Origin of the sequence: Limnohabitans sp. 2KL-1, from assembly GCF_003063435.1 — a bacterium.
Taxonomy (GTDB): domain Bacteria; phylum Pseudomonadota; class Gammaproteobacteria; order Burkholderiales; family Burkholderiaceae_C; genus Limnohabitans_A.
Genome location: NZ_NESL01000007.1, coordinates 57,672 through 114,501, shown reverse-complemented (window position 1 = coordinate 114,501; position 56,830 = coordinate 57,672). Strand labels below are relative to the sequence as shown.

Annotated in this window: 54 protein-coding genes and 1 other RNA gene (2 of these 55 only partly in view); 19 read left to right on the top strand and 36 right to left on the bottom strand. The window is 60.8% G+C overall.

Annotated elements, in window-relative coordinates:
- On the bottom strand, positions 1-796 hold the 5' portion of the coding sequence (locus tag B9Z47_RS14070) for an AraC family transcriptional regulator (RefSeq protein WP_108331863.1). The gene continues 185 nt to the left of window position 1, outside the view; the window shows 796 of its 981 coding nt (coding positions 1-796); the start codon lies at positions 794-796; its stop codon lies beyond the left edge, outside the window.
- 107 nt (positions 797-903) lie between these two features.
- On the opposite strand from B9Z47_RS14070, the gene B9Z47_RS14065 reads away from it, so the two are divergent.
- From B9Z47_RS14065 to gdhA, 6 genes are all read left to right on the top strand, one after another.
- Entirely contained in the window at positions 904-1,293 is a 390-nt protein-coding gene (locus B9Z47_RS14065; RefSeq protein WP_108331862.1) for a carboxymuconolactone decarboxylase family protein, read from the top strand.
- 23 nt (positions 1,294-1,316) lie between these two features.
- The gene (locus tag B9Z47_RS14060) at positions 1,317-2,378 is read left to right on the top strand and encodes a 3-keto-5-aminohexanoate cleavage protein (protein ID WP_108331861.1); all 1,062 of its coding nucleotides are present in this window, start codon (positions 1,317-1,319) and stop codon (positions 2,376-2,378) included.
- 28 nt (positions 2,379-2,406) lie between these two features.
- Complete coding sequence (locus B9Z47_RS14055) at positions 2,407-3,408, top strand: tripartite tricarboxylate transporter substrate binding protein (RefSeq protein WP_158271697.1); 1,002 nt, start codon at positions 2,407-2,409, stop codon at positions 3,406-3,408.
- A 6-nt stretch (positions 3,409-3,414) separates the two neighbouring features.
- Positions 3,415-4,239, top strand: a complete 825-nt coding sequence (locus B9Z47_RS14050) for an SDR family NAD(P)-dependent oxidoreductase (protein WP_108331859.1) — start codon at positions 3,415-3,417, stop codon at positions 4,237-4,239.
- A 202-nt stretch (positions 4,240-4,441) separates the two neighbouring features.
- Positions 4,442-6,064 (top strand): long-chain-fatty-acid--CoA ligase, encoded by a 1,623-nt coding sequence (locus B9Z47_RS14045; protein ID WP_108331858.1) that lies wholly within the window; start codon positions 4,442-4,444, stop codon positions 6,062-6,064.
- A 184-nt stretch (positions 6,065-6,248) separates the two neighbouring features.
- Positions 6,249-7,592: an NADP-specific glutamate dehydrogenase gene (gene gdhA, locus B9Z47_RS14040; RefSeq protein ID WP_108331857.1), complete on the top strand. Its 1,344-nt coding sequence runs from the start codon at positions 6,249-6,251 to the stop codon at positions 7,590-7,592.
- 76 nt (positions 7,593-7,668) lie between these two features.
- Here the strand turns inward: gdhA and B9Z47_RS14035 are convergent, their stop codons facing one another.
- Together B9Z47_RS14035 and B9Z47_RS14030 are read right to left on the bottom strand one after the other, a co-directional pair.
- Positions 7,669-8,289 (bottom strand): glutathione S-transferase family protein, encoded by a 621-nt coding sequence (locus B9Z47_RS14035; protein WP_108331856.1) that lies wholly within the window; start codon positions 8,287-8,289, stop codon positions 7,669-7,671.
- Between the two features lie 68 nt (positions 8,290-8,357).
- Positions 8,358-9,029 (bottom strand): hypothetical protein, encoded by a 672-nt coding sequence (locus tag B9Z47_RS14030; RefSeq protein WP_108331855.1) that lies wholly within the window; start codon positions 9,027-9,029, stop codon positions 8,358-8,360.
- A gap of 390 nt (positions 9,030-9,419) precedes the next feature.
- On the opposite strand from B9Z47_RS14030, the gene B9Z47_RS14025 reads away from it, so the two are divergent.
- Positions 9,420-10,598: an acyl-CoA dehydrogenase family protein gene (locus tag B9Z47_RS14025; protein WP_108331914.1), complete on the top strand. Its 1,179-nt coding sequence runs from the start codon at positions 9,420-9,422 to the stop codon at positions 10,596-10,598.
- Between the two features lie 521 nt (positions 10,599-11,119).
- Entirely contained in the window at positions 11,120-11,335 is a 216-nt protein-coding gene (locus B9Z47_RS14020; protein WP_108331854.1) for a BrnA antitoxin family protein, read from the top strand.
- A gap of 21 nt (positions 11,336-11,356) precedes the next feature.
- On the opposite strand, the gene B9Z47_RS14015 is transcribed toward B9Z47_RS14020, so the two are convergent.
- From B9Z47_RS14015 to dksA, 20 genes are all read right to left on the bottom strand, one after another.
- Entirely contained in the window at positions 11,357-11,680 is a 324-nt protein-coding gene (locus tag B9Z47_RS14015; protein WP_108331853.1) for a nucleotidyltransferase family protein, read from the bottom strand.
- Positions 11,667-12,038, bottom strand: coding sequence for a nucleotidyltransferase substrate binding protein (locus tag B9Z47_RS14010; protein WP_304598457.1), 372 nt, complete (start codon positions 12,036-12,038; stop codon positions 11,667-11,669). The genes B9Z47_RS14015 and B9Z47_RS14010 overlap by 14 nt, the downstream gene beginning before the upstream one ends.
- 90 nt (positions 12,039-12,128) lie before the next feature.
- Complete coding sequence (gene pyrF, locus B9Z47_RS14005; RefSeq protein WP_199226404.1) at positions 12,129-12,971, bottom strand: orotidine-5'-phosphate decarboxylase; 843 nt, start codon at positions 12,969-12,971, stop codon at positions 12,129-12,131.
- 209 nt (positions 12,972-13,180) lie between these two features.
- Complete coding sequence (gene lpxC, locus B9Z47_RS14000) at positions 13,181-14,104, bottom strand: UDP-3-O-acyl-N-acetylglucosamine deacetylase (protein ID WP_108331852.1); 924 nt, start codon at positions 14,102-14,104, stop codon at positions 13,181-13,183.
- Positions 14,105-14,282: 178 nt separating this feature from the next.
- Positions 14,283-15,491, bottom strand: a complete 1,209-nt coding sequence (gene ftsZ / locus B9Z47_RS13995) for a cell division protein FtsZ (protein ID WP_108331851.1) — start codon at positions 15,489-15,491, stop codon at positions 14,283-14,285.
- Between the two features lie 132 nt (positions 15,492-15,623).
- Positions 15,624-16,853 carry a cell division protein FtsA gene (gene ftsA / locus B9Z47_RS13990; RefSeq protein ID WP_108331850.1) on the bottom strand — a complete coding sequence of 410 codons (1,230 nt, stop codon included), beginning with the start codon at positions 16,851-16,853 and terminating at the stop codon, positions 15,624-15,626.
- A 40-nt stretch (positions 16,854-16,893) separates the two neighbouring features.
- Positions 16,894-17,670, bottom strand: coding sequence for a cell division protein FtsQ/DivIB (locus B9Z47_RS13985; RefSeq protein ID WP_233253811.1), 777 nt, complete (start codon positions 17,668-17,670; stop codon positions 16,894-16,896).
- A gap of 8 nt (positions 17,671-17,678) precedes the next feature.
- Positions 17,679-18,671, bottom strand: coding sequence for a D-alanine--D-alanine ligase (locus tag B9Z47_RS13980; protein WP_233253810.1), 993 nt, complete (start codon positions 18,669-18,671; stop codon positions 17,679-17,681).
- Positions 18,668-20,098, bottom strand: coding sequence for a UDP-N-acetylmuramate--L-alanine ligase (gene murC, locus B9Z47_RS13975; RefSeq protein ID WP_108331848.1), 1,431 nt, complete (start codon positions 20,096-20,098; stop codon positions 18,668-18,670). Before murC ends, B9Z47_RS13980 begins: the two co-directional genes overlap by 4 nt.
- A complete protein-coding gene (gene murG / locus B9Z47_RS13970; protein ID WP_108331847.1) occupies positions 20,095-21,165 on the bottom strand; it encodes an undecaprenyldiphospho-muramoylpentapeptide beta-N-acetylglucosaminyltransferase in 1,071 nt (356 codons plus the stop codon). Before murG ends, murC begins: the two co-directional genes overlap by 4 nt.
- Entirely contained in the window at positions 21,162-22,415 is a 1,254-nt protein-coding gene (ftsW, locus tag B9Z47_RS13965; RefSeq protein ID WP_108331911.1) for a putative lipid II flippase FtsW, read from the bottom strand. Before ftsW ends, murG begins: the two co-directional genes overlap by 4 nt.
- A gap of 38 nt (positions 22,416-22,453) precedes the next feature.
- Positions 22,454-24,238, bottom strand: coding sequence for a UDP-N-acetylmuramoyl-L-alanine--D-glutamate ligase (gene murD, locus B9Z47_RS13960; RefSeq protein ID WP_108331846.1), 1,785 nt, complete (start codon positions 24,236-24,238; stop codon positions 22,454-22,456).
- Positions 24,239-24,241: 3 nt separating this feature from the next.
- Positions 24,242-25,420 carry a phospho-N-acetylmuramoyl-pentapeptide-transferase gene (mraY, locus tag B9Z47_RS13955; RefSeq protein WP_108331845.1) on the bottom strand — a complete coding sequence of 393 codons (1,179 nt, stop codon included), beginning with the start codon at positions 25,418-25,420 and terminating at the stop codon, positions 24,242-24,244.
- Positions 25,410-26,852 carry a UDP-N-acetylmuramoyl-tripeptide--D-alanyl-D-alanine ligase gene (gene murF / locus B9Z47_RS13950; protein WP_233253809.1) on the bottom strand — a complete coding sequence of 481 codons (1,443 nt, stop codon included), beginning with the start codon at positions 26,850-26,852 and terminating at the stop codon, positions 25,410-25,412. Before murF ends, mraY begins: the two co-directional genes overlap by 11 nt.
- Positions 26,849-28,396, bottom strand: coding sequence for a UDP-N-acetylmuramoyl-L-alanyl-D-glutamate--2,6-diaminopimelate ligase (locus B9Z47_RS13945; protein ID WP_108331844.1), 1,548 nt, complete (start codon positions 28,394-28,396; stop codon positions 26,849-26,851). The genes murF and B9Z47_RS13945 overlap by 4 nt, the downstream gene beginning before the upstream one ends.
- On the bottom strand, positions 28,396-30,135 hold the full coding sequence (locus tag B9Z47_RS13940; RefSeq protein ID WP_108331843.1) for a penicillin-binding protein 2: 1,740 nt from the start codon (positions 30,133-30,135) through the stop codon (positions 28,396-28,398). The genes B9Z47_RS13945 and B9Z47_RS13940 overlap by 1 nt, the downstream gene beginning before the upstream one ends.
- A complete protein-coding gene (gene ftsL / locus B9Z47_RS13935; RefSeq protein ID WP_108331842.1) occupies positions 30,132-30,443 on the bottom strand; it encodes a cell division protein FtsL in 312 nt (103 codons plus the stop codon). Before ftsL ends, B9Z47_RS13940 begins: the two co-directional genes overlap by 4 nt.
- The gene (rsmH, locus tag B9Z47_RS13930) at positions 30,440-31,369 is read right to left on the bottom strand and encodes a 16S rRNA (cytosine(1402)-N(4))-methyltransferase RsmH (protein WP_108331841.1); all 930 of its coding nucleotides are present in this window, start codon (positions 31,367-31,369) and stop codon (positions 30,440-30,442) included. The genes ftsL and rsmH overlap by 4 nt, the downstream gene beginning before the upstream one ends.
- Positions 31,370-31,374: 5 nt before the next feature.
- Positions 31,375-31,803 carry a division/cell wall cluster transcriptional repressor MraZ gene (mraZ, locus tag B9Z47_RS13925; protein WP_108331840.1) on the bottom strand — a complete coding sequence of 143 codons (429 nt, stop codon included), beginning with the start codon at positions 31,801-31,803 and terminating at the stop codon, positions 31,375-31,377.
- A 343-nt stretch (positions 31,804-32,146) separates the two neighbouring features.
- Positions 32,147-32,932 (bottom strand): RNA polymerase-binding protein DksA, encoded by a 786-nt coding sequence (gene dksA, locus B9Z47_RS13920; RefSeq protein WP_233253818.1) that lies wholly within the window; start codon positions 32,930-32,932, stop codon positions 32,147-32,149.
- Here dksA and B9Z47_RS19015 point away from each other — a divergent pair.
- The gene (locus B9Z47_RS19015; protein WP_146185807.1) at positions 32,904-33,233 is read left to right on the top strand and encodes a hypothetical protein; all 330 of its coding nucleotides are present in this window, start codon (positions 32,904-32,906) and stop codon (positions 33,231-33,233) included. The genes dksA and B9Z47_RS19015 overlap by 29 nt on opposite strands.
- Positions 33,234-33,381: 148 nt before the next feature.
- On the opposite strand, the gene B9Z47_RS13915 is transcribed toward B9Z47_RS19015, so the two are convergent.
- The 4 genes from B9Z47_RS13915 to dapF form a co-directional block, all read right to left on the bottom strand.
- A complete protein-coding gene (locus tag B9Z47_RS13915; RefSeq protein WP_108331839.1) occupies positions 33,382-34,473 on the bottom strand; it encodes a GTP-binding protein in 1,092 nt (363 codons plus the stop codon).
- Between the two features lie 119 nt (positions 34,474-34,592).
- A complete protein-coding gene (gene xerC / locus B9Z47_RS13910; protein WP_108331838.1) occupies positions 34,593-35,579 on the bottom strand; it encodes a tyrosine recombinase XerC in 987 nt (328 codons plus the stop codon).
- 18 nt (positions 35,580-35,597) lie between these two features.
- Positions 35,598-36,284: a DUF484 family protein gene (locus B9Z47_RS13905; RefSeq protein ID WP_108331837.1), complete on the bottom strand. Its 687-nt coding sequence runs from the start codon at positions 36,282-36,284 to the stop codon at positions 35,598-35,600.
- Between the two features lie 17 nt (positions 36,285-36,301).
- Positions 36,302-37,174, bottom strand: a complete 873-nt coding sequence (gene dapF / locus B9Z47_RS13900) for a diaminopimelate epimerase (RefSeq protein ID WP_108331836.1) — start codon at positions 37,172-37,174, stop codon at positions 36,302-36,304.
- Between the two features lie 61 nt (positions 37,175-37,235).
- On the opposite strand from dapF, the gene B9Z47_RS13895 reads away from it, so the two are divergent.
- The 3 genes from B9Z47_RS13895 to B9Z47_RS13885 all read left to right on the top strand — a co-directional run bounded on the left by B9Z47_RS13895 (position 37,236) and on the right by B9Z47_RS13885 (position 40,294).
- Complete coding sequence (locus B9Z47_RS13895; protein ID WP_108331835.1) at positions 37,236-38,882, top strand: MBL fold metallo-hydrolase; 1,647 nt, start codon at positions 37,236-37,238, stop codon at positions 38,880-38,882.
- Positions 38,883-38,909: 27 nt separating this feature from the next.
- Complete coding sequence (locus tag B9Z47_RS13890; protein ID WP_108331834.1) at positions 38,910-39,605, top strand: S4 domain-containing protein; 696 nt, start codon at positions 38,910-38,912, stop codon at positions 39,603-39,605.
- A gap of 167 nt (positions 39,606-39,772) precedes the next feature.
- Entirely contained in the window at positions 39,773-40,294 is a 522-nt protein-coding gene (locus tag B9Z47_RS13885) for an Rrf2 family transcriptional regulator (RefSeq protein WP_108331833.1), read from the top strand.
- A gap of 59 nt (positions 40,295-40,353) precedes the next feature.
- On the opposite strand, the gene rnpB is transcribed toward B9Z47_RS13885, so the two are convergent.
- Positions 40,354-40,706: RNase P RNA component class A (rnpB, locus tag B9Z47_RS13880), an RNA gene on the bottom strand.
- A gap of 131 nt (positions 40,707-40,837) precedes the next feature.
- Between rnpB and cysK the strand changes: the two genes are divergently transcribed.
- Together cysK and B9Z47_RS13870 are read left to right on the top strand one after the other, a co-directional pair.
- Positions 40,838-41,755 (top strand): cysteine synthase A, encoded by a 918-nt coding sequence (cysK, locus tag B9Z47_RS13875; protein WP_108331832.1) that lies wholly within the window; start codon positions 40,838-40,840, stop codon positions 41,753-41,755.
- 78 nt (positions 41,756-41,833) lie between these two features.
- Positions 41,834-43,372: a rhodanese-like domain-containing protein gene (locus B9Z47_RS13870; RefSeq protein WP_158271696.1), complete on the top strand. Its 1,539-nt coding sequence runs from the start codon at positions 41,834-41,836 to the stop codon at positions 43,370-43,372.
- A 116-nt stretch (positions 43,373-43,488) separates the two neighbouring features.
- On the opposite strand, the gene B9Z47_RS13865 is transcribed toward B9Z47_RS13870, so the two are convergent.
- Positions 43,489-44,547: a porin gene (locus B9Z47_RS13865; RefSeq protein WP_158271695.1), complete on the bottom strand. Its 1,059-nt coding sequence runs from the start codon at positions 44,545-44,547 to the stop codon at positions 43,489-43,491.
- Between the two features lie 227 nt (positions 44,548-44,774).
- Here B9Z47_RS13865 and B9Z47_RS13860 point away from each other — a divergent pair, with 227 nt between their 5' ends.
- Positions 44,775-45,770 carry a metallophosphoesterase gene (locus tag B9Z47_RS13860; RefSeq protein WP_108331829.1) on the top strand — a complete coding sequence of 332 codons (996 nt, stop codon included), beginning with the start codon at positions 44,775-44,777 and terminating at the stop codon, positions 45,768-45,770.
- Positions 45,771-45,914: 144 nt separating this feature from the next.
- On the opposite strand, the gene B9Z47_RS13855 is transcribed toward B9Z47_RS13860, so the two are convergent.
- From B9Z47_RS13855 to B9Z47_RS13825, 7 genes are all read right to left on the bottom strand, one after another.
- Positions 45,915-47,108 (bottom strand): CynX/NimT family MFS transporter, encoded by a 1,194-nt coding sequence (locus tag B9Z47_RS13855; protein ID WP_108331828.1) that lies wholly within the window; start codon positions 47,106-47,108, stop codon positions 45,915-45,917.
- Positions 47,109-47,110: 2 nt separating this feature from the next.
- Positions 47,111-48,262 carry a deoxyguanosinetriphosphate triphosphohydrolase gene (locus B9Z47_RS13850; protein WP_108331908.1) on the bottom strand — a complete coding sequence of 384 codons (1,152 nt, stop codon included), beginning with the start codon at positions 48,260-48,262 and terminating at the stop codon, positions 47,111-47,113.
- 83 nt (positions 48,263-48,345) lie between these two features.
- Positions 48,346-49,458 (bottom strand): 3-dehydroquinate synthase, encoded by a 1,113-nt coding sequence (gene aroB / locus B9Z47_RS13845; RefSeq protein ID WP_108331827.1) that lies wholly within the window; start codon positions 49,456-49,458, stop codon positions 48,346-48,348.
- Positions 49,459-49,554: 96 nt separating this feature from the next.
- Positions 49,555-50,418 carry a fumarylacetoacetate hydrolase family protein gene (locus B9Z47_RS13840; protein WP_108331826.1) on the bottom strand — a complete coding sequence of 288 codons (864 nt, stop codon included), beginning with the start codon at positions 50,416-50,418 and terminating at the stop codon, positions 49,555-49,557.
- A gap of 23 nt (positions 50,419-50,441) precedes the next feature.
- Positions 50,442-51,200, bottom strand: a complete 759-nt coding sequence (locus tag B9Z47_RS13835) for an SDR family NAD(P)-dependent oxidoreductase (RefSeq protein WP_108331907.1) — start codon at positions 51,198-51,200, stop codon at positions 50,442-50,444.
- Positions 51,201-51,217: 17 nt separating this feature from the next.
- A complete protein-coding gene (locus B9Z47_RS13830; protein ID WP_108331825.1) occupies positions 51,218-51,967 on the bottom strand; it encodes an SDR family oxidoreductase in 750 nt (249 codons plus the stop codon).
- Complete coding sequence (locus B9Z47_RS13825) at positions 51,964-53,079, bottom strand: mandelate racemase/muconate lactonizing enzyme family protein (protein ID WP_108331824.1); 1,116 nt, start codon at positions 53,077-53,079, stop codon at positions 51,964-51,966. Before B9Z47_RS13825 ends, B9Z47_RS13830 begins: the two co-directional genes overlap by 4 nt.
- 224 nt (positions 53,080-53,303) lie before the next feature.
- Here B9Z47_RS13825 and B9Z47_RS13820 point away from each other — a divergent pair, with 224 nt between their 5' ends.
- The 4 genes from B9Z47_RS13820 to B9Z47_RS13805 all read left to right on the top strand — a co-directional run.
- Positions 53,304-54,032: a FadR/GntR family transcriptional regulator gene (locus B9Z47_RS13820; protein WP_108331823.1), complete on the top strand. Its 729-nt coding sequence runs from the start codon at positions 53,304-53,306 to the stop codon at positions 54,030-54,032.
- Positions 54,033-54,087: 55 nt separating this feature from the next.
- Entirely contained in the window at positions 54,088-55,077 is a 990-nt protein-coding gene (locus tag B9Z47_RS13815; RefSeq protein WP_108331822.1) for a sialic acid TRAP transporter substrate-binding protein SiaP, read from the top strand.
- Between the two features lie 174 nt (positions 55,078-55,251).
- Complete coding sequence (locus tag B9Z47_RS13810) at positions 55,252-55,836, top strand: TRAP transporter small permease (protein WP_108331906.1); 585 nt, start codon at positions 55,252-55,254, stop codon at positions 55,834-55,836.
- Between the two features lie 25 nt (positions 55,837-55,861).
- A protein-coding gene (locus tag B9Z47_RS13805) for a TRAP transporter large permease (RefSeq protein WP_108331821.1) crosses the window boundary here: on the top strand, positions 55,862-56,830 show its 5' portion. It continues 426 nt past the right edge of the window; the window shows 969 of its 1,395 coding nt (coding positions 1-969); its start codon is at positions 55,862-55,864; its stop codon lies off the right edge, out of view.

The window sequence follows — 56,830 nt, the reverse complement described above, 5'->3', positions numbered from 1 at the left end:
GTCGCCGCGTGATGGTGCGACGATCGCAGCCGAGATGCTGTGCCACCACGTCGGCGGTGCACTGACCCAAGGGCAGCAAAAGCAAAATCAGTTGTTGCACCTGGTGCGTGAAAGAGGGCGCATCCACCGCCTTGGATGCCACCAACTCCTGCGCATAGCGCGCCATCACCGGGTCGGCGCTGGGGTTGGGCTGGTCCAGGTCTGACTGGCTGCACATCAAGCCATTGAACTCGTGGTTGAACGCCACTTGGTCGCCAAACACACGGTGGTGTGTCGCGCGATTGGCGGGCGCTGCGTGAGAGAAGCAAACCAGGCGGGGCCGCCATGCTGCACCCATGAACAGGCTCAAGATGCGGTAGGTCACGGCCATGGCCAACTCCGCCGCCTGCCGCCGTGATTCGGAAAGGTCCATCGCGAACTCCTCGCGAATCAGGACCAGCGTGTCCGCTTCTTCGATCCGAATCACCAGGGCTTCGTTGTGCACACGGATGTGGCGAACGATGGCATCGAGCGCATGGCGCAAAGTGGGCTCGTCGCGCAGCAGCAAGCCCAAAGGCCCCAGATTGGACAACCTGCGCGACTCGCCCATGCGCAGGCCGAATGCGGGCTCTGCCGCTTCGCGGGCTGCCATCTCCAGCAGCCGCACCACCGCGTTGGTGTCGATCTTCAAGTCCGGATCGCTCAGGCATTTGGCAGGCAAACCCACGGCGCGCACCAGCGTCAGCGGCTCCAGGCCGCATTGCTGCGCAATTTCTGTGAAATTGGTCAAGCTGGCACTGCGGATCAGGGTGGACATAGGGGATTCCCGTAAAGTCCCAAAATGGTAAGTTAATGTCCCATTTTGTCAATTGGCTTGTCCCCGTTTTTTGAATACTGGCTGCAGTTTCAAAACGCCACACACCCATGTCCACGCCCCACTCTACCGATTCATCTCCGACACCCATCAGCGACGCTCTGCATGCCAACGGCTACTGGAACCCCAACTGGGACCCGATCGCCGAGGTCGACAAGGTCTGGATGGAAAAGTTTTTGAACATGGGGCTGCATGGCAAACATATGCTCGACCCCAAGACTTTCGAGTTGATTGCGATTGCCGTAGACGCATCCTGCACTCACATGTACGCCCCCGGCGTGCGGACACACATCCGAAAAGCCCTGGAGCTGGGCGTGACAAAGGAAGAAATCGCAGCCGTACTGCAGTTGACCTCGGTGCTGGGCGTTCACACCATGAGCATGGGAGCGCCCATCCTGCTTGAAGAAGTCGCAGCCCGTCAAACCACAAACCCCACCTGAATCTTTAAAAAGGTCACCCACCCATGCATTTTCTTGACGATTCCCTCTTGCCCGAAAACCAGCAAAAACTCGTGATCCAGGTCGCGCCTTATGGCCCCCAATGGGTGCCCGGCGACAGCGATGACATCGCGGTCACGATGGATGACCAAATCCAGAAAGCGGTCGATTGCTACAACGCGGGTGCCACCGTGCTGCATGTGCATGTGCGCGAGGCCGATGGCAAGGGCAGCAAGCGCCTGTCGATGTTCAACGAGATGCTGGCCCGCCTGCGCGAGGCGGTGCCCAAAATGGTGCTGCAGGTCGGTGGCTCGATTTCTTTTGCCCCCGAAGACGACGGCCAGGCCGCCAAATGGCTGTCAGACGACACCCGGCACATGCTGGCCGATCTGGACCCCAAGCCGGACCAGGTCACGGTGGCCGTGAACACCAGCCAGATGAACATCATGGACCTGATGATGGACGGCGACTTCACCGGCACCTCTTTCGAGAACCCGCAACTGCAGGCGGCTTATGAAGACATGGTCGTGCCGTCCAACCCCAGCTGGCACCGCGAACACATTCGCCGCCTGGTGGCTGCGGGCATTCAGCCGCACTTCATGCTGGGCCATGTCCACCAGCTCGAATCGGTCGAGCGGCTGATCCGCCGTGGGCACTACTGCGGCCCGCTGATTTTGAATTACGTCGCCATCGGTGGCAGCTTGGCTGGACTGAACCCGGCCGACATGCTGGAATTTGTGCGCCGTGTGCCCGATGGTGCTGTGCTGACCCTTGAAACCCTGAACCGCCATGTCTACCCCATGACCGCCATGGCGATTGCCTTGGGTTTGCATGTGCGCTGCGGCATCGAAGACACCCTCAATGGCCCCCTCCGCGAACGCATGACTTCGGTGCAACAGGTTGAGCACATGGTCAGGCAGGCGCGACTGCTGAACCGCGACATTGCCAACGGCGATGAAGCCCGCGAGATTTACCAGATCGGCCAGTTTTACAAAGACACCGACGAAACCCTGGCGCGCTTGGGCTATGCCCCCAACCGCTTGCCCGGCGAACGCGGCACACCGCTGCGCCATGCCCGTACAGTCTGAGTTGACCGATTTCGACAAGGAGACATTCATGAACAAACCACTTCTCGCTTCGACCCTGCCACGCCGTACCTGGCTCGCACTCACCCTGGGCCTGGGCGCTCTGGCCTGCGGGGTGCAGGCCGACCCCCTGTCCGACCGCCCCATCAAGATCGTGGTCGGCGCGCCCGCAGGCGGCACCGCGGACATCATTGCCCGCCTGGTGGGCAACGCCATGTCCACGAGCATGGGCCAGCCGGTGGTGGTGGACAACAAGCCTGGTGCAGGCGGCGCCATCGCCATGGACGCCATGCTGTCCGCCCCCAAGGACGGGCACACCTATCTGCTGTCGGTCAACGCGCTGGTGACAGAGCTGCCTTACTCCATCAAGCCCAAATACGACCCCTTCAAGGACCTCAAGCCTTTGGTGGAGTTGGCAGGCAGCGGCCTGGTGCTGGTCGGCAACGCCTCGCTGCCGCCCAAAGACCTCAAGGAAATGATCGCTTACGTCAAAGCCAATCCGGGCAAGATCAACTTTGCGTCCTACACGCCAGGCACCCTGTCGCATGTGCTGGGTTTGCAACTCAACAAGCTGGCAGGCCTGGACATGAACCATGTGGGCTACAAAGGCTCACCCCCCGCATTGCAAGACGTGATGGGCGGATCGGTCCAGTTCATGTTTGACGGCTTGCCCACCTCGGTGCCCAACATCAAAGGTGGGAAATTGCGCGCATTCGCCGTCACGTCACCACAGCGTTCGCATGCTTTGCCTGATGTGCCCACCATGGCCGAATTGGGCTTCAAGGACATGACCCGTACCGCATGGCTGGGCTTGTGGGCTGTGCCCGGCCACCCCGATGCCGCGTTAAAACGCATCCGCGAAGAAGCCCTCAAGGCACTGGCCACACCGGCCGTGCGCGACCGCCTGTTGGCCGTGGGCCTGAACGTGAACACCCAAAACCCGCCCACACCTGAACAAATGGCCAAAAGCCTGCAAGAAGACTACGAGTCGGTGGGCGCCATGCTCAAGTCGGTCAACTACAAGCCCGAGTAAAACAGCATGCAACTGCAAGGCAAAGTGGTGCTGGTCACCGGGGCAGGACTGGGCCTGGGCGGCACCATCGCGCAAGCCATGGCCAGGCAGGGCGCATCACTGGTCATCTGCGATGTGAACCTAGACGCCCTGCACGCCACGCAAGCCGCAGTGCAAGCCTTGGGGGCCGACTGCCTCGCGCTGGAATGTGATGTCTCCGACAGCGCGGCCGTGGACCGCATGTTTGCTCTCGCAGGCCAGCGCTTTGGCACTGTGGATGTGCTGGTCAACAACGCGGCACGCATTCCCAGCTCGCCCGCCGAGACCGAACGGCGCAACCTGCACTACGCCTACATGACCACGCCCATGCCCCGCCAAGCGCTGGGCATCATCGCCTCTTTGTCCGATGAAGACTGGCTCAAGTGGTGGGCCGTCAACATGCACGGCGTGTTTTATTGCACCCGTGCGGCCTTGCGCTTCATGCAGCCCCAAAAGTCCGGCCGCATCATCAACATCGCGTCAATTGCCGGGCTGGGTGCAGGCAGCACGCACAGCCCGGGCTATTCGGCCACCAAGGCTGGGGTGATCAGCCTGACCCAAACCACGGCGCTGGATGTGGCCGGGGCCAACATCTATGTCAACGCCATCGCCTGCGGCGGCGTGCTCACGCCACCGTTCGAGTCCTACCTGGACACAGCGACCGAAACCCAAAAAAACAGCCTCTACCAAATGGTGCCCAGTGGGCGTTTGGGGCGTCCCGAGGAATACGCCAATGTGGCCGTGTTTTTGGCGGCGCAAGACCATTACCTGGTGGGTCAGGTCATCAGCCCCAACGGCGGTTATGTGATCTGAGCGCTGTTTTCAAAAGCACCCTCTTTTCAAGAGGGTGCCACGGACATCTTCACAAGCTAGACTTCAGACCTTAGACCACCTGACGCGGCGCTGCTGTCCATCAGGTAGGTCGGTGGCTTTAGCCCCGACATGCCTTCGCCATCCACACGTCGGGGCTAAAGCCACCGACCTACAAAAACCTTCCACTTTCTGGAGACAAACCATGCCCCAACCCGGCCTCATGATGAACCGCCCCCTGCTCGTTTCGGGCATCCTCGAACACGGCGCTGCGCAGTTCGGTGACCAAGAAATCGTCTCGCGCGAAACGCACGGCCCGCTGCACCGCTACACCTACGCCGATGCGGCCAGGCGCGCACGCCAGCTGGCCAACGCCCTCGCACAGATGGGCCTCAAGGCCGGCAGCGCGGTTGGCTCGATCGCCTGGAACAACCACCGCCACTTGGAGGCGTATTACGCCGTCTCAGGCAGCGGCATGGTCATGCACACCTGCAACCCGCGTCTGCACCCGCAGCAGCTGATCTATGTGATCAACCACGCCGAAGACGAGGTGGTGCTGTTTGACGCCACCTTCGCGCCGCTGGTCAAAGGCATTGCCGCGCATTGCCCCAAGGTGCGCGCATGGGTCTGCTTGGCCGATGCGGCCAACACGCCCGCCATCGAGGGGGTGGCCAACGTGATGAATTACGAAGGCCTGATCACCGGGCACAGTGACAGCTTCAACTGGCCCGAGCTGGACGAGCAAACCGGCGCGGCGCTTTGCTACACCTCGGGCACCACGGGCAACCCCAAGGGCGTGCTGTACACACAACGCGCCATCGTGATGAATGCCACCACCGCTTGCATGCCCGATGTGCTGGGCCTGTCCACGCAAGAGACTGTTCTGCCCGTGGTGCCCATGTTCCACATCAACGCCTGGTGCATCCCCTATGCCTCACTGGTGGCGGGCACCAAGCTGGTCTTGCCCGGCCCCAAGCTCGACGGCCCCAGCTTGTTTGAGTTGATGGACTCCGAGCAGGTCACCATCAGCGCAGGTGTGCCCACCATCTGGATGGGGTTGATCCAGCACGTTGAGCAAAACAACTTGCGCTTTGCCCACATGAAGCGCACCTGTGTGGGCGGCTCGGCCATGCCCATGGCACTGATCGCCAAGTTCATGGACACCTACGGCGTGGAAGTGCGCCACGGCTGGGGCATGACCGAGACCACCGCCGTGGCCACCATGAGCAACCTGAGCCGCACCGACCGCCTCAAACCCGCCGCCGAGCAACACGCCATCGTGGCCAGGCAAGGCAAAACCGTGTCGGGCATCGAGATCAAGGTCGTTGATGAAAACGGCGTCACCTTGCCCCGCGACGGCACATCGCAAGGCGAGTTGATGGTGCGCGGCCAGTGGATCGTGGAGCGTTACTTCAAGGCCGAAAAAACCGCGCTGGTGGACGGCTGGTTCCCCACAGGAGACATTGCCACCATCGACGCGCACGGCACCATGCAAATCCGCGACCGCACCAAAGACGTGATCAAGACCGGCGGCGAGTGGATCAGCTCGATCGACCTGGAAAACGCCGCCATCGGCCACCCCGCGGTGGCCATGGCCGCCGTCATTGGCGTCAAGCACCCTAAATGGGACGAGCGCCCGCTGCTGTTCATCGTGCGCAAGCCGGGGCAGTCGCTGGAGAAGCAAGAGATCCTCGACTTCCTCACCACCAAGGTGGCCAAGTGGTGGGTGCCCGACGATGTGGTGTTCCTCGAATCGCTGCCCGTGGGCGGCACGGGCAAGGTTCAAAAGAACGACCTGCGCAAGGAATACGGCGGCGTGTTCAGCTGATACGGCCCCGTCTTGGCGGGCCGCAGAGGGCCGCCAGGCACGCCCAGATCGCACCAAATTGATGCAATTCAATCCCCAAGCTTGTGTGTATTTGCCCCAAAAAGGTGATTTATGCTCAAAAACAGGGATTTCAGTGTGGGAAAATTCATATTCCCTTCAAAAAACGCACTCAAACGGAGCATCCATGACAACAGGCAGCCTGGCCCAGTTTCTCGCCACGGTCAACGACCGCAACCCCGGTCAACCCGAATTCATGCAGGCGGTCACCGAGGTCATGGAAAGCCTGTGGCCCTTCATCGAGCAGCACCCCCAGTACGCTGAGCAAGCCCTGCTCGAACGCTTGGTCGAGCCCGAGCGCGTGGTCATGTTCCGCGTGTCCTGGGTGGACGACAAAGGCCGCGTGCAAGTCAACAAGGGCTACCGCATCCAGCACAGCATGGCCATTGGCCCCTACAAGGGCGGCCTGCGTTTTCACCCCTCGGTCAACCTGTCGGTGCTCAAGTTTTTGGCTTTCGAGCAAACCTTCAAGAACGCGCTGACCACCCTGCCCATGGGCGGTGGCAAAGGCGGCTCCGACTTCGACCCCAAAGGCAAGAGCAAAGGCGAAGTCATGCGCTTTTGCCAAGCCTTCGCCTCCGAGCTGTTCCGCCATGTTGGCCCCGACACCGATGTGCCGGCTGGTGACATCGGTGTGGGTGGCCGCGAAGTCGGCTTCATCGCCGGCATGTACAAAAAACTCTCGAACAGCGCCGCCAGCGTATTCACCGGCAAGGGCCTGAGCTTTGGCGGCTCGCTCATCCGCCCCGAAGCCACTGGCTACGGCACCGTCTACTTTGCCGACGAAATGCTCAAGACCCGCGGCAAGAGTTTCAAAGGCATGCGCGTGTCGGTGTCCGGCTCGGGCAACGTGGCGCAATACGCGGTCGAAAAAGCCATGGCACTGGGTGCCAAGGTCGTGACCGTGTCCGATTCGAGTGGCACCGTGGTCGATGAAGACGGCTTCACCCCCGAAAAACTCGGCATCCTGATGAAGGTCAAAAACCAGGACTATGGCCGCGTCAACGATTACGCCAAACTGGTCGGCGCCCGATTCGAAGCCGGCAAAACGCCTTGGCACGTCAAGGTCGATGTGGCCCTGCCCTGCGCCACCCAAAACGAACTTCACGAGAACGACGCCAAGACCCTGATCGCCAACGGCGTGGTCTGCGTGGCCGAAGGCGCCAACATGCCCTCGACCATCGAAGCGGCCAAGGCCTTTGAAGCTGCTGGCGTGCTGTACGCACCCGGCAAGGCCAGCAACGCCGGTGGCGTGGCCACTTCGGGTCTGGAGATGAGCCAGAACGCCCTGCGCCTGTCCTGGAGCCGTGAAGAGGTGGACGCCCGCCTGTTGGGCATCATGCAAAACATCCATGCCGCCTGCCTGAAGTACGGCCAACGCAGCGACGGCAGCGTCAGCTACATAGCCGGCGCGAACATCGCCGGTTTCGTGAAAGTGGCCGACGCCATGTTGGCCCAGGGCGTGATCTAAAACTCAGCGTGAAAACTTCGGCGGGGCGCTTTGCCACGCTGGCCCCCGCACGGGTCAAGGGCGTCAGCCCGACCTTTCAGGCACGGGCGCTCGGCCGATCGTTCATGCGGCCGCGCCAGGCCTGCAGGGCACTCATGCCCTCATCACCGGGCACAAACTTCATCAGGCCCCGCGCAAACTCCAGCGCACAAAACGCCGTGATGTCGGCGATGGTGAAGCGCTCGCCCGCGATCCAGGGCTGGCCTTGCAGGCGCTGGTCAAAACCCCGCGCCACCTCGCGCACCTTCTCGGCCTGTGAACGGCCGAACTCGGGAAACTGCGGCTTCTCCAAAGCCGCCAAGCCCGGATGGCTGTGGCGAATCGCGTTGGCAATACCGCCCAGCAAATACAGCTCCACCTGCCGGTCGGCCATCTCGATGAAGCCTCGCTCGTCGCCATCCACACCCATCAGGTTGGGCTCGGGGTAGCGGCCCTCCAGCAAGGTGCAAATGGCCCGCGTCTCGGTGATCACGCGGCCGTCGTCTAGCTCCAGCGCGGGCACTTTGGCCAGCGGGCTCTTGGCCAGGTATTCGGGTTGGCGGTGCTCGCCACCGTTGAGGTCCAGGTTGACCATCTCGATGCCGGTGATGTTTTTCTCGACCAGAAACATCAACACCCGGCGAGGGCTGGGGGCGCGGTGGGCGGTATAGAGCTTCATGGACAGTGGGACTCCTCAAAAAAAAGGCCTGCGCCGAGGCTGCAGGCCCATGCGTGGATCAAATCATCTTAAAAATGATACGACACACCCAAGGTCAGCTGAGGCAAAAATTTCAGCTTGGCCACGCCTTCGCGCACGTCGGCCAACTCCTTGTCGACATCGCTCTGGGTCACACCCAAAGAACCACCGTTGACCAGCCCACCGGTGCGGGTTTCAGTGACCTTGAACTTGCCCAAGGAAGCGCCAAAGTCCGAATGAAAGCCCCAGCCCTTGCTGCCCGGCTTGTGACCAAAACCAATGCCGATGTAGGGCGTGGTGCTGGGCATTTTGACCTGAATGTTCAAACTGTCATTGGCTGACAAACTCAGCTGCCGGCCATTGATGTCCACCTTTTGACCGGCACCATTGGCGTACAGGTCAAACCCCACGTCATTGAAGGTCGCGCCGGCCGTCACACGGAAGCTGCTGCCCGAAGGAAACCAGTCGGCCAACAAAGCCTTGCGGCTCCAGTTGATCTTGCCCTGATAAGCCGTGCCAGACTCGTTGAAGGACTTTTCGCGACTGCCCATGGTCAGAAAATCGCCCCGCAAATTCACGTTTGGCGTGACTGCAAAGGCATAACCCACCTGCACACCAAACAAGCCCGCGCCCACGTAGACCTCTTGCGCTTGGGCCACATGGGCCGCGCAACCCAGACCCACCAAAATGCCTGCCCATGCTTTTACTTTTGAAGATTTCAAAATACACCTCGTGAAATAAATGAAAAATTTAATTTAACACTTAATGACGCAAATTAAGCGTTTAAAAATTAGAAAAGCAACGTCAATCTATTCGCAATTTTTTGAAAGCACCACCCAATCACCGCGTCATCACGCCTGATACGGTCTCAAAAGGACCCCATCAGAGTCCACGGCAAGTACGTACATGTGCGCCATCTGCTGCACACCCTCTCGCGCCTTGAGAAACGGGGGGTGAAAAAGGTTCGCTCCGTGGGCGTGGCGACATGACCCCTGCGTGACAGCAAGTCGCCCGGCTGACAGGACCAAACAAGCCCAAGCTCGGACACTACCGCTCATGTTGCATCTTTGCCGTCGGCAAAGAACCACAAGCCAACCACGCGGATGAAGCACATGAATTTTGATATCGCCCCCGAATTGCAGGCCCTGCGCGAGCGCACGCGGCAATTCATCGCTGAACAGGTGATCCCCCTCGAAGGCGACCCGCGCCACGGACCGCACGGCCCGTCTGAAGATCTGCGCCGGGAATTGGTGGACCGCGCACGCGCTGCGGGTCTGCTGACACCGCACGCCTCGGTCGAGATGGGCGGCCTGGGCCTGAGCCACATCGCCAAAGCGGTGGTGTTTGAAGAAGCCGGTTACTCCAACCTGGGGCCGACCGCGCTCAACATCCACGCGCCTGACGAAGGCAACATCCACCTCATGGAAGAAGTGGCCACGCCCGCGCAAAAAGAGCGCTGGCTGCGTCCGCAGGTGGCAGGCCTCACCCGCTCATGCTTTGCCATGACCGAACCCGACCCCGGTGCGGGCGCAGACCCATCGATGCTCAAAACCACCGCCGTGCGTGATGGCGACGACTACGTGATCAACGGCCTCAAGTGGTTCATCACCGGGGCCGACGGCGCGGATTACGCCATCATCATGGCCCGCATGGAAGACGGCTCGGCCACCATGTTTTTGACCGACATGGACAAAGCGGAAATCCAGCTGGAACGCAGCATGGACGCCATGGACAACTGCTTCACCGGTGGCCATGGCGTGCTGCGCTTTGACAACCTGCGCGTGCCCGACACCGATGTGCTGGGCGAAGTGGGCCAAGGCTTTCGCTATGCCCAAGTGCGCTTGGCACCGGCACGCCTGACGCACTGCATGCGCTGGCTGGGGCAGGCGCGGCGCGCACACGACATCGCGCTCGACTACGCCAGTCGCCGCCATGCCTTTGGCAAACCGCTGGCCGAACACGAAGGTGTGGGCTTCATGCTGGCCGACAACGACATCGACCTGCACACCGCCCGCCTGCACATCTGGCACACGGCCTGGCTGCTGGACCAAGGCCAAAAAGGCGGCTTTGAATCGAGCCGCGCCAAAGTGGCCTGCTCCGAAGCCGAGTGGCGCGTGGTGGACCGCTGCGTGCAAATTCTGGGCGGCCAGGGCGTGACGACCGACACGCCTGTGATGCGCATCTTCATGGACATGCGCGCCTTCCGGATTTATGACGGCCCGAGCGAAGTGCACCGCTGGAGCATGGCGCGCAAGTTGGTTTACAAGGCGCAGAAGGTGGCTAAGCTTTGAAACACTCTTGAGGTGATCTTTAAACCAGGTCCGAATACAAGCGCCAAGCTCACCCTGCGCAACCGAACAAGAGGGCTTAGGCTCGTTGCAATTTGTTAAGCTCAATAGTAGACGGTTCGAGAGCGAGTGAGTAAACGGACCAGCCGCCTGCAGGAACGCAGGTCTGCGAACAAGCAGGGGCAACGGAAGCTCGCAATTTTTTTGGGGTGACCCAAATTAAGTGAAAGGCCTTCGGGCCTTTTTCTTTTGTGCATCATGCGGCACACGATCTTAAATTGCAGATGGAAACTTTGAACAACTGTCCATAGACATACCGGGGCGGATTCAGACTGATGCCAGACCCGTTTACATAAAACTCCGTACAGCCTCCCGCACGAGGGGAACAAAAAATTTCTGGGTGAAGTTCTAGGGTAGCGTGTTTCAATCCGAGCCCCCCGCACGGAGGGCGACCAGCAATAGCTTCAGAACCAAGACCGAGGGCCTCGTTTCAATCCACGCCCCCGCACAGATGGCGACGGCGAATGGGACGGCACGCACAACTGTTCAGCACTGAACGAGCGCAGTCTTTGTTGTCGCCACGCGGTCAGCCCAAAGCCGATGTGACGAAGGTTCGGGTGGGCATCCGGCTGTCGCCGGAAGTGATTGCGCATTTCAAAGCCAGCGGCGATAGCTCGCAAACGCGTATTGACTCTGCTTTGCCTCAATACATTGCAAAGCACCCCGGCGGCTCCCATTGAATCGCCTGTTGCAGTTTCAAATCAAGGCTGCAAGACGACGTAGGCCGCTTCGATGTTCGCGTGGAAAGCCTGTGGCAAGCGCGACCACACATGCACGTCCACCAACATGGGTAGCTCGCTCTCTTGCAGGGCAAGTTTCAGCGCATCCCAACCTGGCACGTCCAGGCTCAGATCTGCCCTGTGGCGCAGAACCAAGTCCAGGTCACTGCCTTCGTGGGACTGGCCTCTGACACGGCTGCCATAAGCCCATACTTGTGCCTTTGGCGTGTGTTGGGTCAGCAAGGTTTGCAGCATGTGACGGTGGCGCTCAGACAAGTCGAGCGCAGCCAAATCAAGCGCTGGCATCAAACACCTTTTGTAAGGCCAGCGCCAAATTGCGCACGTCGTGCAAATAAGCAGGCAACAGCTGCAGCGTGTCATTGGCGAAACCCGCGCCGTAGTCATGCGCCGTGCTGTTGCGGTTGGCGCGATAGGCCAGCCAGCGTTCCACCTCGTCACTGGTCATGACGCCATGTTTGCCTGCGTGACGCAACACATCGTTGAACACCCAGGCATCTACGGTGCGTGGTGAGGCCTCAAACGCCTTGAGCGCTTTTCTCAACAATTTACCTGCCGTTTCCAGCGACAGCTCAAAGCTTTTGATGGCAGCGTTGCGGTACAGGTCAAACAACACGCCATGTGTGGATTCGGGGTGCTGTTCAATCGCAAGCAGGGCTTACTCTAAGGTGTCACACCTTCTGTCGAGGTGTTCCACACTCAAAGTCATGGCTTGTTCCTGTTGGCGCTTGCTGGTTCAGCCCTTGGCCGCTTCCAGCATGTCCCGTGTCTGCATCGCCACTTTGCGGGCCGCTTGCTCAAAGTCTTCTCCGCTTGATGCGTAAAGCACCGCACGCGACGAGTTGACGATGATGGCCCCTGCGCTGGAGCCGTCGGCATTAGCACGCCATCCGGCCTTGACGGTGGCGACCGCGTCACCGCCTTGTGCGCCCACTCCGGGGATCAGCAGGGGCACAGTGGGGGCCAGTTCGCGCACGCGCTCGATCTCGGTCGGATAGGTCGCGCCCACCACCAGGCCCAATTGACCGTTCAGGTTCCAGGGGCCTTGCGCCAGACGCGCCACATGCTCGTACAACAGCGGCTGACCTTCCACCGAGGCCAGGCGCTGGTTTTGCAGGTCGTCACCGCCGGGGTTGGAGGTGCGGCACAGCAGGAATGCGCCCTTGCCTTCGTATTTCAGGTACGGGGCCACCGAGTCCCAGCCCATGAAAGGCGACAGGGTTACCGCGTCTGCACCATAACGTTCAAAGGCTTCTTTGGCGTATTGCTCGGCAGTCGACCCGATGTCGCCACGCTTGGCGTCCAAGATGATGGGCACCTGCGGGGCCACACGGCGCATGTGTTCCATCAGGCGTTCAAGCTGGCCTTCGGCGCGGTGTGCGGCAAAGTAGGCAATCTGGGGTTTGAAGCTGCTGACCAGGTCGGCCGTGGCATCTACGATGCGGGCGCAAAAGTCGTAGATTTTGTTGGCATCACCCTTCATGCCCGCAGGGAACTTGGTGGGTTCAGGGTCCAGGCCCACGCAGAGCATGGAGCCGTTTTGGCGCTCAGCGGCGCGCAGCATGTCAAGGAAGGTCATGGCGGCATTTTAAAGCCCACCCAAGATGCGCCTCACACATACGCCTTCTTCCCGCCAGTGGACGATTCTCGTTGTGCTCACCCCCTGTTGGGACTGCTGTGGCGCTGATGATGGCTTCGATCGCCTGTGTGCTGCAGCCATCCCACAAGCAGACCATCTAAAACGCCTGGTGCGGCCACGACCGCCGCACAGCGCGACAGCTGCCAAGCTCACCAGGCTGGCTGCAAAGCCGCAAATCCCTTGGGGGCCTGGCTCGACTTGTCGAAACTGACCACTTCGTACGCATCGGGCTGCGACAGGAGTTCACGCAGCAAAAGGTTGTTCATGGCGTGGCCTGAGCGGAAAGCGCTGTAGGCGGCCAGCAAGGGCTTGCCGACGATGTACAGGTCCCCCATGGCGTCGAGGATTTTGTGTTTGACGAATTCGTCGTCGTAACGCAGGCCGTCGGCATTGAGCACCTTGTAATCGTCCATGACGATGGCGTTGTCCAGACCGCCACCCAATGCCAGGCCATTGGCGCGCATCATCTCTACGTCTTTGGTGAAACCAAAGGTGCGGGCCCTGGCGATGTCTCTGGAGTAGACGCCTTCGGACATGTCAAACACCACCTGTTGCCCAGTGGAGTCCACTGCAGGGTGTCGGAAATCGATCTCGAAACTCAGCTTGTAGCCGTGGTAAGGCTCCAGCCTGGCCCACTTGGTGTGGTCGCCCTCGCCCTCGCTGACCTGGACTGGCTTGAGCACCCGCAAAAACTGCTTGGCGGCCTTTTGCTCGACGATACCTGCGCTTTGCAGCAAGAACACAAACGATGAGGCCGAGCCGTCCAGGATCGGCACCTCTTCGGCCGTGATGTCCACATACAGGTTGTCAATGCCCAGACCCGCACAGGCCGACATCAGGTGCTCCACGGTGAAGACCTTGGCTTGCCCGACCGAGATGGTCGAGGCCAGACGGGTGTCGGTCACCGACTCGGCCCGCACAGGAATGTCCACCGGCTCAGGCAAGTCCACACGGCGAAACACGATGCCGGTGTTGACGGGTGCCGGACGCAGAGTCAGTTCGACACGCTGGCCGCTGTGCAGACCCACGCCGACGGCCTGGGTCAAGGTTTTAAGGGTGCGTTGGGCAAGCATTGGGGCATTTTAATTCGCTCGGGTTTCTATGTTGCTGACAAGGTATTAAGACCATCCCGCAGCGTTCGTCACCCGCACCGAGCAGCGCCACGTGGTCGACACCCCTCATGAAAAAAGGGGCCAAACAGGCACTTGCCCGTTTGGCCCCTTCGTCGGGTCTGAAATCCGGCAGTGCCGCTCAGTCGGCTTGCTTTCGCAAGAAGGCCGGAATTTCGATGTCGTCCATGCCCGCATTGGCCATGCCGTCCACGCGCGCGGCGGCGTGAGTGCGGCTGCTGCGCCAGACGGCCGGTGTGTTCATGCCACTGGCACCCATGGCCACCGTCGAGTTCATAGGGGCCGACACGGCATCATGCCCGCCCATCATGAAAGGCGCATTGTCGGTGCCCGTGCGCAACACCTTGAGCTCGGGGCGCACCATACCGGCCTTGGTTAGACCCGTGGCCACAACAGTCACGCGGATTTGCTCGCCCAGACTTTCGTCATAAGCGGTACCGTAAATCACATGGGCTTCTTCCGAAGCGCAGGCACGGATGGTGTTCATGGCTTGACGAGACTCAGAGAGTTTCAGCGAACCCTTGGCCGCACTGATCAGGACGAGCACCCCGCGAGCGCCTTTGAGATCGACACCTTCGAGCAACGGACAGGCCACGGCTTGCTCGGCAGCAATGCGGGCACGGTCGGGGCCGCTGGCCACGGCAGTGCCCATCATGGCTTTGCCAGGTTCGCCCATCACAGTCCGAACGTCTTCGAAGTCGACGTTCACATGACCTGGCACATTGATGATTTCTGCAATACCACCCACGGCATTTTTCAGCACGTCATTGGCATGTGAGAACGCCTCATCTTGCGTCATGTCCTCGCCACCGGGCAGTTCGAGCAGTTTTTCGTTCAGAACCACAATCAGCGAGTCCACATTGGCCTCCAGCTCCTTCATGCCTTCGTCGGCATTGGCCATGCGGCGCTTGCCTTCAAAGTCGAAAGGCTTGGTCACCACACCGACGGTGAGGATGCCCATCTCTTTGGCGATGCGTGCAATGACCGGGGCAGCCCCTGTGCCCGTGCCACCGCCCATGCCTGCCGTGATGAACAGCATGTGTGCGCCTTCAATGGCCGAACGGATGTCCGACTCTGCGGCCGCTGCGGCTTCACGGCCTTTGTCGGGCTTGCTGCCTGCACCCAGACCGGTTTGGCCCAGTTGAACGAAGCGGTGCGCCGCGCTGCGGGCCAGCGCTTGTGCGTCGGTGTTGGCGCAAATGAATTCAACACCTTGAACCTGTCGTTCAATCATGTGCTCCACGGCATTGCCGCCGCCGCCGCCCACGCCAATCACCTTGATCTGCGTGCCTTGGTTAAATTCTTCTGTTTGGATCATTTCGATGGTCATGGTTTTCTTCCTCAATCTGAATATTTGCAGTTACCTGTATGGCTTGATTTTCGAATCTGTTTGTGGATCAACATCGAATGGGTCTCGATGTCGGCGGGCTGCTGCGTGCCTGAAATCGTTTTTTCCAGTTCATCAGAAGTTCCCCACTATGAAATCTTTGAATCGACCAAAAGCGTTGTTCACTGAACTCTTCTTTTGTGTGACCTTGTAACCACGCAGCCGCGCCAGGCGTGCTTCTTCAAGCAAACCCATCACAGTGGCTGCTCGGGGCTGGCTGACCATGTCGGCCAGCCCACCAGCGTATTTCGGCAAGCCCCGGCGCACCGGCTTGAGAAAAATGTCTTCACCCAACTCGATCATGCCGGGCATCACGGCGCTGCCACCGGTCAAAACGATGCCCGAGGACAAAACTTCTTCATAACCCGACTCACGGATGACCTGGTGCACCAGCGAGAAGATTTCCTCGATACGCGGTTCAATCACGCCGGCCAGTGCCTGCTTGCTCAGCATGCGAGGACCACGGTCACCCAAGCCCGGCACTTCTACCTGTGCATCCGGGTCGGCCAGCAATTGCTTGGCATAACCGCTTTCAACCTTGATGTCTTCCGCATCTTTGGTGGGTGTGCGCAAGGCCATGGCGATGTCACTGGTGATCAGGTCACCTGCAATCGGGATCACCGCCGTGTGGCGAATGGAGCCATTGGCAAAAATCGCCACATCGGTCGTGCCGGCACCAATGTCCACACACACCACGCCCAATTCGCGCTCGTCTTCTGACAACACGGCCAAGCTGGACGATTGCGGATTGAGCAGCAACTGATCGACTTCGAGGCCGCATCGGCGCACGCATTTGATGATGTTCTCGGCGGCACTTTGCGCGCCGGTCACGATGTGCACCTTGGCCTCCAGGCGCATGCCGCTCATGCCAATGGGCTCTTTGACTTCTTGCCCGTCGATCACGAACTCCTGCGGTGCCACCAGCAACAAACGCTGGTCGCTCGAAATGTTGATGGCCCGAGCCGTTTCCATCACACGACCCACATCGGCCTGTGTCACCTCTTTGTCCTTGATGGCCACCATGCCGCTGGAGTTGAGCCCCCGAATGTGGCTCCCGGTGATGCCACAGTTGACGCGGGTGATTTTGCAATCGGCCATCAACTCCGCTTCTTTCAGTGCTTGCTGGATGCTTTGAACCGTGGCGTCGATGTTGACCACCACCCCACGCTTGAGCCCATTGCCCGGAGCAATGCCCAAACCTGCGATCTTCAGCTGGCCATCGGGCAACACCTCAGCCACCACAGCCATGACCTTGGATGTACCAATGTCCAAACCGATGACCAGGTCTTTGTACTCTTTTGCCATTTCAACCACCGTTTCCGTTTGATTCCTGTGCCTTGATCATTCAAGGCTTCTTCTTGGTATCCGATTCCACCGTGCTCACACCATGCAAACGCAAGGCATAGCCATCCTTGTGTCGTAAATCAGCACCGGCCAACACCGTCGCTGTTCGCCCATAGCGCGATGTCACTTGTGAAAGGGTTTTGAAAAACATATTCAGCCTTTCAGTCAAATCTGTGGCGGAGCCACGACCCAATTCGATCCTTGCCCCACTTTGTGTCCAGACACGCCAACTGCCTCGGGGTGTCAATTCGATCAAGTCAATGTCCATGTCCATTGCCGCAAATCGCGGGCTCAGTGCCCGGTACATGCTGGTCACCGTGAGCGACTCGGCCACAGCGCCTTTCATGCGAGGCAGCCTTTCAACATCGATGTCGTCCACATTGGCCTCGAACACCTGGCCCTGTTGGTTGACCATCGTGTTGGCACCTTCCTCACCCCAAAGTGCCACGGGGTGGTGCTCCTGCAATACTGCCCTCAGACGGTTTGGGAATTCACGGTGCACCACAGCGGTACGCACCCAAGGCACGGCCTCAAAGGCCTCTCGGGTTTGATCCAAATCGATGGTGAAAAAGTTGCCCTGCAATTGGGGCATCACATGGGTGCGCAAAGTCAACTCGTTGTTGCGCGACACTTCGCCTTGCACAGCAATGGCTTGCAATGCAAACGCCGGATGTCGCAGCAACCACCAGGCCCAGCTGCCGAAAGCGAGCAGCATGAATGCCAGCATCAGCAAAGCTGAGGCCAGGTTCATGAGCCTGATGTCGGCAGGGACGGGCATGGCGTTTTTCATCCAGGCACCTTCTGGTAATCCAAAGCGGCATCAGCCAGCAAATGGCAACACAAATCTTCATAACTCAGGCCGTCCGCGCGCGCGGACATGGGCACCAGCGAGTGTCCGGTCATGCCGGGTGAGGTGTTGATTTCCAGCAAATAGGGCTGTCGTGTGGCGGCATCGATCATCACATCAATGCGACCCCACCCTCTGCAGCCCAGCACCTGATACGCCTTGACCACCAACGCGTTGATGGCCTGTTCTTCTTCTGCAGACAAGCCGCTGGGCACCAGGTATTGGGTGACGTCGGTGAAATATTTATTCTGGTAGTCGTAATTGCCTTCGGGGGCCACGATGCGAATCATCGGCAAGGCGCGCGCGGTCGCTGCGGCACCCAGGACTGGGCAGGTCACTTCATCGCCCACGATGCACTGCTCACACAAAATGTCCTGGTCACATGCACCGGCCGCTGCCAAGGCGGCTGGCAAGTCTTGTGCATGCACAACCTTGCTGACCCCGATGGATGACCCTTCGCGCGCGGGCTTGACGATCATGGGCAAGCCCAGTTCGGCAATCAAGCTGCGCACCAATTCCGGTCCCGTTTGTGAAGGGTGCACCAGCACATGGCGCGGGGTTGGCAAACCTTCCGCGAGCCAGATGCGCTTGGTCATGACTTTGTCCATGGCCACACTGGACGCCATCACACCCGAGCCGGTGTAGGGGATGCCCAACAGTTCGAGTGCGCCTTGCACCGTACCGTCTTCACCATACCGACCATGCAAGGCGATGAAACAGCGGTCATACCCCTCGCGCTTGAGTTCACTCAAATCACGTTCAGCAGGATCAAAGGCATGCGCGTCCACCCCCATGTCCAGCAAGGCCTTGAGTACGCCCTGCCCCGACATCAGGGAAACTTCGCGCTCTGCAGAACGTCCGCCCATCAGGACTGCGACCTTGCCCAGATGCGCCATCTTTGACGACAGGCTTGTGGCTGTAGCGCTGGTCATGCCAAGACCCCCGTGGTCTGCACCAGCCCTGCCCGCGCGACCACTTGTGCGGGGATGCCGCCAATAGAGCCCGCGCCCATGCAAATGAGCACATCGCCATCACGCGCGTTGTTCATCACGGCCTGCGGCATGTCTGCGATCTGATCCACAAACACCGGTTCTACCTTGCCCGCTACACGCAGGGCACGCGCCAATGAACGCCCATCGGCCGCCACAATTGGCGCTTCACCAGCCGCGTACACCTCGGCCAGTAAGACACTGTCACAGCCTTGGCCGATGACTTTCACAAAATCTTCAAAGCAGTCGCGGGTGCGGCTGTAGCGGTGTGGCTGAAATGCCAGCACCAGGCGTCGCCCCGGGAAAGCACCGCGTGCTGCAGCCAACGTGGCGGCCATTTCGACCGGGTGGTGGCCGTAGTCGTCAATGACGGTGAACCGGCCTTGGCCATCCGCCGTGGACACATCGCCGTAGCGTTGAAAACGCCTTCCGACACCCTTGAAGTGGGACAGCGCACTTTGCACCGCTGCATCGTTGACGCCCAGTTCCACAGCCACAGCAATCGCCGCCAGGGCATTGAGCACGTTGTGCTCGCCAGGCAAATTCAACACCACCGGCAAATCGGGCAAGGTCACGCCATTGCGCCGTTGAACCACGAAATGCATCTGGCCGTTTTCAGCCCGAACATCCACGGCTCGCACCTGAGCACCCTCGTTCATGCCATAGGTGGTGACTGGCCTGGCGATGTCGTCCACGATGGACAACACACCGGGATCGTCGGCGCACACGATGGCCGTGCCATAAAAGGGCATGCGGTGCAAAAACTCCAGAAACGCTGCCTTGAGTTTGGCAAGATCGTGGCCATAGGTTTCCATGTGGTCGGCGTCGATGTTGGTCACCACCGCCATCACTGGTAGCAAGTTCAAAAACGAAGCATCCGACTCGTCGGCTTCCACCACGATGTAGTCCCCCGTGCCCAATTTGGCATTGGCTCCGGCGCTGTTCAGACGCCCCCCGATCACAAACGTCGGGTCCAACCCGGCCTCGGCCAACACGCTGGCTACCAAACTGGTGGTGGTGGTTTTGCCATGCGTGCCGGCAATGGCCACACCTTGCTTCATGCGCATGAGTTCAGCCAGCATCACGGCACGCGGCACGATGGGTATGTGACGCGCACGCGCCGCCAACACCTCGGGGTTGTCCGCTTTCACAGCGGTCGAGGTGACCACTGCATCGGCGTCCTTGACGTTGTCCGCGCTGTGGCCCACATGGGTCTCGATGCCCAAATCGGCCAGACGTCGCAATGTGGCACTGTCGGACAAATCTGAGCCTGAAATTTGGTATCCCAGATTCAGCAACACTTCGGCAATGCCGCTCATGCCCGAGCCGCCCACACCGATGAAATGAATTTTCCGGATGGCGTGTTTCATGCTGCCAACTCCTCACAAGCCATCACAACCTCCCTGGTCGCATTTGTTTTTTTCTGTTCATAAGCCTTTTGCGCCACCTCCAGCAGGGCTTCACGGCTCAAGGTAGTCAGCCGATCCGCCAGGTTCTGCGCGGTCAATTCCGCCTGCGGGACCAACCAGCCGCCACCCTTAGCCACCAGAAAGCGTGCATTGGTGGTTTGATGGTCATCCACCGCAAACGGGAATGGCACAAACAAGGCAGCCACCCCCACCGCAGCCAACTCGGTCACTGTGCTGGCCCCGGCACGACAGATCACCACATCGGCTTGAGCAAACGCACTGGCCGTGTCGTCGATGAACGGTGTCAGTTCGGCTTGCACACCAGCTGCTGCGTAGTTGTCGCGCAAGGCTTCAATTTGTTTGGCCCCACTTTGGTGGATCACCACCGGGCGGATTCCCACAGGCATCAAAGCCAATGCCTGCGGCACGATGTCGTTCAGCGCTTTGGCGCCCAAGCTGCCGCCCACCACCAACAGGCGCAGCGGTCCGCTGCGTCCAGCGAACCGGACAGCAGGCACATCTTGCTGCGTGAATGCGCGACGCAGGGGGTTGCCGACCCATTGCCCGGTCCGAAAGACGCCCGGAAAAGCGGTAAACACCCGATCGGCCATGGCGGCCAGCACCTTGTTGGCCAAACCCGCCACCGAGTTTTGCTCATGCAGCACCAAGGGCTTGCCCCACAAGACGGCCATCATGCCGCCGGGAAAAGTGATGTACCCCCCCAAGCCCAGCACCACATCGGGCTGCACGCGTCGCACCACCTGCAGGCTTTGCCAAAATGCGCGCAGCAAGCGCAGCGGCAACACCAGCAAAGTCTTCAGGCTTTTGCCACGCACGCCTGCGAAATCAACCGGTTCAAACGCGAAGCCACGTGCAGGCACCAGTTCTTGCTCCATGCTGCCAGGTGCACCCAGCCAATGCACGCGCCAGCCAGCTTCACGCAGAGCTTCAGCCACAGCCAAGCCCGGAAAAATGTGCCCGCCAGTGCCACCGGCCATCACGAGGGCGGTTTTGATCTTGTCTGTCATGATCGGCCCCCACGCATCATCTGTTTGTTTTCTGAATCGATGCGCAACACGATGGCGATGGCAATCAGGTTCAGCACGATGGCCGATCCGCCATAACTCATCAGGGGCAAGGTCAAGCCCTTGGTGGGCAAGGCCCCCAGATTCACACCCATGTTGATGAAGGCCTGAAAACCGATCCAGATGCCCACACCCTGGGCCACCAGCCCGGAGAATACTTTGTCCAGCGCGATCGACTGGCGACCGATCACCATGATGCGTCGGCTCAGCCACAAGAAAAGGAAAATCACCAGCGACACCCCGACCAAACCGAATTCCTCACCAATCACCGCCAGCAGAAAATCGGTGTGGGCTTCGGGCAACCAGTGCAACTTTTCCACACTGCCTCCCAAGCCCACGCCCCAGACCTCGCCACGACCAATGGCGATCAGGGAATGCGACAACTGATACCCTTTGCCCAAAGCATGCTCGGCACTGAACGGATCGAGGTAGGCAAAAATTCGCTCACGCCGCCATGGCGAAGCGGCAATCATCAGCACAAAGGCCCCCACCAACACGCCGAAAATCAGAAAGAACATGCGGGCATTGACGCCCCCCAAGAACAAAATGCCCATGGCGATGATGGCAATCACCAAAAATGCGCCCATGTCCGGCTCGGCCAACAGAAACACACCCGCCAGCGCCACCGCAGCCCCCATGGGCCACACGGCCCGGAAGAACTTTTCCTTCACTTCCATCTTGCGCACCATGTAATCAGCGGCATAAATGATGGTGGCCAGTTTGGCCAATTCCGAGGGCTGGAAATTCATCACCCCCAGCGCAATCCAACGCCTTGCGCCGTTGACACCCTTGCCAATGAAGGGCACAAGCACCAGGGCCAACAAGATCAGGGCAAAGACAAACAGGGGCCGTGCCACCTTTTCCCAGGTCTCCATGCGCACCTGAAAGGCCAGCAAAGCCGCAATGCACCCCACGACGATCGACAACACATGACGCGTCAGGAAGTGCGTGTGCGTGTAACGTGAAAACCTGGGGTTGTCCGGCATGGCAATCGATGCCGAGTACACCATGACCATGCCCCACATCAGCAAGGCCACCACCACCCAGACCAAAGCCTGGTCAACCCCTTGCAAACGCGCCGAAGCATCAGAAGGATGGCGGACGAACTCATACCCCCCCAGATTGACAGGCAAGCCCTGAGCACCACCGGGCAACCCGCCTGCGCCACCAAAAAACGCACCGACGCGGGACATGGCGACTTGCATGTGTTGGGAGAAAGTCAGCGCTTCGCTCACAAGCCCCCCTCCGTGACAAACCCTGCAGCATCGGCCAAAGCCGCCACGGCCTGACAGAAGACTTGGGCCCGGTGGCCATAGTTGTCGAACATGTCAAGACTGGCACACGCAGGCGACATCAACACCGCGTCACCACTTTGGGCCACTCTCGCCGCTTGCGAGACGGCAGCGTGCATGTCCGCAGCATCCCAAAGCGGCACGCCCAGGTCTTGCAAAACCTCGCGGATGCGTGATGCATCACGGCCGATCAACACCACAGCCCGCACATACCGCTGCACGGGCTCTGCCAGTGGGCCAAAGTCCTGTCCCTTGCCATCACCACCCAGAATCACCACCACACGACGTTCAGCACCCAGACCTTGCAAAGCGGCCACCGTGGCCCCCACATTGGTGCCTTTGCTGTCATCAAAGTACTCCACCTCATTCACGATGGCCACCGGCTCAACGCGGTGCGGCTCGCCACGGTATTCACGCAGGCCATACAGCATGGGTCCGAGCGCACAACCGGCGCTGCTGGCCAGAGCCAAAGCAGCCAGTGCATTGACGGCGTTGTGGCGACCGCGAATGCGCAGGGCATCGGCAGGCATGAGCCTTTGGATGTGCAGTTCCTCGGCTTCGTCTTTGCGACGGCGGCGGGTTTCATCAGCCTCCAGCGCACGCACCAGCCAGGTCATGCCGTTCGTGACTTCGATGCCGAAATCACCTGGTCGCTGGGGCATGTCGCCACCAAAAAGCAGGCAGGCACGCTCCACGGGCTTTTGCAACTTCACCCGGACAGGGGCCGGGCGCATGGCCATGACCTGCGGGTCTTCGCGGTTGAGCACCATCAAGGCCTGGCTGCCAAAAATGCGGGCCTTCGCAGCGGCATACGCGGCCATCGAGCCATGCCAGTCCAAGTGGTCTTGCGAAATGTTCAGCACGGTGGCGGCCGTGGGCTCAAAGCCCTCGCTGCTGTCGAGCTGGAAACTCGACAACTCCAGCACCCAGACTTGTGGCAGGGCCTGCGCCATGGGATGAACAGTAGCGGCGGCAACCGGCTCGATCAGCGTCAGCTCGGCCTCGTCGTCATGGATCATGTCATCGCCATCTGGGTCAGCAGCTTCGCTGGCTGGCTCTGAGTCGTTGGGCGCTGAGTCGTTGAGCCCTGTGTCCATCGGGCTGAGCACAGCCGCATCCAGCTCGTGCGCAGGATGCGTCACATCTGAATCAGCAGGTGCCTCGGCGGCCCGCTCAGCTTCTTTTTCAGCCGCTTCCTGTGCCACTTGTTCTTCGGCTTGCGCCATGGCTTGTGTCAGCGTGTCCAGCAATGTGGGGCCAATGTTGCCAGCCACCTTCACGGTTTTGCCCGCACGCGCCACCAGCTGTCCGGTGAGCGAGGTGACCGTGGTCTTGCCATTGGTGCCGGTGACCGCCAGCACCTGCGGGGCGTAGCCAAAGCGTTCTTTCAAATCCTGCAAACCCGCCGCGAACAAACTGAGTTCGCCCCCTTGCCACAGACCCACGGCTTGGGCTGCGTTGACCACAGGGGCCACGACTTCTGGCGCGAGGCCCGGGCTGCGAAACACCGCACGCACCGATGTGCCTTCGACCAAACTGGCCACCAATGGCCCCGACACAAAACGCACAGCAGGCCACTGTGCCTGCAGGGTCGTCAGCTGGGGCGGCGTGTCACGGGTGTCGGCCACAGTCACGTGCGCTCCGGCATGCGCGCACCAACGGGCCATCGCCAGGCCCGATGCACCCAAACCGAGAATCAGAACGTGTTGACCTTGGAGCTGCATGGTTTACCTCAGCTTCAGGGTCGACAGGCCGACCAGACACAGCAGCATGGTGATGATCCAGAAACGCACGACCACTTGCGTTTCCTTCCAGCCGCTCTTTTCAAAATGGTGGTGCAAGGGTGCCATCTTCAGGATTCGGCGGCCTTCACCGTATTTTTTCTTGGTGTACTTGAAGTAGGTGACCTGCGCCATCACCGACAGGGCTTCAACCACGAAGATGCCGCCCATGATGGCCAGCACGATTTCGGCTCGAACGATGACCGCGATGGTGCCCAGTGCCGCACCCAGCGCCAGCGCCCCCACGTCACCCATGAACACCTGGGCAGGGTGCGTGTTGAACCACAAGAATGCCAGGCCCGCGCCCGCCATGGCAGCGCAGAAAATCAGCAACTCGCCCGAACCCGGAATGTGCGGGAAGAACAGGTACTTAGAGTAAACCGAACTGCCCGTCACATAGGCAAACACGCCCAGCGCCGAGCCCACCATGACCACCGGCATGATGGCCAGACCATCCAGGCCATCGGTCAGGTTGACCGCGTTGCTGGACCCCACGATGACCAGATAGGTCAAGACCACAAAGCCCAACACGCCCAGCGGGTAATTGATTTCCTTGAAAAACGGCACCTGCAGGCCCGCCTTGGGCGGCAGGTTCACATCAAAGCCCGACATGACCCACTGGCCAAACAGGTCCAGCACGCGCAAGTTCGACACTTCCGAAATGCTGAACACCAGATACAAAGCGGCCAACAAACCGATGACGGATTGCCAGAAATACTTTTCGCGCGAACGCATGCCTTCGGGGTCTTTGTTGACCACCTTGCGCCAGTCGTCCACCCAGCCAATGGCACCAAAGCCCAAGGTCACGATCAACACGATCCAGACAAACCGGTTGGACAGGTCAAACCACAGCAAGGTGGAGATGGCGATTGACAAGAGGATGAGCACGCCCCCCATGGTGGGCGTACCGCTTTTGGACAGGTGCGAGGCCATGGCATAGCCACGAATAGGCTGACCGATCTTGAGCGAGGTCAGGCGACGGATGACCCAGGGGCCAGCGGCCAGACCGATGAGCAACGCGGTCATCGCAGCCATCACCGCACGGAAAGTGATGTATTGGAAAACACGCAAAAAGCCCCATTCAGGGGACAGACTTTGCAACCATTGGGCCAGACTAAGCAGCATGCGCCTCCCATTTTTTGTTGTTTTGCGGACCGCATTGCAGCAAGGCGTCGACCACGCGCTCCATCTTCATGAAACGCGACCCTTTGACGACCACGCTCTGAAAACTGGTCAGTTTGTGCGTCACCGCTTCAAGCAAACTGTCCATGTCCTTGAAATGTCTGGCCGCGCCAAAGGACTCGGCCGCATGCACGCACAAATCACCCAAGGTGTAGAGCGCGTCAATGCCCCGCTCGGCGGCGTACGCTCCGACTTCGGCGTGGAACTCGGGGCCTTGGTTGCCCACTTCCCCCATGTCGCCCAGCACCAGCAAACGCGGCGCAGGCAACTCGGCCAGCACATCGATCGCGGCGCGCACGGAGTCGGGGTTGGCGTTGTAGGTGTCGTCGACCAAGGTGATGTCGGCCGTCTGTGTGGACACCACCAGGGCACGCGAACGCCCCTTGACCGGCTCGAACGCTTGCAGTCCCTGGGCCACTGCCGCCAAAGGCACACCGGCGGCGAGTGCACAGGCACTGGCAGCCAAGGCATTTTTCACGTTGTGGCGACCTGCAATGTGCAAACGCACGGGCGCAGTGCCATCGGCGGTTTTGAGTGTGAACTGCCAGGCACCCGATTGCCAGACCACCACAGCGGCCCGAACATCCGCTGGGCTGTCGTTGGCCCCCAGGGCAAAGGTGCGTTGCATGCGCGGGCCGGACATGTCCATCCACTGGTGCGTGAATGTGTCGTCTGCCGGAAACACGGCCACACCACCAGCGGGCAAGGCCTGCAACACAGCGCCATTTTCCTGCGCCACGGCCTCAACCGTGCCCATGAATTCCTGGTGCTCGCGCTGGGCGTTGTTGACCAAGGCCACCGTGGGTTGGGCCAGGCGGGACAAGTAGGCAATTTCACCGGGATGGTTCATGCCCAGCTCAACCACGGCGATGCGGTGGTGAGCGCGCAGGTTGAACAAGGTCAGCGGCACACCGATGTCGTTGTTCAGGTTGCCCTGGGTAGACAAGGCCGCCTGGCCTGCATGGGCGCGCAGGATGGATGCGATCATCTGCGTCACGGTGGTTTTGCCGTTGCTGCCGGTCACGGCAATCACGGGCAGATTGAACTGTGCACGCCAGCCAGTGGCCAGCTCACCCAAAGCGATGCGGGCATCGGGCACCACCAAAGCGGGCAAACCGTTTGCCACCGCATGCGCCTCGCCAGAGGCCTCGCACACCACGGCCACAGCGCCTTGCGCCTTGGCCTGGGCGATGAACTGGTTGCCGTCAAAGCGCTCTCCGCGCAAGGCCACAAACAAGTCGCCCACTTGCAGGCTGCGGCTGTCGGTGTGCACACGGTCAATCACCGCAGGCGACAGATTCACGCCTCGTGCCTGGCTCAGCCAGCTCAGGGCCAGGGCCTGACTCAGCTGCATGGAAGTGGTCTTGGCGTTCATGCCACAGCCCCCTGGCATTGGGCAGCGCGTTGCTGCAAAGCCTGTCGGACCTGCGCCACATCCGAAAACGGATGGCGCACGCCCATGATGTCCTGCTCGGTTTCGTGGCCTTTACCCGCCACCAGCACCACATCTTTTGCAGCCGCTTGCGAGACCACCAGGGCAATCGCCAGTGCCCGGTCCAATTCGATGTGCGCTTGCTGTGGACGGGTCAAACCCGTCACCATCGCAGCCAGGATGGCGTCGGGCGATTCAGACCGGGGGTTGTCGCTGGTCAAGACCACCTGATCGGCGGCAGCTTCGGCCGCAGCAGCCATCAAGGGGCGCTTGAGCGCGTCGCGATCACCACCACATCCGAGGACACACCACAGACGACCGCCGCGTGCCGCTGCCTGCGAGCGCAAGGCCATGAGAGCGTGCGACACGGCATCGGGTGTGTGCGCGTAATCCACCACCACCAAGGGCAGCGCGTGCTCGGCCAGCCCTGCGAGCACAGACGGCTGATCGGCATGGACACGCAGCATGCGGCCCGGCACGGCTGTCAAATGCGAACAGGCCTGCACGGCGTCGGCCAGGCTCACCCCCAAGGCGCGCAGACCGCCCATCACACCCAGCAGGTTGTCGATGTTGTAGTCCCCCATGAGGTCGGTGTGCAGCGTGTGCACTGCACCGCCTTCGATCACCTCAAATGCCAAGCCGTCGGCACCGGACAGGGCGCGTGCCTGCAAACGGGCAGGTCCGCGTCGCGAGCAGGTCCACACATCCAGTCCATGTCCGTGCAGCGCTTGGGCCAACGAGGCCCCCTTCGCGTCATCGATGTTGATGACAGCCGCCTGCAAACCAGGCCAGCCGAACAGGGCTTCTTTGGCCGCCCAATAGCTGGCCATGTCGCCGTGGTAATCGAGGTGGTCTTGCGTGAAATTGGTGAAGACAGCCACGCGGATGTGCGTGCCATCCAGTCGGTGCTCGGCCAATCCGATCGATGAGGCCTCGATGGCGCAGTGCGTCACGCCCGCATCGACAAACGCCCGGAACTGGCGCTGCATCAGCACCGGATCGGGCGTGGTCATGCCAGTAGACACCAGATCGGGCACACGGCCCACCCCCAAAGTACCCACCAGACCACAGGCCTGCTTCAGCACAGGCGAGGACAGGGCCTGCGCCAGCCACCAGGCCGTCGAAGTTTTGCCATTGGTGCCGGTCACAGCCAGCACGCTGAGCGCTTGGCTGGGTTGCCCGTAATAGGCCGCTGCCACAGGACCCGTTTGGGCCTTGAGGTCCTGCATGACGGCCAGGCGTCCGTTGTTGACCGCGTCAGTGGACACATCGTTCAGCCAAGGCGCATGTCCCGCCTCTTCGATCAAGCAAGCCGTGGCCCCTTGTGCCAAGGCTTGTGACAGGTAACGGCGGCCATCGGTGGCAGCACCGGGCCATGCAATGAAGCCGTCGCCCGGTTGCACCTGGCGACTGTCGGTGCGCAACTCGCCCGTCACGTGCGTGCGCAACCAATGTGCCGCTTCTGGGGCGTTTTGCAGGCGCTGCATCAAAACGACTCCTCGACCGCCTTGGCCACGATTTGCGGCTTGACCGCCATGTCAGGCTGCACGCCCATCAGGCGCAGGGTTTGCTGCACTGTTTGACTGAACACCGGCGCAGCGACATCGCCACCAAAATAGCGACCATTGCTGGGTTCGTCGATCATCACCGCCACAATGATGCGTGGCGCTTCAATCGGGGCCATACCGACAAAAAATCCCCTGTATTTTTTACCTGCGTAGCCCCGGCCTTCTTGCTTGTGCGCTGTGCCGGTTTTGCCACCGACTGAATAGCCAATGGTTTGGGCTTTTTGTGCGGTGCCCCCAGGGCCTGCCGCCATCTGCAGCATCTTGCGCATGGCTTTGGCGTTGGCCGCACTGATCACGCGCTCGCCTTTGACCTGGCCCTCGGTCTTCATCAAGGTGGCGGGCACCACTTCGCCATCGCGCGCAAACACCGTGTAAGCCCTGGCCACCTGGAACAAGCTGCCCGAAATACCGTAGCCATAGCTCATGGTCGCCTGCTCAATCGGACGCCATGTTTTGTAAGGGCGCAGACGACCACTGACCACACCTGGAAATGGCAAGTGGGGCTTTTGCCCAAAACCAAGCTGCGTGTACATCTCCCACATTTCACGCGGCTGCATTTGCATGGCCATCTTGACGGTGCCCACGTTGCTCGACTTCTGAATGACTTCGTTGACCGTTAAAGCGCCATGCGGGTGTGCATCGGTGATGGTGGAGCCGGTGATGGTGATGCGCCCCGGTGCGGTCTGAATGATCGACTCGGGTTTGACCAATCCTTTTTCGAGCGCCAAACCCACTGCGAACGGCTTCATGGTCGAACCCGGCTCAAAGGTATCGGTCAAGGCGCGGTTGCGCAACTGCTCGCCACTCAGGTTGACACGCTTGGCAGGAGAGTAACTGGGGTAATTGGCCAACGCCAGAATCTCACCCGTCTGCGCATCCAGCACCACCACACTGCCCGCCTTGGCTTTGTGTTCCATCACCGCATCGCGCAGCTTCTGATACGCATAGAACTGCACTTTGCTGTCGATGCTCAGTTGCAGGTCCTGACCGTCCATGGGCTGCACGGCTTCGCCCACAGCCTCGACCACGCGGCCCAGACGGTCCTTGATCACGCGGCGCGAGCCCGGCTTGCCGGACAACTGCTTCTGAAAAATCAGCTCCACGCCCTCTTGACCTTGGTCTTCCACGTTGGTGAAGCCCACAATGTGCGCCGCAGCCTCGCCTTCGGGGTACAGGCGCTTGTATTCCTTGATGTCGTAAACACCCTTGATGTTGAGCGCCAAAATTTCCTTGGCCACAGGCTCGTCCATTTGCCGGCGCAACCAGACAAAAGTCTTTTCATCGTCCTTGAGTTTTTTATCCAACTCAGCAGGGGTCATCTCCAACAGTCTGGCCAATTGGCGCAGTTTGACCGGATCGCGGTCGATGTCTTCCGGGTTGGCCCAAATGCTGGGCGCAGGGACACTGGACGCCAGCAAGACGCCATTGCGGTCCATCACACGCCCCCGGTTGGCCGGTAAGGACAGGGTCCGTGCGAAGCGCACTTCGCCCTGACGAATGAAAAAATCGTTTTCAAAAACTTGCACGTGGGCAGCCCGCCCCACCAGACCTGTGAACCCCAGCGCCATGGCCGCCACAATCAATTTGCTGCGCCAGACAGGCGTTTTGCTTGCCAGCAGCGGGCTGGACGACAGTTGAACGCTGCGACCACGGTTCATGGTGCGCCCTCCGTCGTCTTTGCAGCGGGCACCGCACGACCCAGGCCGGGGTGCGACACGTACTGGGTAATGGCCGGTGACGCTGTCCTCATCTGCAATTGCTGACGCGCAATTTGCTCCACCCGCAAAGGCGTCGCTTGAGCGCGCTGCTCGACTTCCAGGCGATCTTGCTCGACTTCAAGCCGCTTGGCCTCCTTGAGCGCCGTCTCCAGCGCCATGAACAAACGGCGGGATTCGTAATGGCTGTGCACCAGCCACAAGGCACTGGCCACCGTCGCGATCAGCAGCAACAGGCTCAAGCGGGTCATGCGGGCACCTCGGTACGTTCGGCCATGCGCATGATGGCGCTGCGCGAACGGGGGTTACCACGCACTTCTTCCTCGCTGGGTCGGGTACGGCCACAAGCTTTCAAACGCATCTTCACCGGCTCGGCAAACGGCACACGCCGGTCCACCACCTCTTTGGAATGCTTGGCGATGAACTGTTTGACGATGCGGTCTTCCAGCGAATGGAAGCTGATCACCACCAAGCGGCCACCGGGTGCCAACACGCGCAAACTGCCCTCTAACGCCTGTTCGAGCTCTTCAAGCTCGGCGTTGATGAAAATCCGAAAAGCCTGAAATGTCCGCGTTGCAGGGTTCTGGCCCGGCTCGCGGGTTTTGACCGTGTCAGCCACGAGCTGGGCCAAATCGGTGGTGCTTGAAATTGGGCCCCGCTCTTGTCGGCGAGCCACAATCGCCTTTGCAATCTGAAAAGCAAACCGTTCTTCGCCATAGTCACGTATCACCTCCGTGATTTGATCCACCGTGGCCGTTGCCAGCCAATCGGCCACACTCTCGCCGCGCGTGGTGTCCATGCGCATGTCGAGTGGGCCCTCAAAACGAAAAGAAAAACCCCTCTCGGGGCTGTCGATCTGGGGAGAGCTGATGCCCAAATCCATCAGCACACCATCGACGCTGCCGGGCGGCAGCTCGGCCAGGTGTGAAAACCCTTCATGTCGAATCGAAAACCGGGCATCTTCAATGCGTCCCGCCTCGGCAATGGCTTCCAGGTCCTTGTCAAAAGCCTGCAGGCGACCTTGCGCAGACAGGCGAGACAGGATCAGGCGCGAATGGCCACCCCGGCCAAAGGTGGCATCGACATAAGCACCGGCAGCACCGGCTGTCGCTTGGAGCAGCTCGTCCACGGCTTCATTCAAAAGCACGGTGGTGTGGGTCAATGAGGTCTGGGTCATGGTGTTCAGAAAGAGAAATCCTTGAACACATCGGGCATCTCGCCTTGCATGGCTTCGGCCTCTTGGGCGTCATAGCTGGTCTTGTCCCACAACTCAAAGTGATTGCCCATGCCCAGCAGCATGGTGTCTTTGGAAATGCCTGCAGCCTGGCGCAGTTCAGGCGAGATCAGCACACGGCCCGTGCCATCCATCTCGACGTCCATGGCATTGCCCAAAAAGATGCGCTTCCACCACTGCGCCGACATGGGCAACTGGGCAATGCGCTCCCTGAATTTTTCCCACTCGGGGCGAGGGAACACCATCAAACAGCCGTGCGGGTGCTTGGTGATCGTCAGCTGACCCTGCGCCGTCGCGCTCAGGACGTCACGGTGCCGGGTCGGCACAGACAGCCGCCCCTTGGCATCCAGACTCAGCGATGAAGCCCCTTGAAACACGTGAGAAACCCTTTGATGGTGAAAATGGCATGCGGAGACACTTTTCCCCACTTAATTGCACTTTTTTGCACTGTATCAGGAAATCTCGGCCTCCCCAACGGTGTACACCGATTTTTTTCAATAAAATCAACAGCTTAGGGGCGACTTTGAACCCCCCAGAAGATCAAATACCTTTCTAAATTAGGCACTTACAAACCAGAATGAAAGTAACATCTCAAGTATTAAAAATGAAAAATTAGACAAATCGTTAAATTCGTTTCGAAACATCCTGCAGCCGTCCAGGTGAAAAAAAACCCCTCGAAAGGGGTTTTCAAATCAGGATGCCCATCCGGCACCGATGGGGTCAATCCCCAAACATTTTTTGCTTGAGCTCACGTCGCTGTTGTGCCTCCAGAGACAAGGTCGCGGTTGGCCGAGCCAGCAAGCGGCCAACGCCAATGGCCTCGCCCGTTTCGTCACAAAAGCCATAGTCACCGGCATCAATGCGGTTGATCGACTGCTCGATTTTCTTGAGCAACTTGCGCTCACGGTCACGCGTGCGCAACTCCAAAGCGTGCTCTTCTTCAATGGTGGCTCGATCGGCAGGATCGGGAACCACGACCGTGTCCTCACGCAAGTGCTCCGTGGTCTGCCCGGCGCTGTTGAGGATGTCCTGTTTGAGCTGACTGAGCTTGAGACGGAAATAAGCCATCTGCATGTCGTTCATGTACTCCGAGTCGGGCATGGCCAGAACCTCGGCATCGGTCAACTCGCCCACTTTCTTGGTTTTCCAGTTGTTGGCCAACTTGGGGTCTTTTTTGATGGGTGCAAATGGCATCGAAACCACTGCAGAGGGCACGCTGGGCAGAAAGCTCGACTTCGCCGCAGTGGAGGCCACAGCAGGCGGCAAAGAAGGCACGGTAATTTGAGCCAGTCGCGCTGAAGGACGCGTAGCGCGGACCAATTGATCAGGCGCAGCAGCAGGGGTTACAGGAGCTTGTTCGAGGGGGGATTTGACAGATTCCACTTTGGTCACGTTCATAGATTTCGCGGGAGAGGCCTGAGCCGTCTTGGGGACAGATGCGGCCTTGGCAGGCTTGGCGACAGCAGGATGGGAAAGGTTGGCAGCAGCAACCGCTTTTTCAGCGATCGGTGAAACAGCCTTGGTTTTGGCTGAAGGAACTTCAGCCGTTTTCTTGGCGGGCACCACTTTGGCAGAGGGCTTGGCCGGGGTCTTTTTCGCAACCGCCGCTTTGCCGGAAGCCGCAGACACAGGCTTGTCCTTGGCTGCAGGCGCGGATTTGACCGCGGTTGAAGCCTTCGGCGGCGTTGTCTTTTTCGAGGTCGTCACGTCTTGTCTCCTAGCCGTGTCAAAAGGGCAAGTTCCGGACCGTCTGCAGCAAAGCAAACACCCCAAACCTGTTCATGTACTTTTCAAACCCTTGTTATAGACCTTGTGGGGTTCGCCAGCGCCGCCCAAAAGGCAATGCCGTCGGCGGGCGATTGTAGCGACTAGAACGATCAAAATACGCACGCAGACTGATTTAAGACAAGTTCCATGGAAAAGCAGCGAGAAGGGCCTGTGCCAAGCCGCCGCATTCAGACAAGACACTGCTCCAGGCCCTGCAACAGGATGTCCTTGGGCAAATCGATGCCAATGAATACCATCTTGCTCGTTTTCGCTTCGCCATCGGCCCACATGGGCCCTAAATCGCTGCCCATGAGTTGGTGCACGCCCTGAAAAATCACCTTGCGCTCGGTGCCGCGCATGTTCAACACGCCCTTGTAGCGCAACATACGGGGACCATAAATGTTGACGATGGCACCCAGAAAATCTTCCAGCTTGGCCGGGTCAAACGCCTTGTCGGACCGGAACACAAAGCTTTTCACGTCGTCGTCGTGGTGATGGTGGTGGCCCTGCTCATGGGCGTGCGAGGGGTGATCGCAGTGCTCACCATGTTCATGGTCATGCGCGTGGTCATGTTGGTGAGAGGGGTGATCGCAATGCTCACCATGCGCATGGTCATGTGCATCGTCTTTGAGAAAATCCGGGTCGATGTCCAGTTTGGCGTTCAGGTTGAAGCCCTTGAGGTCGAACACCTCGGACAGAGCCACCTCGCCAAAGTGCACCACTTTTTGCGGGGCACGCGGGTTCATGTGTTTCAGGCGGTGCTGCAGGGCGTCCAGTTCCTCGGGCGAGACCAAATCGGCCTTGCTGATGAAGATCTGGTCGGCAAAGCCCACCTGACGGCGCGCTTCCTGGCGGTCGTTGAGCTGCTGGGCCGCGTGTTTGGCGTCCACCAGGGTCAAGATGGAGTCGAGCAAAAAGGTCTCGGCGATCTCGTCGTCCATGAAAAAAGTCTGCGCCACCGGGCCGGGGTCGGCCAGGCCCGTGGTCTCGATCACGATGCGGTCAAAGCTGAGCAAGCCCTTGCGGCGCTTGGCCGCCAGCAGCTGCAGGGTCACGCGCAGGTCTTCGCGGATAGTGCAGCAGATGCAGCCGTTGCTCATCTGGATGATCTGCTCATCGGTGTCCGAGACCAGGATGTCGTTGTCGATGTTCTCTTCGCCAAACTCGTTCTCGATCACGGCAATCTTTTGGCCGTGGGCCTCGGTCAGCACGCGCTTGAGCAGGGTCGTTTTGCCCGAGCCCAAAAAGCCGGTCAGGATGGTGGTGGGGATCAGGGACATGGCACGGTTCCGCTTCAAAACAGGATGACAAGAGTTGGGGAGTGTAGCGACGAATTCAAGCGCGGCGCGCCCGCAAAGGACATGGCATCACAAGGCATCTGCACCACAATCCCCGGGCTTCATTTGCGCTTGGCGCGGGGGTGGGCGGCATCGTAGGTTTTGGCCAAGTGCTGAAAATCCAGCCGTGTATAGACCTGTGTGGTGCTGATGTTGGCGTGGCCCAGCAACTCTTGCACCGCCCGCAAGTCGCCGCTGGACTGCAGCACATGGCTGGCAAAGGAGTGGCGCAGCATGTGCGGATGCACCGGGGTGGCCAGGCCCGCCAGCAGGCTGCGGCGCTTGAGGCGCTGGGCCACGCCGCGCGGCGTCAGGCGCGTGCCATGCCGCCCCGGAAACAGCGCCAGCGCCAAAGAAGATAGGACCTTGGACGCCCCCGGTAGCGGCTGCGTCAGCATGCCGGGCAACTGCGGGCGCACGGCCAGCCAGTGCGTCAGTGCCTCGATGGCGGCGCGGCCCAAGGGCAGCGTGCGTCGCTTGCTGCCTTTGCCCTGCACCTGCACTTCGGCGTTGGGCAAATCGATCCAGCCGCGTCCTGCCCGGCTGGCCTCTGTGCTGGCCACCACGTCCAAGCCGGTCAGCTCGGCAATGCGCAGACCGCAGCCGTACAGCAACTCGACCATGGCCGCGTCACGGGCTTCCAGCCAGGGATCATCGTTGTCTTCTTCATGCTCGGCCAATTGCACCGCTTCGTCCACGCCCAACGCTTTGGGCAGGGGCTTGGCGACACGCGGGGCCCGCACATCGGCCACCGGGTTTTGCGCGATCAGGCCCTCGCGCCCCAGCCAGGTGTAAAACCCGCGCCAGCCCGACAAGATGAGCGCAATGCCACGGCCACTGCGCCCGGCGCTGTGCATCTGCGCCACCCAGCGGCGAATGTGGCCGTTTTGCACTTGCAGCAAGGAGACATTGGACGTTGCCGCCATGTCGGCCAGGCGCATCAAATCCAGCTGGTACAGGGTACAGGTGCGCTCGGCCAGCCGCTTTTCAAAGCGCACATGGTCCAGATAACGGGACACCAGCGGATCGATGGCCGCCACGTCCGCCATGGCCGCTTTCGACACAGTTCAAGCCTGCTGACGCAAGACCGACAAGGCCGCACCCGCCAGCTCGGCCAGGCGCTCCAGCAAATCGGTGGCCATCTGATTGTTGAAGCGTTGCGCATCGGGCGAGGCCAGCACCAGCAGGCCGAACGCTGGCTGGCCAGGCGCTGCGCGCAGCGCCAGCAAAGCCAGCGACGCCGCCTGGTGGGGCTCGGCCAGCCACTGCACCGCCTCGAAACTCACATTGGGACCCAAATAAGGCGCATCCAGCGTGGTGGCAAATTCCTGCACCGCCCCGGTCACGCCCTGGGCAAAGACCGACTGAGCGTGCTGCGCCTGCAGCGACCACAGGCGCAAAGCCACCTGAGGCACCCGGAACAAATCGCGGATGTTGTCCACCGCCGACTCGGCCAGCTGATCGGCCGGCGTGGCCAGCAATTCGCACGACCAGCGGTGCAGCTTGTCGGTCAGGATCATGTTTTCGTTGCCGTGCCGCATCATGTCCATGATGCGGTGCTCCAGCGACTTGATCTTGTCGCGCAGCATTTGCGCTTGGCGCTCTTGCAAGCCGACGGCGCGGTGGCTTTGCGGGTGCGTCAGTTGCACCGAGGCCAACAAGGAGGCGTGGCGCTCAAAGAAGTCGGGCGTGTTCGCCAAGTACTCCGCAATGTCGTCTTCGGTGATCGGGCTCATGGGTTCGGGCGAGGTCATGTCGGGACTCCAAAAATTCAAGAAAGGGTATCAGGCACGTCGATCTCGCCCTCAAACACCGAGGTAGCGGGGCCGGTCATCCGTACCGGGCTGTCGGCCCGGCCCGCCCATTCAATGGTCAACACACCACCCAAGGCCTGCACGTCAACCCGGCTGTCCAGCCAACCTTGGCGAATACCGGTCACCACGGCCGCACAGGCACCCGTGCCGCAAGCCAGTGTCTCACCCGCTCCCCGCTCGAACACGCGCAGTTTGATCTGGCTGCGCGAGACGATCTGCATGAAGCCCGCGTTCACGCGTTTGGGGAAAGCCGGGTGGTTTTCAATCAGCGGCCCCTGGGCCAGCACCGGAAAAGTGTCCACATCGTCCACGCGCTGCACCGCATGCGGGTTGCCCATGGACACCACGCCCACCCGTGCAATGCCATGCTCGCCCAGCGCCAAATCAAACACCGGCCAGCCGTTGACCTGGTCGCTGATCAAGCCGATCGGGTTGAAGGGCACACGTTCCCAGTCAAACACGGGTGCGCCCATGTCCACCGTCACGCGGCAATCGGGGTTCATGCGCAGCTCGATCTCGCCTTGTTGCACCTTGACACGCACCGTGCTTTTGTCGGTCAGGCCCTTGTCGCGCACATAGCGCACAAAGCATCGGGCCCCGTTGCCGCAATGCTCCACCTCACCGCCATCGGCGTTGTGGATCACGTATTCAAAATCCAGACCGGGCGCGGGCGAGGGCCGAACCGTGAGGATCTGGTCGGCCCCCACGCCAAAGTGGCGGTCGGCCAGAAAACGGTATTGGGCCGTGCTCAGGCCCAGACGGCCTTGGGTCTCGTCGAGCACGACAAAATCGTTGCCGGCCCCTTGCATCTTGGTAAAGCGAATGTGCATGGCCGCGATTATCACCTTTGGCCCACACCGGAACAGGCCTCCAGTCCCCCGATAATGGGGCATGGCACGCACCTCCCAACTCCTCTACCCCCAACGTGAACCCGCCCCTCTGCGCCCAGCCGCCACCGTGCTGCTGCTGCGCGACGGGCCGCAAGGCATCGAAGTGCTGATGACCCGCCGCTCGATGACGGCCAGTTTCGCGCCCGGTGCCTACGTGTTCCCGGGTGGCGGCATCGACGCCGCCGATGCCCAGGCGCACAGCATGGCGCAACGCCGCCCCACGCAAAGCGCCCTGCACCTGACGCAAGCGATTGCGGCCATCCGCGAAAGCTTTGAAGAGCTGGGCATTTTGTTGGCCCGCCACGCCGACGGGCGCTGGGCTGACGCCAGTGACATCGCAGCCATCGACCGCCAAGGCCCTTTTGCTGCCCAATGCCAGGCCCGAGGCCTGAGCCTGGCGGCCGAACAGGTGTTCGTTCTGGCCCACTGGATCACCGACCGCGACCTGCCGCGCCGCTTTGACGTGCCCTTTTTGGTGGCCCGCATGCCCGAAGGCCAAACCCCGGTGGCCGACGAGTCCGAGCAGTTCGAGCCGGTCTGGGTGCGCCCGGCTGACGCGCTGGCCCGCCACGAAGCGGGCGATTTCTTCATCATCTTCCCGACCATCCGCACGCTGGAGCGCCTGAAAGCCTTTGCCAGCGTGGACGCGGTGCTGCAAGCCTGCGCGGTCAACGACGAACCGCTTTGGACCAGCTGCCCCCGCGCTGGCTGGTTGGCGGGCAACGAAGCGCGCTACATGGAGCACGAAGCCCCGTTTGGCGAGCTGGCCCTGGTCACACCCGACGGGCAGATCCACCACCACCTGGACTGGCAGACCGACCAAACCGTGCCGCTGCTCAAAAACGTGCAGCGCCTGACGGCACCCAACCCCGGCGTGATGACCGGCCCCGGCACCAACAGTTATCTGGTGGGCGACCCGAACACCGGCTACATCGCCATCGACCCGGGCCCGGCCGACGACGAGCACCTGCAGCGCCTGTGGCGTGCCGCAGGCGGGCAAATCAAGGCCATTGTGTGCACCCACTCGCACCCGGACCACTCCCCTGGCGCGGCCCCACTGCAAGCGCTGTGCACGAACAAGCCGCCTATTTTGGGCCTGACCTCCAAGCCCACGGCCCGTGCCAACAGCCGCTTCACCCCCGAGCGAGAGCTGACCGATGGCGAAAAACTGGTGCTGCAAGGCATCGGGGTAGATGGCGAGATCAGCCACACCCTGCGCGTGATGCACACCCCCGGCCATGCGGCCAACCACCTGTGCCTGGTGCTCGAAGAAGACGGCCTTCTGTTCTCGGGCGACCATGTGCTCAACGGCAGCACCACCGTGATCGACCCACCCGACGGCCACATGGGCGACTACCTTGATTCGCTGGACAAACTGGCCGCCGCCTGCGAAGCCGGTGGCATCGAATTCATCCTGCCCGCGCACGGCCATGTGCTGGGTTTTGCCCACCAGGCCATCACGCAGCTGAAAGCGCACCGCCTCAAACGCGAGGCCAAAATCGCCGCCGCCATGCAGGCACTGCCCCAAGGCAGCCTGCAGGAATGGGTGGAAAAAGCCTACGACGACGTGCCGCCACGCTTGTGGCCGGTGGCGGCCCGTTCCTTACAAGCGCACGTGGACCACATCCGCGAGCAAGCCTTGTCCTGAGGCGCTCTGAGATTTTTGAAAGATTTGATGACCGATTCCCCTGAAGGCATTCGCCTGGCCAAACGCGTGGCCGCTGACCAGAACTGCTCCCGCCGGGAAGCCGAAGCCCTGATCGTGGCCGGCGGCGTGCAAGTGGCGGGCAAAGTGGTCACCGACCCCGCCCGCCGTGTGCGTGACGAACAAGCCGTTCAAGTCAACCGCCTGGTCTCCATGGCCGCACTGGCCCCACTGACCCTGGTGCTGTTCAAGCCCGCGCACCGGGTGGCCAATCTGGCCTGGCTGCAAGACACCGTGGGCCTCAAAGCCCAGCAGCCCGGACTGTGGGGGCCTGAGCGCCTAGCCAAGATGCAAATGCCCCTGCCACTGGCCAAACCGGCCAGCGGTTTGTGCATTTTTTCCGACGACGTTGGCGTGCTGCGCCATCTGGAAGACCGCCGCAGCCCGATGGAGCAGGAATGGATGGCCACCGTGGGCGGCGAAGTGCCCGAAGGCCTGGTCAAGGCTCTGAACGGCCCAGGCATCCGCGCCAGCATCAACCGCCAGACCGAGTCCATGACGGTGCTGCGCATCGCAGGCAAGGACATCGACGGACTGGAGTTGGGCCGCTGGCTGGACGAGCAATGCCCACTGCAAGACCTGCGCCGCCAAAGGGTGGGCCGTTTGAGCCTCGCCCCGCTGGAGCCCGGCCAATGGCGGCAACTGGAAGGCCACGAACGGTTCTAGTTGATTTCCGACAAAAATACACAGGATTTACCCTTGAAATGGAACGGGTAATCCCCAACTGTGTCACGAGTCTGAGAAAATGACCATTCAGTCACATCTGCGAACCACGCAGTCAGTGACCAGGGCAATGCCCATGAGGGTTTGTCCAACGCAGAAAGGAGCACACCATGCGTTTGAGCACCAAGAGCCGATTCGCCGTGACCGCGATGATCGACGTTGCATTGCGTGAAGACCGCGGCCCCGTGTCGCTGGCCGCCATCAGCGTGCGCCACCAGATTTCGCTGTCCTATCTGGAACAGCTGTTCAGCAAGCTACGCCAGCAAGGCCTGGTCGAGAGCACCCGGGGTCCTGGCGGCGGTTATTCGCTGTCTCGCAATGCCGAAAAGATCACCATGGCCGACATTGTTGGGGCCGTGGATGCGCCTTCGGATGAAGAAGCGGCAGCCGAAGGGGGTTGGATGAACAGCGACCTGTGGGCCAGCCTGAACGAAAAGATGCTGACGCACCTGCAATCCATCAGCCTGCGCCAGTTGGTGGCCGAGCAGCGCACCAAGGGCGTCACGGTCGAGCCAGCCCCTCAGCCGGCCATCAAACGTGGCGTGTTTGCCAAGCCCAAAAGCACCTTGAAGATCACCGCACCCAATTCGGTGTTTGCACTGGCAGGCACCTTGATGCCTTCACGCGGCTAAGCCACCAGCGCTTGCAGCCCCCAAACCCGCTTCGGCGGGTTTTTTGTTGTCTGAAAAAAGTGTGAAGCTCGCCGATAAGCCGGATTCTGTGCACAGCGGTTGCCCGCTGCGTGACCGCCATTACTCTGGGCCGGGGGTCGCCCACCCGGCTCGATGCTACCTACCCGCCAACTCACCCCGCGGAACCACAGGGAGAAGCGATGCGGCGAACCGCACCCCTTCAGGAAGGCCTACTTGGTATTGCTGCGCGTAGAGATTGCCCGTTTCACCCGAACTCAATCGGCTCGTCTCTGTTGCTCTGATCCTCACCTCACGGTGGAGAGGCGTTACCTCCTACGCTGTCCTATGCAGTCCGGACGTTCCTCCAGTGCCTCCTTTCGGAGATTGCACCAGCGACGGTCTGGCGAGCTTCACCGGCTGATTATCGCCTGCCCGCAGAGCACCAGAGTGACTTGGCCCAGGAATGTGCCCCACAAGACATTGCGGGCCCGCGCCCTCACGCACAATGTCAGGTTTAGACACCCCACACACCGGAGTCCCGCCATGAAAGCCCACAGCATCCTCGACACCATCGGCAACACGCCCCATGTGCGCATCAACCGCCTGTTTGGCGCGGGGGCCAATGTCTGGATCAAGTCCGAGCGCAGCAACCCCGGCGGCTCGGTCAAGGACCGCATCGCGCTGGCCATGGTCGAAGACGCCGAAAAGTCCGGTGCCTTGAAACCTGGCGGCACCATCATCGAGCCTACCTCGGGCAACACCGGCATCGGCCTGGCCATGGTGGCCGCCGTGAAGGGTTACAAGCTGGTGCTGGTCATGCCCGACAGCATGAGCATCGAGCGCCGCCGCCTGATGCTGGCCTATGGTGCAAGCTTTGACCTGACGCCCCGCGAAAAAGGCATGAAGGGTGCCATCGCGCGCGCCGAAGAGCTGGTGGCCAGCACGCCCGGTGCCTGGATGCCCCAGCAGTTTGAAAACCCCGCCAACATCGACGTGCATGTGCGCACCACTGCGCAGGAAATCCTGGCCGACTTCCCTGATGGCATCGACGCGCTGATCACCGGCGTGGGCACGGGCGGCCACCTGACGGGCACCGCCCGCGTGCTCAAGGCCAAGTTCCCGAATCTCAAGGTGTTCGCGGTCGAGCCTGCCGCTTCGCCCGTGATTTCTGGCGGTGCCCCCGCGCCCCACCCCATCCAGGGCATTGGCGCGGGCTTCATCCCCAAAAACCTCGACACGTCATTGCTCGATGGCGTGATCCAGGTCGATGCCGAAGCTGCCCGAGAATACGCCCGCCGCTCGGCGCGTGAAGAAGGCCTGCTGGTGGGCATATCGTCGGGTGCCACACTGGCAGCGATTGCGCAAAAACTGCCCGACTTGCCCGCCGGAGCCACGGTGCTGGGCTTCAACTACGACACGGGCGAGCGTTACTTGTCGATCGAAGGCTTCTTGCCGGCTTGACGCTGCACGGCAAAACGACATCAGGATGAGCGCTCGCAGGCAGTCATGAATTCAACTGCCACCCCAACGCAGAACCTCATGGCCAAAATCATCACATTCTTGTTTGTGTGGTGTTGGAGCTGGCACACCGCCACACAAGCCATGACTTTGGAGCGGGTCGGCAATGACCTCTATGCCACCGGGCCGACGGTCAGTCAGGATTTCTTGAACTTCAAACATGCCCTGGCCCCAGGTGACATTGAACGGCTGATCCTGGTGAATGGCCCGGGCGGCGACCTGTGGACAGGCATGCAAGTCGCTCGCATGGTGCAATCTGCTCAGATCAAAACCATTGTGTCGGGCCACTGCATGTCGGCGTGCTCATTGATTTTCATGGCGGGTCGTGAACGCGCTTTTGGCTCAGGCCACTTGCCTCGCGTCACGATGGTGGGCATCCATGGCGCCCATTCAAAGGACACCAAAACGGTCAATCCCGCGGCCATGCCCCAGATGTATGCGCTGTACAAGCAGCAAATGGGCGACAAGTTCGACAGCCAGGTCATCCAGCAGGCGCTCTACGACATCCAGGAAGCCTATGGTTTTTTACGTATCCGGGAAATACAGCGCAACCAGGACAAGGACCGGACGCCCTGGTTTTGCCCAACAGGCCAGACCCCCATCAGCGAATGCAGCACCCACCCAGGCAAAGACGCCTTCACGCTCGGCGTGGTCACCCAGTTGGAAACCGAGACCCTGACCTTGCCCGACAGCATGCAAATCAAGCCGACCTTTTTTGGTCGACCTTTGGCAGCGCCCAGCCATGACCTGCAAGAACGGGCTGCTGCCTTCATTCAAAACATGTGCGCAGACCAGCGGCTCTGCAAAACCATTGGCGGTCGTGTCATGCAGACGTACCTGGCCTCCAATGCCCACAAATCGTTGGCGGTCGGCTGGGGCAAACAAGGGTACGGCTATCGCTACGGCGCAGATGACCCAGGCACGGCCATGCTCCAGGCCCTCTACCAATGCAATCACGCCAGAAACAATCCCAAACTCTGTCGCCTGATCCATGTCAACGACCATGAGGTTTTGACCTTTTACGACGAGGTGCAACATCAAGTCCCCACATTGCTGCAAGACCTGAAGGTCCCGTCAGCGGTGATGGCGCAGCAAGAACGGGACGAGCCCGGCGCCCACACACCCAACCGGTTGCGTACCACGCACTTGACAGGCATGACCCCCAAGGCACTGGAGGGCATACGGCGCATGGACACGCCCGATTTGACATGGGCCCTGAAACAAAGTGATCGGCCTGTGGTCATCGATGTGGGCGCCGCAGGCCCGATGATTCCGGGGGCGTTGAACTTCATCCATGGCGGCCTGGCCTTCGAGGATGAAAAAAAAGATGCGGCTTTTGAAGCGCGTTTTCGTCAAATGCTGCAAATTGCAGCGCCCGACCCTCACCAACCGGTGGTGTTTTACTGCGCCAGCGCCGAATGCTGGCTGTCGGTCAACGCCGCCATGCGGGCCCAAAAAATCGGCTACACCCAGATCATGTGGTACCGGGGTGGCGCAGCTGCCTGGCTGCAATCGGGCTTACCCACCCACCACCGTGTGCCGGTGGCCATCCTCAACTGAGCTGCCCCGGACGGGCTTCGCGACATGACCGGCCAAGGATTCGGTGCCGGACCGAACTGAAAAAAAGGGCCCGCAAAGCGGGCCCAAAACCTTGGAAAACGTCAGATCAGTTCAGATCAGAATTTGTAGCGAACGCCCACCAACATGGTTTTGTCTTCAGATGTGGTGGCGTACGACGCATGCTTGATGGTCTCCTTGCCATAGACACCGTACACGGTGGTGTCTTTGTTCAAAGCGTACCAAACGCTCAACTGCAAACCGCTCATGTCGGCTTTCACGGCCTGGCCTGGCAACAAAGCCTTGCCGTCGCTGATGCCTGCGCTGAAAGTGAATGAACCCATCGGCACGCGAACACCGAAGTTGTTGGTGTCAAAAGTCACTTTGGCAGCTTCCGTGCCTTGCTTCATCCGTGTGTTGACAAAATACAGCTTGGCCACGCCCAGGTCATATGACACACCGAGGGCATCGTTCTTGCGATCGGCCAAAGCGGTCGGTACTGCAACGCTGGTGCCGGCCACATCGACTTTTTTGCTGTAGTTCTTGACTGTTTCAGTCCCGAATTTCACAGCCACAGGGCCATTCACGTAGCTCAGACCCAACGAGGTCGAGTCGCCTGTTTTGCCGTCGTTGGTGGTCGAGACCACGCCAGCCGCGCTGGTTTCCTTGACTGTGGCACCAAAACCCAACTGCACATCGGCAGACAAGCCCGAAAACACTGGGGAGGTGTAGGTGATCACGTCATTGCGGCGCGATTCACGGGCGTTGTCGCCCAAATAGCCGGCGGCCGTCGGGCCGTCGTTGGCATCAAAGCTGTTTTCAATGTCCTTGACCAAGGTGTTGCGACGACCAAACGACACGCTGCCAAAACCGCCAGACAAACCCACGATGCCCACTCGGGTCTTGGCGATACCGCCGGTTTCTGTGCTGGGATCGACTTCGAACTCCATCACGAAATTGGCCTTCAGACCAGAAGCGATCTCGCGGTCACCTTTGAAACCCAGACGGCTGGTCGACAGGCCGTTGGTGATTACATCGTTGGTTTCGGTTTTGACACCAGCAGTCGATTTTTTGACATCGTTGTTGTAGGCCACATCGGCCACACCGTACAAAGTCACGGACTGCGCGTATGCGCCTGTGGCGACCAGCAAAGCCAAGGTCATCAGGGATTTTTTCATGAGAAACACTCCAAAAGTTTGAACTGCAAAAATGGACATCCGGAGCACCTTGCAGATGCGACTCCGGCAAAAACAACTTCAAGAGAAGAAGTGCCGCTATTGAAATCAAGTCGTGTGTCAATCCCATGAAACCCGTAGCCGCGTTGTTAATTCGCTACAAATTGATGTCGTCAAACTGTCACGGTCCATCGATAGGCTGATTTGATTTTTAACTTTTGAAAGTTCCCATGCTCAAGCGTTCGATTTCTGCACTGGCCATGACCGTCTTGCTCGGCACAGCACAGGCGCAGTCTTTTTCTTTTGGCCTGTGGGGCGACATGCCTTATGCCAAAGCGGGCGATGAACCCAAAATGCCCGCCATCCTGCACAGCATCAATCGGGCCAAGCTGGACTTCTCGATCTTTGTTGGCGACATCAAGGACGGCAGCTCCAAGTGCACCGATGACGTGTACACCCGCGCGCAGGCCATGTTCAACAGCATGGTCAAACCTGTGGTCTACATTCCCGGCGACAACGAATGGACCGATTGCCACCGGCTGAACAACGGCGGCTACGACGCGCTGGAACGTCTGGGGCATATCCGCGAGGTCATGTTTGCCAACCCGCTCAGCTATGGCCAACAAAAAATACCGCTGGCAAGCCAAGCTCAATCGCAAGGCCTTTACAAAGAGAACAAACGCATCAACCACAAAGGCGTGGTCTTTGCCACCTTCAACATCCCCGGCAGCAACAACAACAAAGTGCTGGACGACAAGGACTGCACCAAAAAAAGTGCCCGGACTTTGGCGCAATGCGAGCAAAGCAATGCCGAATATCTGGCCCGTGATGCCGCCAACATCCAATGGCTGAACGCCAGTTTTGAGGCGGCCAAAGCCGCCAAATCACGAGGTATCGTGCTGGCCTTCCAGGGTGACCCTGGCTTTGACTTGCCCGAAACCGAAGACCTCGACGAGAGCAAAGCCGCCTCGGTCAGTGGTTACCAGGCCTTCTTGCAGCAAGTGGTGCAAGAAACCGAAAAGTTCGAGGGACAAGTTTTGCTGGTGCATGGTGACACCCACTTCTTCAAAGTGGACAAGCCCTTGTACGGCCCCACCCGCATCCTGCCCAACCTGACGCGACTGCAAACATTTGGCAGTCCCAACATGCATTGGGTCAAGGTCAATGTGAACCCCAAGCGCCCTGGCTTGTTCGATGTCGAGCCCATGATGGTCAAGCAGCCCTGAGTATCCCGTCGCCTGCACCATCGCAGGCAAGCCACCACCACCGGATGGGGCATGCAGGCCCACCCCATCCGGCTGCTGGTTGGAAGCGGCAGCCCTCCCCGTGGCAAGCCGCTGCCCAGATTGACGGCCACCGCGTCAACCGCCTCATGCGCGGCGTTTCAATTCGCCCCCCGCGCCCCACGCCAGCGCGACCCCGCACACACAACACGCCAGCGACACCACCGGCGTGAGCTGCCAGCCCCCCACTTGCGCCGCCACCCAGCCCACCACGGGCGGCCCGACAAACTGGCCGAGGGCAGAGAGCTGCTGCACCCAGCCCACGGTGGTGGCCACATGCTGCTCGCCCGGGGCCAGACGCACCGCCAGCGAAAACAAGGTACCCGGCACCAAGCCACCCACGCCCGAAAACACCAGCACGCCGACATAACGCAACCACGGCAGGCCGTCGGTGAACGCCGCAAAGGCCAGCGTGCTGCCCAGCGCCATGGCTGCAAAACCCAAGGTGATCGATTGCGCAGGCGCCCAACCCCGTTGCAGCAAGCGGCCTGAAGCCAGATTGCCCAGCATGTTGACCGCCGCCGCCAGGGCGGTGAGACCTCCCAGCGCAGCACCTGAAACGCCCGTTGCCGCATAAATGGACGGCAAAAAGCCCACCACCGCCAGCCACTGGCCGGAATACATGGCAAACGTCAGCGCCACCAGCCAGGGGCCTCGCGCCGACAGGGTCTCGCTCAGGCGCCGAAGCATGCTGGGGGTGTTGCCAGCCAGCGCAGGCACGCACACCGGATCGGGAGGCACGGCCCGCGCCAGCCAAAGCGCCATGCCCACTGCCAGCAGTGCGAACAAACCCCACCAGCGCGGCCAGCCCCAGGCCGGGATGAACATCGGCCCGACCAGCAAAGCCAGCGCCGTACCCGTGGGCATGTAAGCCCCCCACACACCCAGCATGCCGCTCAGCTTGTGCGCGGGCACCAGCCGCCGGATGAGCGCCGGCGCAGGCAGCGCCACCAGCAAAAAGCCCAGCCCTTCAGACGCCCGCAGCGCCAACAAGACCCAAGGCGAGGTGGCCAGACTGCCTGCGGCGCTGGCCAGCGCCAGCAGCACCAGACCACACAGCATGCTGCGCTTGAGGCCCATGCCGTCGGCCAGCAAACCCATGAACACCGCCAGCAGCACGCCCGCCAGCTGCACCATGGACAACATGAAGCCCGATTGCACCAGCGACAGGTCAAGGTCCGCTTGCAAGGCAGGCAAAGCCGGGGGCAGCTTGCCCACTTGCAAGGCCGCCACCACACCCGCCAGCACCACCAGCCAGGCGGCGCGGTCAGAGCGGGGCATGCTCACAACACCTTGCGCCCAGTCAGGCGTTCGTGTTCGCGCAGGGCAAAGCGATCGGTCATGCCGGCGATGTAATCGGCCACCGAGCGGTGCAGGTCTTGGTTGGCGGCAAAGTCGGCCGACATCTCAAAGGGCTGCGCCACATAGGCCGCAAACAACTCGCGCACGGCGTCCTTGGCGCGGTCAGTGGTGTCGGTCACCTGCGGGTGGCGGTACAGCTGCACAAACAAGAACTTTTTGAGTTCGCTGGTGCGCGCCTTCATGGCGGGGCTGAAACCCACCAACGGCCCGGCTAGGCGGGCTTCGTCTGCGGTCTGCACGCCCGCGACCGCCACCGCCTGTCGGGTGGTGTCGATCACGTCGTACACCTGATCGCTCAGCATGCGGCGGATGGTTTCATACAGCAGGCGGCGGGGCTTGTGCGCCAGCGCCGGGTGCTCGTCCAGCGCTTGCTGGTGGTAATGCGCGAACAGCTCGACTTCAAGCAACTGGCGGGTGCTGATCAGGCCCGAGCGCACACCATCGTCGATGTCGTGCGCGTTGTAGGCAATCGCGTCGGCCAGGTTGCACAGCTGTGCCTCCAGACTGGGCTGGGTGCGGTCGATGAAGCGCCGCCCCACCCCGCCCGGCTCGGTCAATTCCAGATGCTCGGCATTGGCCCGTGAGCAGTGTTTGAGCACGCCTTCGCGGGTTTCAAAACTCAGGTTCAGGCCGTCAAACGCGGGGTAACGCTCTTCCAGTTTGTCCACCACCCGCAGGCTTTGCAGGTTGTGCTCAAAGCCGCCATGGTCGGTCATGCATTCGTCCAGCGCATCTTGCCCGGCGTGGCCAAAAGGCGTGTGGCCCAGATCGTGCGCCAGCGCCACGGCTTCGACCAAGTCTTCGTTCAGCCCCAGCGCCCGGGCGATCGAGCGGCCCAACTGCGCCACCTCCAGAGAGTGCGTCAGGCGGGTGCGGAACAAATCACCTTCGTGGTTCAGAAACACCTGCGTCTTGTAAACCAAGCGCCGGAACGCGGTGGAGTGCACGATGCGGTCGCGGTCTCTTTGGTACGCGTTGCGCGTGGGCGCGGCAGGTTCGGCAAAGCGGCGGCCCCGGGTTTGGGCGGGGTCGCAGGCCAGCGCCGACAAGCTGCCCAAAGCCAGGCCCGACATGCCCGTCGCGACCGATGCAGACAGGCTGCCCTCTCCAGCGCCCAAGCAGCTCAAACCCGCCACAGCTGTTTCATCCATGGTGTTCAGGCGCAGCAGGCGTTGATCACGTCGCGCACCATGGCGTCAGGGGCACTGCACACCGCCGCCTGACCGGGGCCGTCGATCACCACAAACTGGATGTCGCCGCCAATCGCTTTTTTGTCCAGGCGCATGTGCTCGATGTAATGGCCCGCGTTCTCGGCTGCGTCGATCACGGGGCCGCGAACCGGCAGGCCTGCGCGCTCAATCAAGGCCCGCAAACGCGCCACAAAAGCGACATCCACCTTGCCCAGGCGCTGCGACAACTCGGCCGCCATGACCATGCCGCAGCCCACGGCCTCGCCGTGCAACCACACGCCAAAGCCCAGACCCGCCTCGATGGCGTGGCCAAAGGTGTGTCCAAAATTGAGGACGGCGCGCAGGCCCGCTTCGCGCTCGTCTTGCCCGACCACCCAGGCCTTGATCTCGCAACTGCGCTTGACGGCGTGCGCCAGCGTGGCCGGGTCTTGGGCGATGAGCGCATCGATGTTGGCCTCGATCCAGTCGAGGAATGCCATGTCGGCGATCGGGCCGTATTTGATGACTTCGGCCAAGCCCGCGCTCAGTTCACGCGGGGGCAGGGTTTGCAGGGTGTTCAGGTCGCAAACCACGCGCACCGGCTGGTAAAACGCGCCGATCATGTTCTTGCCCAGCGGGTGGTTGATGGCGGTCTTGCCACCCACCGACGAATCGACCTGCGACAGCAGCGTGGTGGGCACCTGCACAAAGGGCACGCCGCGCATGTAGCTGGCCGCCGCAAAGCCGGTCATGTCACCGATCACGCCGCCGCCCAAAGCAAACAGCACGGTCTTGCGGTCGCAGCCTTGGGCCAGCAACGCGTCAAAAATCAGGTTCAGGGTTTGCCAGTCTTTGTGCGCCTCGCCGTCGGGCAACACCACGGTGTGGACTTGCTTGTAATGCGGGGCGATGGCAGCGCGCAAAGCGACTTCGTACAGCGGCGCGATGGTCTCGTTGGTCACAATCATGGCCGACTGCGCCTTGGGCAAACCGGCCCAAGTGTCGGCACGGCCGATCAGGCTCTGGCCAATGTGGATGTCGTAACTGCGGTCGTCCAGCGAAATGGCGACCTGTTCAATGGGAAATGTGGACTCGGACATAGCCCCCAAGTGTAGGGGCTTTGCTCCGTCAAACCTGAAAAGGCCGACGGTGAAAAGCCGGGCATGCCGCACAAACGGCAGACCCGGCAAACCTCATCAGGCCTTGAAGGCCACGACTTTTTGGGTCTGCTCGCCCAGACCGTCAATGCCCAAGCGCATGACATCGCCACGCTTCAAGAACACCGGGGCGGACTTGCCGTCCACCTTGACACCCATGCCCACGCCAGGCGGTGTGCCGGTGGTGATGATGTCACCCGGCTCCAGCGTCATGAACTGGCTCACATAGCTGACCAGCTTGGCCACGCCAAAGATCATGGTCTTGGTGTTGCCGGTCTGGTAACGCACACCGTTCACATCGAGCCACATGCCCAAAGCTTGCGGGTTGGGCACTTCGTCACGCGTGACCAGCCAAGGGCCCACGGGGCCGAAGGTGTCGCAGCCCTTGCCCTTGTCCCAAGTGGCACCGCGCTCAAGTTGGTATTCGCGCTCGCTCACGTCATTGACCACGCAGTAACCCGCCACATGGTTCAAGGCGTCTTTTTGCGTGACATAGCGGGTGCGCGTGCCAATGACGATGCCCAACTCGACTTCCCAGTCGGTTTTCTTGGAGCCCTTGGGCAGCATGACGTCATCGTCAGCGCCCTGGATGCACGAGATGGCCTTGGTGAACACGATCGGCTCGGCCGGAATGGGCATGCCCGACTCGGCCGCGTGGTCGGCGTAGTTCAAGCCAATGGCAATGAACTTGCTGGTCGACGAGATGGGTGTACCAAAACGCTTTTTGCCGCGCACCAAAGGCAGCTTATCGGTCTTGACCTTGGCCAGCTTGGCCAATGCCTTGTCATTGAGCAAATCAGGCGTGATGTCTTTGACCACCGCGCTCAGGTCGCGCAAGCGGCCATCGGCGTCGATCAGGCCTGGTTTTTCTTTGCCGGGTTGGCCATAGCGAACGAGTTTCATAAAACCTCTCAGTGTGTAAAAAATCAATACGTGGAACGGCCACCAGACAGGTCAAAGACCGCGCCGGTGGAGAAGGAACATTCTTCGGTGCTCAGCCAGGTCACCATGGCGGCGACTTCTTCGGGCTCACCAAAGCGGGCCATCGGAATTTTGGAGAGCATGAACTGGATGTGCTCGGGCGTCATTTGATCAAAAATCGCCGTCTTCACAGCCGCAGGGGTGACACAGTTCACGCGCACGCCGGTGTCGGCCAGCTCTTTGCCCAGTGATTTGGTAAGACCGATGACCGCCGCCTTGCTCGCACTGTAAGCGCTGGCATTGGGGTTGCCGTCCTTGCCCGCGACCGAGGCGATGTTGACGATGCGCCCGTAGTTGCGCGCCTTCATGTGGGCGCTGAGTTCGCGGCAGCAATGAAACAATCCGTGAACGTTCACATCGAACACCTGCTTCCAGGCGTCCACCGGGTAGTCCCACACTTTGACGTTGGGTCCCGTGATGCCCGCGCTGTTGACCAGCACATCGACACCAGCCAGGGCCACGGTTTGCGTAGTGGCATTCACCACTGAGGCGTGGTCGGTCACGTCCACCTGCACCGTGTTGACCACGGCACCCAGCTGCCCTTGACGCAGCTGCTCAGCGGCTTTGGCCATGCCCGCCACATCGCGGTCCCAGAGGGTGACGCGCGCTCCCGAAGCCAGCATGCGCTGCGCAATGGCGAAACCCAAACCGGTGGCACCCCCGGTGATGACCGCGTGGCGGCCTTTCATGTCCAGCAAATTCATGTTGTCTTTCAGCAAAATCAAATGGTCATGCCGCCGTCGACCATGTAAGCATTGCCCGTGGCAAAAATGGACTCGTCGGAGGCGAGGAAGGTGACGATGGGCGCAATCTCGTGCGCCTGGGCCAGTCGGCCCATGGGCTGGCGGTTGATGAAGTCCTTGCGCGCCTGCACCGGGTCGGCGTAGCTGTTGATGCGGTCTTGCAGCGAAGGCGTGTCCACGGTGCCGGGGCAGATGCAGTTGCAGCGGATGCCTTGGCGCACGTAGTCGGCCGCCACGCTCTTGGTCAGGCCGATCACGGCCGCCTTGCTGGTGCCGTAGATGAAGCGGTTGGGCAAGCCCTTGACGCTGGAGCACACGCTGGCCATGTTGATGATGCTGCCGCCGTGGCCGTCTTTGTTGAACTGCGCCACCATTTTGGGAATGGCCGCCTGGATCATCCAGAACTGCGAACGCACGTTCAGGTTGAAGGCAAACTCCCAGTCCTCGTCGGTGGCCTGTTCAATGTTGCCGTTGTGCACAAAGCCGGCGCAGTTGAAGATGATGTCAATGCGCGGCAGACTGGCCACTTGGGCGGCAATGGCGGCCTTGTCCAGCACGTTCAGCACGGCCGTGTGCACATTGGCCACGCCTTGGTAAGACTTGAGCAAATCGGCATTCACATCGGTGGCGTAAACGGTCGCACCCTCTGCGGCCATGGCCAGCGCAGCGGCCTGGCCAATGCCTTGCCCAGCGGCAGTGACCAGTGCGATTTTTCCTTTGAGTCTCATGGTGCTTTTATCTCCAGTTGGGTGATTTGTCGTTGAGCGATGGCGGTCCAATCCCAGGCAATGCCCAAGCCAGGGGTGTCGGGTGGCAAGGCAAAACCGCCTTGCACCTGCATGCGCGAGGTGGTGATGTCGTCCAGCTGCGGGATGTATTCGACCCAGGTGGCGTTGGGCACGGCGGCGCAAAGGCTCACATGCAACTCCATCAAGAAGTGCGGACACACCGCCACGTCAAAGGTTTCGGCCAAGTGCGCGGTCTTGATCCAGGGCGTGATGCCGCCGATGCGCGCCACATCGGGCTGCACGATCGAACACGCGCCCCGCTCCAAATACTCACGGAACTGCATCGGGTGGTACATCGACTCGCCCACCGCCACGGGAATGGTGGTCTGCTCGCGCAACTGCCGATGCCCCGACACGTCTTCGGCAGGTAAGGGCTCTTCCATCCACGCCAAGCCCAAACCATCAAAGGCCCGCGCCCGTCGTACGGCCTCGGCGCGGTTGAAGCCTTGGTTGGCATCGGTCATCAAGTCAAAGCCTGGCCCCACCGCATCGCGCACGGCACTCAGGCGCGCCACGTCTTCGCTCACATGCGGGCGACCGATCTTGATCTTGGCACCTTTGAAGCCTTGGGCCTTGGCCTCCAGAGTCTGGTCCACCAGCGCCTCGGGCGATAAATGCAACCAGCCACCCTCGGTGGTGTAGAGCGGCACACGCGCTTGCGCCCCGCCCAACAACTGCCACAGCGGCAGCCCCTGGCTTTGCGCACGCCAGTCCCACAAAGCCGTGTCCACACACGCCAGCGCCAGGCTGGTCATGGCCCCGACAGCGGTGGCATGGGTGTGAAAAAACAAATCTTTCCAGATCGCCTCGACCATCACCGGATCACGCCCCATCAAGCGCGGCACCAAGTGGTCCTTGAGCAAGGCCATCACCGACGAGCCACCCGTGCCAATGGTGTAGGCATAGCCCGTGGCATCAATGCCGTCGCTGCAGTGCAAGGTGAGCAGAATGGTTTCCTGCGTCACAAAAGACTGGATGGCGTCGGTGCGCACGACCTTGGGCGGCAGGTTGACTTGCCGAAGGCTCACGCGGTCAATGGAGACAGAGGACATCTGGGCGGCTGGAGGAGGGGTATTGATCAGTTGGCGTGGCGACAGGTCAGCCCTGTGGCAACGAACTCAAGGCATGTCAGCATGCGGCAGACCCAACCCGCATGGGTCGTTTCTGCGACACGCAACATGCGGGTTTGTGCGGAGTTGCAATGGCTTTTGAACATGTGATGATTGTGCAACTGGTCTGACCACTTGTCCAATTCACGTTATCCCTGATTCGCGCCATGCCCCTCCAAACCGTTGCACCCCAACGCCTGTACCGACAGATTGCCGAGCAACTACGGCAACTGATGGCTTCGGGTGAGTTTGCGCTGGGTTCACGTTTACCGGCCGAGCGCGATCTGGCGGTGCAGCTGGGCGTGAGCCGCCCCTCGGTGCGTGAAGCCCTGATTGCACTGGAAGTGGAAGGCATGATCGAGGTGCGAACCGGCTCCGGCATTTATGTGCGGCAAACCATGGCCGCCAAGCCGACCGCTGCCCCGGCTGAACTGGACGACAACACCCCCGCGAACTGGGGACCGCTGGAAGTCATGAGCGCCCGCATTCTGGTCGAGGCCGAAGTGGCGGCCCTTGCCGCCACGCATGCCCAAAAGGCCGACCTCAAAGCCATCAAGAACGGCCTGCAACAAATGAAGCTCGAAGCCGCACGGGATGAAATCCCGCGCCAGGGCGATGAAGCATTTCACGAAGCCATTGCCCAGGCCTGTGGCAACAGCGTGCTGCTGGACACGGTGCAGCGTTACTGGTTGGCCCGCAACGGCCCCCTGTTTGCCCGGCTGGGGGATTATTTTGAACACCCTGCATCATGGCAATCCGCCATTGCAGAACACCAGGAAGTCATGCACGCCATCGAAGCGCACGACAGCAGCGCGGCCCGCAAAGCCATGCAAAAACACCTGAAACAAGCCCACAAAAGATACAGCGCGAGCTGGCGCCGCGCACCCGCCCGCTAGGGTGATTTTCTGTTCCCGCGTCAGCAAATTTTTTAAAACCCACGAGGAGACAACGATGAGCAAACGATTCGCACTGAAGACCCTGGCCGCATTGGGCGCCGTGACCATGGGCACCCTGCTGATGAGCGCAGGCGCCCAAGCCCAGCAAAAACTCAAATGGGCCCACGCCTACGAAACATCCGAGCCCTACCACACCGACTCGGTCTGGGCGGCTGAAGAAATCAAAAAGCGCAGCAACGGCAAGTTCGACATCCAGGTCTTCCCTGCCTCCACATTGGGTAAAGAAACAGACATCAACCAGGGCCTGACCCTGGGCACAGTGGACATCATCATCAGCGGCCCGTCATTTGCCGCACGCACCTACCCCCGCTTTGGCATCGCCTACTACCCCTTCATGTTCCGTGATGGCGACCACCTGATTGCCTATTCCAAGAGTGCGGTGTTCCAGGAAATGGTCAACGAGTTCCGTGCCAAGACCGGCATCCAGGTCACGGCCTACACCTATTACGGTGCGCGCCACACCACGGCGCAAAAACCCATCCCCAACTGCGCGGCCATGAAGGGCCTGAAAATCCGCGTGCCCGATGTGCCGGCCTACCGCGCCACGCCTGAAGCCTGCGGTGCCAACCCCACGCCGATTGCTTTTGCCGAGGTGTACCTGGCTCTGCAAAACGGCACCGTGGAAGCACAAGAGAACCCCTTGACCACCATCGAAGCCAAGAAGTTCTTTGAAGTGCAAAAGGCCATCATGCTCACCGGCCACATCGTGGACGGCCTGACCACCCAGGTGGCCCCGCACCTGTGGAACAAGCTCAGCGATGCCGAGAAAAAAATGTTCTCTGAGGTGATGCAGGAAGCGGCTGTGCGCTCCACCGCACAAATCAAGAAGCGTGAAGCCGAACTGGTGTCCGAGTTCAAGAAAAAAGGCCTGCAAGTGATCGATGTCGACCGCAAGAGCTTTGTGGACGCGGTCATGAAGAACAAGCCGCTGGAGTCCATGGGCTTCACGCGTGCTGACTACGACAAGATCCAGGCTGCCAAGTAAACGGCCCCAGCGCGCCATGGCCCGCGCCTTAGCACGCCCGCACCATGGCCCGCCCGGGCCATGGCGCTGCACACGCGCTCACTCACCCGCGCTTCACCTTCACCGGCCAAACACCCCTTGGCGGGTGTCCTGTGTGAGCAGTGCACATTTTTTGTCTTTTTACAGAGCCCGCCCATGAGCACCCCATCCCACCTGCCTGATCTCGACGCGATGCCCAAAGTCATGGGCGACGATGGCCAGTTCCACGCCACCGATGACGAAGTCGATTTGTCCGGCACACCCATCGAAGCCTGGGTGGCCCTGGCCTTTTTCTGGGCACTGGGCATCACCGTGTTCTACCAATTTGTGACCCGCTACGTGCTCAACGACTCGGCCTCGTGGACCGAAGAAATCGCCCGGTATTTGCTGATCGCCGTCGTCTTCACGGGGGCCACCATTGGCGTGGCCAAGAACAACCACATCCAGGTGGACTTTTTCTTCCGCTTCATGCCCCGCTGGCTGTGCCGCACCGTGGCCACCTTGGTCGATGCCATGCGCGTGGCTTTCTTTGCCGCCGCCACCTTCCTCACCGGCCAGATGATGGAAAAACTGGGCAGCTACAAGATGACCATCATCGATTTGCCCATGAACCTGGTGTACGGCGTGGTGATGGCCGGATTTGCCGCCATGTGCCTGCGCGCCATCTGGGTCGCACGCGTGCACTGGCAGCGCGGCTACACCGTGCTGGAACGTCCCGAAACCGAAATGACCGACCGCTGAAAACCGCCCCCTTGAAAGTTCTCCCATGCTGAAAATCCTTTTTCTGTTCCTCATGAGTGGCGGCATCCCGGTGGCCATCGCCATGGCCGGGGCTTCGCTGATTTACCTGTTATTCGCGCAAAGCTCGCCGCCTTTTGTGGTCATCCACCGCATGGTCTCGGGCATCGACAGCTTTCCGCTGCTGGCCGTGCCGTTTTTCATTCTGGCCGGCAACCTGATGAACAACGCGGGCATCACCAACCGCATTTACAACTATGCGCTGGCCCTGGTGGGCTGGCTCAAGGGCGGCTTGGGCCACGTCAACGTGGTCGGCTCGGTTGTGTTTGCAGGCATGAGCGGCACCGCCATTGCCGATGCGGCAGGCCTGGGCACCATCGAGATCAAGGCCATGAAAGACCATGGCTACAGCACCGAATTTGCGGTGGGCGTCACTGCGGCTTCGGCCACGCTCGGCCCCATCATCCCGCCCAGTTTGCCCTTTGTGATCTACGGCATGATGGCCAACGTGTCGGTGGGCGCGTTGTTCCTGGCGGGCATCCTGCCCGGTATCCTGATGGCCTTGCTCATGATGCTGACGGTGGCCTATTTCGCCCACAAAAACGGCTGGGGTGCGGATGTGAAATTCGAGTGGCCCAAGGTCATCAAAGCCCTGGCCGAAACAGCGGTGGTCATCGGCTGGCCTCTGTCCATCTGGTGGCTCGTCACCGCGATGGGCACACCGCCCCAACTCACCGTATTTGCCGCCTTGTTTGTGTTGTTCACCGCCGACAAGTTCTTCAACTTTCAGGCCGTGTTGCCGATCATGACACCCGTGTTGCTGATCGGCGGCATGACCACCGGCGTGTTCACCCCCACCGAAGGTGCCATTGCCGCTTGCGTCTGGGCGATTGCGTTGGGCTTTTTCTGGTACCGCACGCTCAACTTCAAGATGTTCGTGAAGATCTGCTTGGACACGGTCGAGACCACCGCCACCGTGCTGTTCATCGTGGCCGCT

Bases quoted from the DNA above. Each gene is read 5' to 3' on its own strand.
- B9Z47_RS14065 (WP_108331862.1), top strand. From the start codon at position 904: ATGTCCACGCCCCACTCTACCGATTCATCTCCGACACCCATCAGCGAC.
- B9Z47_RS14060 (WP_108331861.1), top strand. From the start codon at position 1,317: ATGCATTTTCTTGACGATTCCCTCTTGCCCGAAAACCAGCAAAAACTC.
- B9Z47_RS14055 (WP_158271697.1), top strand. From the start codon at position 2,407: ATGAACAAACCACTTCTCGCTTCGACCCTGCCACGCCGTACCTGGCTC.
- B9Z47_RS14050 (WP_108331859.1), top strand. From the start codon at position 3,415: ATGCAACTGCAAGGCAAAGTGGTGCTGGTCACCGGGGCAGGACTGGGC.
- B9Z47_RS14045 (WP_108331858.1), top strand. From the start codon at position 4,442: ATGCCCCAACCCGGCCTCATGATGAACCGCCCCCTGCTCGTTTCGGGC.
- gdhA (WP_108331857.1), top strand. From the start codon at position 6,249: ATGACAACAGGCAGCCTGGCCCAGTTTCTCGCCACGGTCAACGACCGC.
- B9Z47_RS14035 (WP_108331856.1), bottom strand. From the start codon at position 8,289: ATGAAGCTCTATACCGCCCACCGCGCCCCCAGCCCTCGCCGGGTGTTG.
- B9Z47_RS14025 (WP_108331914.1), top strand. From the start codon at position 9,420: ATGAATTTTGATATCGCCCCCGAATTGCAGGCCCTGCGCGAGCGCACG.
- B9Z47_RS14020 (WP_108331854.1), top strand. From the start codon at position 11,120: ATGGGACGGCACGCACAACTGTTCAGCACTGAACGAGCGCAGTCTTTG.
- B9Z47_RS14015 (WP_108331853.1), bottom strand. From the start codon at position 11,680: ATGCCAGCGCTTGATTTGGCTGCGCTCGACTTGTCTGAGCGCCACCGT.
- pyrF (WP_199226404.1), bottom strand. From the start codon at position 12,971: ATGACCTTCCTTGACATGCTGCGCGCCGCTGAGCGCCAAAACGGCTCC.
- lpxC (WP_108331852.1), bottom strand. From the start codon at position 14,104: ATGCTTGCCCAACGCACCCTTAAAACCTTGACCCAGGCCGTCGGCGTG.
- ftsZ (WP_108331851.1), bottom strand. From the start codon at position 15,491: ATGACCATCGAAATGATCCAAACAGAAGAATTTAACCAAGGCACGCAG.
- ftsA (WP_108331850.1), bottom strand. From the start codon at position 16,853: ATGGCAAAAGAGTACAAAGACCTGGTCATCGGTTTGGACATTGGTACA.
- B9Z47_RS13985 (WP_233253811.1), bottom strand. From the start codon at position 17,670: ATGCCCGTCCCTGCCGACATCAGGCTCATGAACCTGGCCTCAGCTTTG.
- B9Z47_RS13980 (WP_233253810.1), bottom strand. From the start codon at position 18,671: ATGACCAGCGCTACAGCCACAAGCCTGTCGTCAAAGATGGCGCATCTG.
- murC (WP_108331848.1), bottom strand. From the start codon at position 20,098: ATGAAACACGCCATCCGGAAAATTCATTTCATCGGTGTGGGCGGCTCG.
- murG (WP_108331847.1), bottom strand. From the start codon at position 21,165: ATGACAGACAAGATCAAAACCGCCCTCGTGATGGCCGGTGGCACTGGC.
- ftsW (WP_108331911.1), bottom strand. From the start codon at position 22,415: ATGTCCCGCGTCGGTGCGTTTTTTGGTGGCGCAGGCGGGTTGCCCGGT.
- murD (WP_108331846.1), bottom strand. From the start codon at position 24,238: ATGCAGCTCCAAGGTCAACACGTTCTGATTCTCGGTTTGGGTGCATCG.
- mraY (WP_108331845.1), bottom strand. From the start codon at position 25,420: ATGCTGCTTAGTCTGGCCCAATGGTTGCAAAGTCTGTCCCCTGAATGG.
- murF (WP_233253809.1), bottom strand. From the start codon at position 26,852: ATGAACGCCAAGACCACTTCCATGCAGCTGAGTCAGGCCCTGGCCCTG.
- B9Z47_RS13945 (WP_108331844.1), bottom strand. From the start codon at position 28,396: ATGCAGCGCCTGCAAAACGCCCCAGAAGCGGCACATTGGTTGCGCACG.
- B9Z47_RS13940 (WP_108331843.1), bottom strand. From the start codon at position 30,135: ATGAACCGTGGTCGCAGCGTTCAACTGTCGTCCAGCCCGCTGCTGGCA.
- ftsL (WP_108331842.1), bottom strand. From the start codon at position 30,443: ATGACCCGCTTGAGCCTGTTGCTGCTGATCGCGACGGTGGCCAGTGCC.
- rsmH (WP_108331841.1), bottom strand. From the start codon at position 31,369: ATGACCCAGACCTCATTGACCCACACCACCGTGCTTTTGAATGAAGCC.
- B9Z47_RS13915 (WP_108331839.1), bottom strand. From the start codon at position 34,473: ATGTCCCTGATCCCCACCACCATCCTGACCGGCTTTTTGGGCTCGGGC.
- xerC (WP_108331838.1), bottom strand. From the start codon at position 35,579: ATGGCGGACGTGGCGGCCATCGATCCGCTGGTGTCCCGTTATCTGGAC.
- B9Z47_RS13905 (WP_108331837.1), bottom strand. From the start codon at position 36,284: ATGACCTCGCCCGAACCCATGAGCCCGATCACCGAAGACGACATTGCG.
- dapF (WP_108331836.1), bottom strand. From the start codon at position 37,174: ATGCACATTCGCTTTACCAAGATGCAAGGGGCCGGCAACGATTTTGTC.
- B9Z47_RS13895 (WP_108331835.1), top strand. From the start codon at position 37,236: ATGGCACGCACCTCCCAACTCCTCTACCCCCAACGTGAACCCGCCCCT.
- B9Z47_RS13890 (WP_108331834.1), top strand. From the start codon at position 38,910: ATGACCGATTCCCCTGAAGGCATTCGCCTGGCCAAACGCGTGGCCGCT.
- B9Z47_RS13885 (WP_108331833.1), top strand. From the start codon at position 39,773: ATGCGTTTGAGCACCAAGAGCCGATTCGCCGTGACCGCGATGATCGAC.
- cysK (WP_108331832.1), top strand. From the start codon at position 40,838: ATGAAAGCCCACAGCATCCTCGACACCATCGGCAACACGCCCCATGTG.
- B9Z47_RS13870 (WP_158271696.1), top strand. From the start codon at position 41,834: ATGGCCAAAATCATCACATTCTTGTTTGTGTGGTGTTGGAGCTGGCAC.
- B9Z47_RS13865 (WP_158271695.1), bottom strand. From the start codon at position 44,547: ATGAAAAAATCCCTGATGACCTTGGCTTTGCTGGTCGCCACAGGCGCA.
- B9Z47_RS13860 (WP_108331829.1), top strand. From the start codon at position 44,775: ATGCTCAAGCGTTCGATTTCTGCACTGGCCATGACCGTCTTGCTCGGC.
- B9Z47_RS13855 (WP_108331828.1), bottom strand. From the start codon at position 47,108: ATGCCCCGCTCTGACCGCGCCGCCTGGCTGGTGGTGCTGGCGGGTGTG.
- B9Z47_RS13850 (WP_108331908.1), bottom strand. From the start codon at position 48,262: ATGTCGGGCCTGGCTTTGGGCAGCTTGTCGGCGCTGGCCTGCGACCCC.
- aroB (WP_108331827.1), bottom strand. From the start codon at position 49,458: ATGTCCGAGTCCACATTTCCCATTGAACAGGTCGCCATTTCGCTGGAC.
- B9Z47_RS13840 (WP_108331826.1), bottom strand. From the start codon at position 50,418: ATGAAACTCGTTCGCTATGGCCAACCCGGCAAAGAAAAACCAGGCCTG.
- B9Z47_RS13835 (WP_108331907.1), bottom strand. From the start codon at position 51,200: ATGAATTTGCTGGACATGAAAGGCCGCCACGCGGTCATCACCGGGGGT.
- B9Z47_RS13830 (WP_108331825.1), bottom strand. From the start codon at position 51,967: ATGAGACTCAAAGGAAAAATCGCACTGGTCACTGCCGCTGGGCAAGGC.
- B9Z47_RS13825 (WP_108331824.1), bottom strand. From the start codon at position 53,079: ATGTCCTCTGTCTCCATTGACCGCGTGAGCCTTCGGCAAGTCAACCTG.
- B9Z47_RS13820 (WP_108331823.1), top strand. From the start codon at position 53,304: ATGCCCCTCCAAACCGTTGCACCCCAACGCCTGTACCGACAGATTGCC.
- B9Z47_RS13815 (WP_108331822.1), top strand. From the start codon at position 54,088: ATGAGCAAACGATTCGCACTGAAGACCCTGGCCGCATTGGGCGCCGTG.
- B9Z47_RS13810 (WP_108331906.1), top strand. From the start codon at position 55,252: ATGAGCACCCCATCCCACCTGCCTGATCTCGACGCGATGCCCAAAGTC.